Origin of the sequence: Streptomyces poonensis (assembly GCF_014650915.1) — a bacterium.
GTDB lineage: Bacteria > Actinomycetota > Actinomycetes > Streptomycetales > Streptomycetaceae > Streptomyces > Streptomyces poonensis.
Genome location: NZ_BMVW01000014.1, coordinates 26,126 through 83,796, shown reverse-complemented (window position 1 = coordinate 83,796; position 57,671 = coordinate 26,126). Strand labels below are relative to the sequence as shown.

The window sequence follows — 57,671 nt, the reverse complement described above, 5'->3', positions numbered from 1 at the left end:
TGAGCGCGGAGTCGAGGCGGGCGCGGACCGGAGCGGGGAAGGCAGCGGCGTCACGGGCGATGAGCGCCGCGTCGGTGGCCTCGGAGGCGACGATGGTCTGGGTGTCGTCCATCTGCGTCCAGAGCGTGACGATGACGAAGGCGAGGATGATTCCGTAGATCGCGCCGAACATGCCCAGCGTCACGCCGACCATGTCGTTGTGCTCGCCCTCGACGACCGCCGGATATCTGCGCCGTACCAGCACGCTGCCGGCGACCGCCAGCAGGGCGGTCACGCCGACGGTGACCATGGCAAGGGCGGAGGTGCTGAAATGGTTGAGCAGCCACAATGACATGAGCGCGCAGTCTAGGCACGCCGCACGCGCCGACAGCGCCCCTCATCGACGGACCAGCACGTAAGCGCGCCGACAGTTCACACCGACGAGTGAGAGACCGGCCGGCTTCGTCACCTGACTGCCACGGTCCGCGGAGACCCGGGCGGGAGCTCGCGGAGCTGCTGCCGTCGTAGGTGGCGGCACTGCGGGTGCCGCCCGCGCCACCGTGGGAAGCGAGCTCCTACGCGGGCTCAGTACGGCTGTCGTTCACCGTGCCCGGGTGTCGGCACTCTGCGGAGACGCTCCGGGGAGTTCCGCCCGCCCGGCCTCGGCGCGCAGCTTGTCCGCCCGCTCGGTCGGGTCGTAGTCCGGTCCGACGCCCTCGATCAGCAGCACATCGCCGTCGATGTGATCCGTACGCAGCCGCAGGATGTCCTGGTATTGGGGTGAGTGATACCAGGCGCGGGCCTCGGCCAGGCCGGGGAACTCGATCAGCACCATGCTGCCGGGCCAGGTTCCCTCCAACACCTCGGCCGGCGGGCCGTGGACACGGAATCGGCCGGCAAAGGGGGCGAGGGTGGCTTGGATGCGCTCCAGATACTCGATGATGTCGGCATGACGGCGGCGGCTGCGGAGATGGGCGAAGCCATAAGCGGGCAACGGTCGGGCTCCTTCGTTCCGTTCGTACCAAGGGGGCGACGGCCGGAACGTAGCCGGAATCGGCAGAGGGGCGCGATTACCCCGTCAGTAATCGCGACCGCCGGCCTTGGTCGTCGCGCCGGGGCCTGCCGCCCGAACCGGGCAGCCGGCGGATCGCCGGTCCCAGCGGGCAGTGTCCTCGGCGCCGGGTGTATGCCACCGGTCCTGGTGTCGTTCTTCGATCGCCGCACTGTGCTCGGCCGACGGCGTGCCCCGGTGGGAATCGACGGATCGACGGATCGACGGATCGGATCAGTTGATCGCATTTTTCGGTCTTCGGACGGAGATCCGATGGCGAAGCGGGACACTCCCGGCCGGGACAGAGCCTGATTTCGGCCCCACAATATCGATTTCCGGACGGAACGAGATTCCACTCTTACAGATTGGCGTGTACACCGACCAACCTGGTGTGAAACGTGGGGCGCGATTCATCGCGTGGTACGACTGAGCACACCGCTCACGTTCAGGACTTCGTGGCAGTTCTGCGCCCGACGGCCGGTGGCCGGTGTTCCCGGCTTCTCACAGGTCACTTCGACGGTCACGGTGTCGTTCTCAGGGATCTCTATGGGGGTCACCCAGTGATAGTCCTGGTTGCGGAAGGTCTCCAGCGCGATCGTGGTGATCTTGCGTTCGCCGAAGGAGATCGTCAGCACCCCCTCGTCCCCTTGGAAGTTCGCGACGACGATGTCCGTGACTCCGAAGACGCTGTTCTCGGGGACCTGGTAGGTACCGGTTCCGCTCTCCCCGTCGGACGTCTCCAGATCGATGGTCGCCGAACTCTGCCGGCCGGCGCCGGCCGCCGTACCGCCGCCCGTCCCGGCGTCACCACCGGCCGAGGTACCGTCACCGGCCGAACCGGGCGGTGCATCCGTGCCCTGCCCACCGGGCCGGGTGTCCGAGCCGTCGCCGGAACCGGTGTCCGTACCCTGCCCGCCGTCCTCCCCGGGGGGCGTGGGACGCGGCTGGACCGCCTCGGTGGCCGCCTCCTCGGCGGCGCTGCGCACCGCCGGACGGACCAGGGCGAACCAGGCGAGCAGCAGCGCGAGCAGCGCCGCGAGCACCGCGAGCAGCCACTTGGGGAAGATCGGTATCTGGACGAACTCCGCGTCCAGCGGCGTGCGGACGGCGGTCATGTCCTGCCGTGCCGCCTCCTGCCGTCCTTCCGCCTCCTCGTCGCCGGTCTCGGCGGTGTCCACGGTGAACGGCCACACCACAGGGGCGCCGAACCACACCGGCCTGCCCGTACGGACCCGCAGCCCGGCCTCCGCCGACTCGCCCGGCTCCAGCGCCGACTGCGCCGGGTTGAAGGCGAACGCCAGCTCCTCCCCCGCCTGGCCGGGGGTGAAGCCCACCCGTACCGGGCAGTTGCCCTGGTTGCGCACCGCCAGCCGGTAGCGGCCGCGCAGCCAGCCGCGCCGACGACGCGGAACCAGCTCGGTGTGCAGCTCCCGGAACTCCTCGACGCGCACGGTGGTCTCGAGGACCCGTACCGACTCGGGGTGCTCGGTCGGCAGGACCCGCACACCGAGGGGTACCTCACCGGCCCGGACCTCCGGAGAGCGCGGCGGTTCGAGGAGGATCGTCACCGTCTCCGAGGTGCCGGGATAGAGGGAGACCCGCGGGGGCTGTGCGGTGGCCCAGGGGGCGCAGTCCCCGACGATCTCCAGGCTGTACGCCTCGACGATGTCGCTGTCGTTACGGACTGTCACACTGGTCGTGGCGGTACCGCCCGGCGCCACCGTCACCGCCGGGATGTCGAGACCGGGCGCACCGGCACCGGAAGAGGCTGCAGAAGGCGTCACATCACGACGGTAAGACCGTGCCCGGGAGCTCAACGAGGAGCGCGAGGGCAACACACGGGCAGTCGTAGTGCCCGGTAAGCAATGACCGAACTCCCTTGTGATGGCGCGTCACCACGGCACTCCGGCACCTTGTGTGCGCCGCATCGGCGCGGTCAGGCCGTCTCCGCGTCACCTCACGGACCTACAAGACAGGTAGCCCCCCATGTCCCCAGAGAGACGCAGTCCGGCCGTGTCCGCCGGCACGTCACGTACGCCCGCACCGACCAGGTCCACGTCCCGCACCTCGGCGCCCGATCGCCCCGGCCGGGTGACCGTGGCCGTCTACGCCGCCGATCCGATCCTGCGCGTCGGCGTCGTGCAGCAATTACGCCCGCGCCCCGAGGTCGACCTGTTCGACGACGCCGACGCGGGGCGGGCCCAGGCGTCACTGGTGGTCGTGGACAGTGTCGACGACGACGTGGTCGCCCTGCTGCACCGGCTGCGGCACAACTCCGCCACCCGTACGGGCCTCGTGGTCGGCACCCTCGGCTCCGGCACGCTGCAACGCGTCATCGAGTGCGGTGTGTCCGCGGTGCTGCGGCGTGCCGAGGCCGACCAGGACCGGCTCCTCCACCTGGTCCTGGCGATGGCCAACGGCGAGGGTGTGCTGCCCGGCGATCTGCTCGGCAAGCTGCTCACGCACATGGGCGGCCTCCAGCGTTCGCCGCTCGCCTCGCGGGAGATGTCCCTGTCCACGCTGACCACGCGGGAGGCGGACATGCTGCGCCTGGTGTCGGAGGGCCTGGACACCGCGGAGATCGCCCGCAAGACCTCGTACTCCGAACGCACCGTGAAGAACGTGCTGCACGAGATCACCACGCGGCTGCAGTTACGCAACCGGGCCCACGCGGTCGGCTACGCCCTGCGCAACGGGCTGATCTGACGGGGACTTCGGTGACCCCGGGGACTTCACGGAGAAGTGACGGGGATCTGACGGCGGGCCGGGAAACCGGCACTGCCCGAAAGCACATCACACGGTTCCCCCGGGTACGGCCCCGCCGCCCTGCCGCGCCGTGCACGGCCGGTGCAGGGTGGCGGGGCACGTCCGAACGCCGCACCGAAACGCGAGGGGAACTGTGATGGCAACCGCTGGCCCCGGCGGGCGACACCGCCCGGGCAGGTTCGGCACGTCGTTGCTGCTGCTGGTTCCGCTGCTCGGGGTGACGGCCGCCTCCGGGCAGAGCGACGACGCGTCGGGGCCGCGGGTGGCCGACGCCGCGGACACCCGGGTGACGTACGCCGGTACCCGGCACCGCAGTCTCGGGCAGGTCGCCGCCGACAAACCCAAGGCCAGCCCACCGCTGTTCGACGAGGGCCCGGCCCACTACGACGTCCAGCCGTCCGCCCTCGGCGACACGCTGGTCTTCGCCAGCCGCCGTGACGAGCGGGACCCGCAGGTCTACCTGCGGTCCGCCGACGGTTCGGTACTCCGTCTCACCACAGGCATGGACGTGGCGCACCCCCGGCTGACGCCGGACGGCGACGCCGTGGTGTTCGACTCGGCCGGACCCGGTGGCCCGGGCGGGCGGGAACAGCGCGACCTGTGGTCGATCCGTACCGACGGCGACGACTTGACCCAGCTCACCGACACGGCCTCGGACGAGGAGTGGCCGACGGTCTCCCCGGACGGGGAGCGCCTGGCGTACTCCAGCGACAGCGACCCGTCGGTCGGACAGCAGGTCTACGTACGGCCCCTGGACGGCGGCGCCGCCTCCCGGATCACCGACCCCGCGAACGGCGCGGCCACCGAACCGGTGTGGAACCCGGTCGACGACGCGGAGCACCAGGACCGGATCGCGTACACCGCCACCGCCGAGGGGGGCGAGCCCCGGCTGCGGATGACGGACGGTGACACCGACGGACCGTGGCTCGGGGGCTCGTACGCGCAGTGGCATGCCCGCGGGGCGGCGTGGATGCCCGACGGGGACAGGTTGCTGTTCCTGAGTCCTGAGGTCACCTGTACCTGCCCGAGCAACTGGGACCATGTGTACAGGGCGGAGCAGCACCGGAACAGCGATCCCGAGGTGGTGCTCGACGAGAACAGGGAGGTCCTCTCGCCCACCTGGCTCGGTTCGGCCGACGGCGGCCGGCCGGTGGTGGAGCGTGTCACGGCGCAGAAACCGAACGAGGTGACCCTCCAGGACGTCCGGTCGGACGGGGCCGACCCCCGTGACCTGGGGCTGCGGCCGCTCCTCAGGGAGGACCCGAAGGCCGACACCAGCACCGATCCCACCGAGGATCCGCTGTTCCGGCCGACCTCCGCCGAGTTCGACCCCTGGACCGAGCGGCAGAACTACACCCCCGACGGCCGCCGGATCGTGTTCACCCGCTTCGAGGACGACGACGAGGGCCGCCGCGTCCAGCGGATCTACATGGTCGACGCCGATGGCTCGAACGAGGAACTCCTGCCGCTCAAGGGACGAGACCCGGCGGACTGGGACACCGACCCGACGTTCTCCCCGGACGGCAGGCGCCTCGCCTTCACCCGGATCTCACCGGGCGGTGTCGGCGACGCCGCGCGAGAGAGCCGTATCCTCGTCGCGGACGTGGCCACCGGGGAGATCACGGGCGAGGTCGTGCCACCGGAGGTGGAGCTCCAAGGGCAGGACGCCCAGCCCACCTGGTCCTCCGACGGCACCACCCTGGCCTTCACCCGCAACCACGCGGCCTCCGGGAGCGGCGGCAACAAGCACGTCTGGACGGTGCTCGTCGACGACCTCGACCAGCAGGACGACCTCGACCAGCAGCAGGACCTGAGCGCCACGGTCTGCCCGCCCGGCTGCCAAGTCGTCGACGACAGCCCGGCGTTCTCCCCGGACGGGCTGAGCATCGCCTTCAACCGCGGCGGCCGGGCCGACGCACGCAACGGCATCCTCCTGGCCTCCCTGTCGGACAACAGCTGCCAGGTACTGCTGCCGACCACCGCCCGCGGCCGCCCCGACGCCTGCCGGCAGGAGCTGCCGGACACCTCGGCGACCGGCCCGTACCAGCCGCGCGACGCCGCCTGGACGGCCGACGGCACCGGCCTGGTGTTCAGCTCCCGGGCCGGCCTCCCCATCAACGCCCCCGAGAAACTGAACCACTTGGACATCGCGTCCGGCGACCTGACCCCGCTCACCACCGGTCTCCCGGGCCGGCAGAAGGAGCCCGGCGTCCAGCAGTCCGTGGACCTCGCGGTCCGGGCGCCCGGCACCGCCCCGGAGGTCACCGTCGGCGACTCCGCCACGATCCGCGTCGACGTCGTCAACAACGGTCCCGCCGCCTCCCCCGGCACCCGGCTGACCGTCGCTCCGCCGCCCGGCGTGCAGATCACCGGGATGACCTGGCCCAAGGACACCTGCGACGCCGCCTCCCTCCAGTGCGACGTCGGCGTGGTGGAGCCCGGCACCACCGTCCCGGTGGACGTGACCCTCACCGGAGTCACCCCCGGTGACGCGCCGGTCGGCTGGTCGGTCGCCGGCACCGTCCTGGACCCGCAGCCCAGCGACAACTCCGGCCGCACCGTGGTACCGGTGCGCGAGGCCCCGCCGCCCTCGCCCTCGCCCACCCCCACGCCGACCACCGGGCCGCCGACGACTCCGCCACCGACATCAAGACCGCCCACGACCCCGGCGCCGCCCACCTCCGCACCGCCCACGACGCCCCGGCCGCCCGCCGTGCCCCCGGAGCCGGAGGAACCCGCGGCCGGACCCGGAGTGCGCGTCACGGCCCAGCCGAACCCCGGCTACGTCGGCGGGCGCGTCGTGGTGACGTACACCGTGCGCAACGGCCGCAACGCGCTGGCCACCGGGCTGCGGCTGCGTATCGGCCTGCCCGCGGGCGTCCCGGACAACGGACCGCCGCCGGGCTGCGACGCCTCCTGGGTGTGCGCGCTGCCGGACCTGGAGCCCGGCGAGAGGACCGTGGTCCGGGTCGTCCTCAGCCCCGACAAGGCACTGACCGGCAACGCCACTGGCAACCTCACCACCACCGGCACGGACGCCGACCGGAGCGACAACACCGCCCGGGAGCGGCTGCGCATCCTCCAGCCGCGTATCGAAGCGGTTCCCGACATCGGCAAGCCCGGCTTCGTCACCTCCGTGCGCGGCAAGGACTTCCCGCCGGGAGTGCCGGTGCGGTTCACCTGGAAGCCGGGGATCACCGCGGCGGCGGCACCGACCGTTCCGCAGCCGGACGGCACGTTCATCGGCCAGTTGCTCATCCTCGCCAAGGACCAGACCGGGCCGCGCGTCATCACCGCCCGGGGTTCCTGGTTCTCGCCGGTGACCACCGACTTCCTGGTGGTCACCGGCAGCGTGCAGCCGCCCGACGAGGTGACCCGCCGATGATCCACGAGGTCGACGAGGGGTTGCGCCGTCTGCTCGGCGAGTCCGGCCTGGAGGCGTCGGGCGTCGAGGTGGTCCTCGACGCCCCCACCCGGGACTGGGCGGCGCGCCGCACCGGCCCCACGGTCTGCGCCTTCCTGTACGACATCCGCGAGGACGCCGCCCGGCGCGGCAGCGGTGGCGGCGAGGTGTACGACGCGGACGGGCACGTGGTGGCGCGGCGCGTCCCGCCCCGCTGGTTCGAGCTGACGTACCTGGTCACGGCGTGGGCGAGCCGCCCGCAGGACGAGCACCGGCTGCTGTCGCAGGTACTGGCCACGCTGATGGCCACCGAGGTGCTGCCCGAGCGGCTGCTCACGGGCACGCTCGCCGAACTCGGCCTGACCGTGGGCCTGGAGACCGCCGGGGCCGCGGCCGACGCGCCGTCCGCCGCCGATGTGTGGTCGGCGCTCGGCGGTGAGCTGAAGGCGTCGCTCGGGGTACGGGTGCGCGCGCCCCTCGCCGGGGTGAGCCGGGCCGCCGCGCCGCCGGTGACGGAGGGGCTCGTGGTGCGCTCCGCCGTCCGGCGTGAGGACGGTGAGGCGGTGGCGGGGCGTCGGCTGCGCTACGCGGAGACAGGGGATCCCGGTCCTGAGGGGTTCGCCGGTCCGCGTGAGCGGCCGTCCGCCCCCGCACGACGCCGCCGCCGGGGTGATCGCCAGCCGTGACTCACCCTGTCGAGACCGCCGTGGCCGACGGCGTCCCCGCCCGCCCCGGCACCGAAGCCGTCCCCGCCGACGTGGACCACCTGTGGACGCGGCTCCGTCTGGTCGAGGAGCGCGTACGGCACGCGGTGGCGGTCCGCCGCGCCGCCGATCCCGACCCCGACGACCCGTACCGGGGCCAGTACCTCACACCCGAGGCGGCGGCCCGCATCCTGGACGAGCCGGGCGGCCTCGACGTACCCGCCCACGAACCCTGGCGGCCACCGGCCGGTTCCGTCCTCGGCGGCCTCGCCGTCCGGTTCGGCCTGTCCTCGCTGGACCTGGACCTGCTCCTGATCGCGGTGGCGCCCGACCTGGACGCGCGGTTCGAACGGCTCTACGGCTACCTCAACGACGACCTGACGCGCCGTCGGCCCACGGTCGGGCTCGCCCTGGAGCTGTGCGGGCTCGCCGGGGCGTCCTCCGCCCGCTTCCGGCTCGCCCCGGGAGCGCCGCTGGTCGCGGGCGGTCTGGTGGAGGTCACCGAGCCGGAACGGCCGCCGCTGTCCCGGGTCCTGGTGGTCCCCGACCGGGTCACCGCGCACCTCCTGGGCGACGTACGGCCCGACGTCCGGCTCGCCGGGGTGCTCGACGAGGCCCGGGAGGACCCGACCGCCGACGCGGCGGAGGTCCACCGGGCGGCGGCCGCGGCGGGGACCGGCGCCGGTCTCGTCCTCCTGCGCAGCCGGGGCGGCGACGCCGAGGGGCTGGCCCCGGCCGCCCTGCGCGCGGCCGGGCTGCGCCCGCTCGTGCTGGACGCGGCGGCGCTCGCCCGGCGCTCCGGGGACGTACCCGAGCTCGCCCGGGTCGCCGCCCTGGAGGCCCGCCTGACGGGTGCCGGGGTCGTGCTCGGCCCGCTGGAGGCGCTGCCCGAGGAGCCCGGCGAACGGGCCCGTACGCTGCGGGCGTTGTGTGCGGCGCTGCGAGGACTCCCCCTGTTGACGTACGGCGCGGTCGGCTGGGACCCGGCGTGGGCGGCCGACACCCCCGTCGTCCTGACCGTGCCGCCGCCGTCTCCCGAGCGGCAGGCGGCACGCTGGCGGTACGCCCTCGGCCGGGCGGCCGCCGGTGACGGCGGCGTGTCCGGTGACGACCTCCTGACCGGTGACGACGTCGTGACCGGCGCCAGCGTCGTGACCGGCGACGCGGAGGCGCTCGCCCGGGCGGTCGCCGCGCACCGCCTGGACTCCGGCCAGCTGCGCCGGGCCGCCGACGTGGCGACGCGCACGGCGGCCCTCGAGGGCCGCCCGGTCGGCGCCGAGGACCTGCGCACCGCCGTACGCGCGCAGAACGGCGCGGGGCTGGACCGGCTGGCCCGCCGGGTGGAGCCGGACGTCGGCTGGGACGACCTGGTGCTCCCGCCGGCCACCCACCGGCGGCTGCGCGAACTCGCCCTGCGCGCCCGTCACCGCGAGCAGGTGCTCGGGCAGTGGGGGATGCGGCCCGGCGGCGGTCGCGGGCGCGGCGTGATCGCCCTGTTCGCGGGCGAGTCGGGCACCGGCAAGACCATGTCCGCCGAGGTCGTCGCGGCGGACCTGGGCATGGACCTGTATGTGGTGGACCTGTCCACGGTCGTCGACAAGTACGTCGGCGAGACCGAGAAGAACCTGGAGCGCATCTTCACCGAGGCGTCGGCGGTCAACGCGGTGCTGCTCTTCGACGAGGCCGACGCGATCTTCGGCAAGCGCTCGGAGGTGAAGGACGCGCACGACCGGCACGCCAACATCGAGTCGGCGTACCTGCTGCAGCGCATGGAGTCGTTCGACGGCATCGCGGTGCTGACGACCAATCTCCGCGCCAACCTGGACGAGGCGTTCACGCGCCGCCTGGACGTGGTGGCGGACTTCCCGGTGCCCGACGCCGACCAGCGGCTGGCCCTGTGGGAGCGGTGCCTGGGGGACCGTCTGCCCCGCGCCGGCGACCTGGACCTCGCCTTCTGTGCGGACCGCTTCGAACTGGCCGGGGGCTCGATCCGGGCCTGCGCGGTGACCGCGGCCTACCTCGCGGCGGAGTCCGGGCAGCCGCTCACGATGCGGCAGACGGTGGCCGCGATCGCCCAGGAGTACCGCAAGCTCGGGCGGCTGGTCCTGGAGAGCGAGTTCGGGCCGTATCTGGCGGAGGCCACCGGCGCCTGAGGCCGGCGGCGCCCTGTCAGGACTCCCTCCCAGGACTCCCTGTCAGGGCTCCCTGTCAGGGCTTGACCCGCATCACGGCCTTGCTGAGGTCCACGCTGTTGGGCAGCATCGCCTGCGGACGCAGGAGGTCCTTGAGGAGGAAGTTCATCAGTTCCGTACCGGACATGTTCTTCAGCCGGTCCGCCAGCGCGGGGTTGACCTCCTCCAGCCGCATGATCTCCAGCACCGCGCGGTCCACCAGGCCGGGAACGATGTCCCTGCCCCTCAGCGTGTTGGAGCGGAGCCGCTCCTTGTACTCCTTCTTCCGGGCGCCGGAGCCGTAGGTCATCGTGCTGTGCTCGTCCGCCGCGGCCTGGGTCTTGGCGTAGAGGATCTGGCTTCCCCGCTGCTCGTCCGGCTCCTGCTTGGACAGCTCCAGGATCTTCTCGAGGTCCACGTCCGCTTTGCCGGCTCCGAGGTCGAAGTTCCGCACGGGCAGGGAGAACTCGGCGGGCATCTTCTCCCTGCGGGTGGGCAGCTGGCTCCTGGTTGCCGCGGGGTCGGTGGGCTTGGCGTGGATCGTCGGGTACTCCCGCTGGGCGAAGTCGCTGAGCATGAGCCAGCCCTGGGACTCCAGGGGCGAGTCCGCGAGCGGGATCTCGAAACGGACCTTCCCGAACCGGGTGTCGCGGAACTCGCTGCCCGGCGCCTCCAGGAAGAAGAAGACGAAGCCCTCGTTCGCGAGGACGTGTCTGTCGTAGCCCTCGGAGTTGTTGGGCGCGTCGGGGTCCGCCTTCAGCAGTTCCGTCTTCGACTTGATCTGGTTCGCCCGGCTCAGCTGTCGCGCCCGCTCCTCGTCCTTGGTGTAGTGACACAGCACGCTCTGCCGCAGCGCGGCGGCCAGCGTCCGCTCGACGTCGCTCACCCAGTCCTGGCGTCCGCGGGTCCTGATGTCGTTGGCCATACCGGCCCGGTTCATCTCGGAGAGCTCGCGGAAATAGCTCGGCCCGCTCATGGCGAAGGCCACAGCGCTGTCGGCCCAGGTCTCCTCGTTCCAGAGCAGGCCGCCCGCGGTCATCGCCTCGAAGGGGGCGCGGGCTTCCGCGGGGAAGTCGCTGTCCCGGCCGATCTGTTCGGTCACCAGGTCGTTCTCGGCCTTGAGCGCCGAGCGGGCCGCGGTCAGGAACTCCCTGGCGGGCCTGGTCTCCCGCTCGGGCTTCCCTTCGAGGTTCTCCTCGGCGTTGCTGACCGCCAGCAGCAGTTCGAGCAGCTGCTGCAGACAGTGCATGGGCTCACGCTTGGGATCTCCGTCGTACCGCTCGATGCCCCGGCGGATCGCCGTCAGTTCGGGGGACTCCTGCGCGGGCGCGCGTCCCCAGGCCTTGAGGAAGGACGGCAGGGAGCCGCTGCCGGACCCCGCGGCCGGCAGCTTGCCCGAGAGCGCCTCGTGGCCCTTGCGCTGGATCACCGCCGACCGAGAGGACGCCGCCCCGGTGGACGCCGTCCCGGCGAGCGCCGTCCCTGCGGACGCCGCCGTGTCCGCCTCGGCCCGTTGCACGGGCGCGGGGCCCGCCATGATCCGGTGCGCGTTCGCCTCCGCCTCCCGTTCGAACCGGTCCGAAGGGTCGGACACACGCAGGCCGTTCCCGTGGTCCGTGCCCGCCACCGGCCCCTGCCGCTGCTGGACGACGTGGGTGAGTTCATGCGCGAGAGTGTGCTTGTCGCCGCCGCCGTCGCCGAGGACGACATGGCTGCCCGAGGTGTAGGCGCGCGCGCCGATGGCACGGGCCGAGCGGGCCGCCACGGCGCCGGTGTGCAGCCGTACGCCGGAGAAGTCGGTGCCGAACCGGGACTCCATCTCCGTGCGCAGCGGCCCGGCGAGCGGTCTGCCGGCCGAGCGCAGGACGTCGTGCACTTCGGTGCCGGGCTGTTCCGGGGCGTCCGTGGTACGTGCACGGCGGGCGATCATGCCGGTCACCGCGGCGTTGCCCGCGTCGCCCTGGGCGGCCCGGAGCGCGGCGGCCGTGAGCGGGGGCGGTACGGCGGCGCCGTTCCCGGAGGTCTCCCGCCGGGCGGTGGCCTGGCCGTGCGCCGGCTGTCGGTCCTCGGTCCGGCCGGTGCGCGGCTTGGAAGTCTGCACCCGCTGCCTCCTCGTCGGCGCCCGTGCTGCGGCTCTCCACTTCACCGCGGGGGCGAACGGGGCGTCCAGGTCCGGACGGGCAGCACGAGGGCAAGGATGAGCGACGTCCGGACGGTCAGCGTGGGGCGTCCGTAGAGGCAGATGTGTTGCCCCCGGGCAGGTCCGCGGGTCCCTGCCGCCGCGCCGGTCCGGTCCGCAGACTCGGCCTGGACACAGGTGACCGCAAGGACGTTAAGGAGCGAGCATGCCGACGTACCTCACCCCGGGCGTGTACGTGGAGGAGGTGCAGTCCGGTGCCCGGCCGATCGAAGGGGTCGGCACGGCCGTCGCCGCGTTCGTCGGCTTCGCGGAGCAGGGCCCGTTCCACGCCCCGACGCTGGTCACCAGCTGGGACCAGTACACCCAGGTGTTCGGCGGCTTCACCGAGGGCACCTATCTCGCCCACGCGGTCTACGGGTACTTCTCCAACGGCGGCGGCGCCGCGTACGTGGTGCGCATCGGCGGAGCGGCCGAGACCGGCGCCCCGTCGGCGAACGGTGCCCAGCGGGGCCGGGAGGACAAGGCCGTGCGGCCGGTGGAGCTCGGCGGCTTCCTGATCGCGGCCAGGCCGGGCGTGACCGGGGTGTCGGTGGAGGTCGCCGACGTCGACGGCGAGAACCCGCCGGAGGACCGCTTCAGGATCCTGGTCCGCCAGGGCGACCAGGTCGCGGAGACGTACGACGCCTCCACCCGCAAGAACGTCAAGGGGTACTGGGTCACCCAGGCCCGCGCCTCCCGGCTGATCGAGGTCACCGAGCAGCGCGGCGCGTCCCAGACCAGGCCCGCCGCCCAGACCCTCGCGATCCCCGACGCCGCCGGCGCCCCCGCCTCCAGCGGCTCCGGCGAGCCGGCCCGCATCGACCCCGCCGAGTACGTCGGCGACGCGGCGGCCCGCACCGGGTTCGGCGGCCTGGAGACCATCGACGAGATCACCATGGTCGCGGTGCCCGACCTGATGGGCGCCTACCAGCGCGGCGACATCGACGCCGAGGGCGTGCGCACCGTGCAGCTCGCCGTCATCTCGCACTGCGAGCAGATGGGCGACCGCGTCGCCGTCCTCGACGCCCCGCCCGGACTCAACGCCCAGCAGGTGCGCACCTGGCGCAACGACGAGGCGGGCTACGACTCCCGGTACGCCACCCTCTACTACCCGTGGGTGCGGGTCTTCGACCCGGCCCTCGGACGCAACACCACCGTCCCGCCGAGCGGTCACGTCGCCGGTGTGTGGGCGCGCAGCGACGCCGAGCGCGGTGTGCACAAGGCGCCCGCCAACGAGGTGATCCGCGGCGCGGTCGACCTGGAGCTCCGCCTCAGCAAGGGCGAACAGGACCTGCTCAACCCGATCGGCGTGAACTGCATCCGGGCCTTCCCCGGCCGCGGCATCCGGATCTGGGGCGCCCGCACCCTCTCCTCCGACCCGGCCTGGCGCTACCTGAACGTGCGCCGCCTGTTCAACTACCTGGAGGAGTCCATCCTCCTGGGCACCCAGTGGGTCGTGTTCGAGCCCAACGACGACCGGCTGTGGTCCAGCATCCGCCGCAACGTCACCGCGTTCCTCACCGAGGAATGGCGCCGGGGCGCACTGTTCGGCCGTACCGCCGACGAGGCGTTCTATGTGAAGTGCGACCGCGACAACAACCCGCAGGAGTCCATCGACCAGGGCCGGGTCGTCTGCGAGATCGGCGTCTCGCCGGTCAAGCCCGCCGAGTTCGTGGTCTTCCGGCTGGCCCAGTTCTCCGACACCACCAGCCTCATCGACGAGTGACCCGCGGGTCTGCAAGGAAAGGTTGACAGACAGTCATGGCAACGGGCGATGCGCTTTCCACCCACGTCTTCGGCGTGCAGCTCGGCGGATACCTGGTGGAGTCGATCCAGGAGATCAGCGGGTTCACCGTCGAGGAGGATGTCGTCGAGGTCAAGCAGGTCACCGCGGAGGGCAAGCAGATCATCCGCAAGCAGCCGGGTGCCCGGCAGGCCGGCGAGATCACGATCACCCGAGGGCTCGACCAGAGCAGCGAGTTCACCAACTGGATCAAGGAGACCCTCAACAACGGCGCCGTCAACACCGCGCGGCAGAACCTCACCATCGAGATCAAGGACACCGAGGGCAACACGGTCCGCCGCATCCAGCTGATGCAGGGCTGGGCCTCCAAGTGGGAGGGCCCGTCCCTGAAGGCGGGCGAGTCGTCCCCGGCCACCGAGTCGGTCACGATCACGTTCGAGGAGATCGTCGTCGAATGAGGCGCCGTACGGTGACGGCGGGCAACCTGGAGGATCTCCTCCAGGTGACGGCGCCCGCCCAGGCGCCGGAGCAGGCGGCGGCCCCCACTCCGGCCGCCGCCCCGCCACGCCCTGAGGACAGCAGCGGGCTGCGCACCGAGTTCGAGTTCGAGCTGCCGCGCGGGTACGTCGACGAGGCGGGCACGGTGCACCGCCACGGCGCGATGCGGCTGGCCACGGCCCGGGACGAGCTGCGGCCCCAGATCGACCTGCGCGTCAAGGAGAACCCGGCGTACCTGAGCGTGGTGCTGCTGAGCCAGGTGATCACCCGGATCGGCTCGATCACCGATGTGCACGCCGGCGTCGTGGAACGGATGTACGCCACCGACGTCGCCTTCCTCCAGGACTTCTACCGCCGCGTCAACAGCGAGGGCCACACCCGCGCGGCGGTGACCTGCCCGCACTGCGAGGGCGGCTTCGAGGTCGACCTCTCGGGTGGGCGCCTGGGGGAATCGTGACGTACGCGCTTCCCCGGCTCCGGGAGGAGATCGCGTACATCGCCTATCACTTCCACTGGCCACGTGAGGAGATCCTCGACCTCACCCACGGCGAACGGCAGCAGTGGGTGGCCGAGATCGCCCGCATCAACACCCGCATGAACGAAGGCGGTTGATCACATGGCATGGCGGGACTGGCTGCGCCGCCGGGCCGCCGGAGCGGACACCGCGGGCCGTGCGCGGCACGGGGTTCGCTCCGGCGCCGGTGCAGGCGGACCGTCCAGCGCCGGTCCGTCCAGCGCCGGTCCGTCCAGCGACGGCCCGGACGGACCGGAGCGGAGCGCGCCCGGCGTCCCGGGTTCCTCCGTGCCTGGCGGCTGGGACGGCGGCTGGCGCAGCACCACGGCGCCGGACCTCACCGTCTCCCGCGCCCCGCTCGGCGTCAGCGACGGCCTCGCCTTCCGTGCGGGCCTGACCGCCTGGCAGAACCCGTCGTTCGGTACCGGCCTCGGCCACGCCGTACTGCCCACGGCGCCGGCCGGCCTGGTGCGCGGCGTCACACGTCCGGCCGCCGCCCCGCAGCCCGCCCTTCGCACCGGCGGGGGTCCGTTGCTGCTCCGGGCGGTGCGCCCACAGGGGGCGGACGGCTTGGAACAGGGCCGTGCACCGGATGCCGGGGGTGCGGGCGCCGGGACGGCGGGCACCGGGATTCCGGACGGCGCGACTTCGGGCAGTGCGGCTCGGACACCGTCCGCCGCGCGGGGATCGCAGGGCGCGCGTCGGGCGCGTCCGGGTGCGCAGTCGTCCGGCCCGGTGCTGTCCGGGTCGGGCGCGTCCGGCACGGCTTCGGCCCCGTCCGGCACGGCTTCGGCCGGTACGGCTGCGTCCGGCTCGGAGTTCCCCGCCGTACGGCCTTCCCGTAGCGGCGCCGGAGCGGCGGAGGCGGGCGCCGGGCGGGCACTCGTCGAGGGGCGTCACGGCGACAGCGGCACCGCGGGGACGGACGGTCCGGGGAATGCCCCACGGACCCGCGGCCTCACGTCCGCGGGTTCTCCCACTGTGCTTCCCCTGTCGGCCCCGCCCGTCCGACGAGCCGTGCAGCAGGGCCCCGGCCCGGTCGTGACTTCCGGAGACACCGGCGTCCGGTCGGCCGTTCCTGAGATCCCTCTGGTACGACGTGTGGCGGTGGTCCCGGGCGCGGTCGCCGGCGGAGCCGTGGCACGGTCCGCTCCGGGCAGGCCCACCGTACGGGCACGGTCCGACTCGCCCGCGGCGGAGTCCGGGCGCGCATCGCGGTCACCGGCCGGTTCCGGGAGGCGTACGCCGTCCGGCCCGGCCGTCCAACGCGCCGCGAGGGGAACGGCCGAGCCACGGTCCCCCCAGGAAGGCGGACAGCCGCAGGAGCCCCGTCCTTCCGGCACCGATGTGGACGTGTCCCACCCGGCCGTCCGGCTTCACCCGGTGGGGCCGCGCCTGACCGTCGCCCGGCGCCCGGCCGGACCCGTGCGCCGTGTGCTCTCGGTGCGGCCCGCCGCCGCCCCGCAGTCCGGCGACGGCACCGCCCCTGACGTTCCCGTCCCTTCGTCCACCTCGCCGGCACCCGCCGGGACGACGGCGGACGCCATCGCTCCTGTGCAGCGCGCCGCCACACCGCCCGCGAGCAGGAGCCGCGCACCCCTAGGCGCCCCGCTGAGCGAACTGCCGTCCACGGCTCAGCCGTTGCCGGGCGAGACCGCTCCGCACCCCGCGCCCGGCATCGGATCCGCGTCCGGTCCGACGCTGCCCGTCGTCCAGCGTCACGCCGAAGGAACGATCAGCACGCCGGACCCGTACGACGGCAGTCGCAAGGCACCGGCTCCCGGCGGCGCGAAGGACACGGCCCACGGCACCGCCGCACCGATCGACGACCCGCACAGGCCTTTCGGCCCCGGCCCCGGCCGCCGCGGGGCACGTGCGCGCGGCGGCCTGGGCGCCCCGCTGTCCGCGCTGCCGCCGAGCGCCGGCCTGCCCGATTCCGCCGCGTCCGGCGGACGCGCCTCCCGTACGGCGTCCAGCAGCGCGGATGTCCAGCGCGCCCCGGCGCCGCCGCTCACCGCGCACGGCCACACGACACCTGACGGGACCGCACCGCGCACACCGGGAGAGCGCGGGGCGGACGCGCCACTGCTGGGAACGGCCGACGTGCAGCGCCGTCTCGCGGACCGGTCGTCGCCCGGAGGCACCCGGGAGCCCGGCCCCGTCCGCCACGGGGACGGAACCGCCACGCCGCTGGTGACCCCGCCCTCGGCCGCGGCACCCCACCACCCGGCGGGCGAGGTTTCCGCCGGCACGGCGTCCGGCGGGTCCGGTTCCGGCGAACAACGGGCCCACGGCCCCACCAGTCCCACAGGTTCCACGAATCTCACTGATCCCATCGATCCCACTGGTCCCATCGCCCGAACCCCGGTCGTGGTCGCGCGGACCGTGGCCGAAGGCACCCGAGGCGCCAGCCGCTCCGGCCCTTCCCGCCTGCGTTCCTTCGCCGCGCCCCGCTCCGGAGCACCCTCGACCCCGGTGGCGCCTCACGTCCTTCCTCTGCTCGCCGCACGCCCGCTCTCCCTGAACACCCGGGCCCCGGAGGGGGTGGACCCACCTGCCGCCTCGCGTTCGGCTGACCGTCGCCCCGTGGTGGCGGCGCGCTGGCCCGGCACACCGGACGTACCGACCGCCCCGATCACCTTGCGGAGCGGTTCCGCGCCGTCCGAGGTCTCTCCGGCGAGGCCACGGGTGCAGCGGGCCGCGACCGCGCAGCGCGGGCCGTCGGCAGGTTCGGGCACGGGCACGGGCATACGGAAAGCCGACTCCCCCGGCTCCCCCAGCCCCGCCGACTCCCCCAGCTCCCCCGACTCGCGGGACCTTCCCGGCTCCGGCCGACGGGTCCCCGTCGTCCGGCCCGCGCCGCCCCGACGGGAGACACCCGGAGCAGCAGCCGTGGCGCCCCGGTCACTCCCGACGACCGCCCTCCACCCATCGACGGCCACAGCACCTGCACCTGCACCTGCACAAACGCCCCACCCGGGTGCCACCGTCCCCGTGGTCCAGCGGAGAGCCGCCGCACCGGCCTCCCCGGTCTCCGGCTCGGCGGCAGACGGCAGAACCGGCCGGGCGGTGCCCCCGGTGCAGCGTGACATCGGCGGCACCGGCGGCACTGGCGGTGCGGCCCTGCCCACGGGCGTACCGGCCAAGGCGGTACCGGCGCGCGGCCGGTCGCGGCCGGCCTCCGCGTCGTCCGCCTCCGGCAGGGACGCGGCCCGGCACGCCGCCACACCGGCACCGCAGGATCCCGGCCTCGACCTGGACGACCTGGCGCGCCGTCTGATCGACCCGGTGGCCCGGCTGCTCCGCACCGAGCTGCGGCGCGGCCGGGAACGCGTGGGCCGCCCCCACGACGGACGCCGCTGAGGGCACGAAGCGGACAAGGGCACGAGGGCACGGAACGGATGACGGACGAATGACGGACAACATCTTCGCGACGAGCGTGTTCTTCCGGCTCGCGATCGGCGGCAACGACCTGGGCGCCTTCCACACCTGCTCGGGCATGGGCGCCGAGGTCGAGATGGAGACGTACGCCGAGGGCGGCAACAACGGGTTCACGTGGAACCTGCCCGGGCGTGTGACCTGGTCGAACATCACGCTCACCCGGCCGGTCACCGCCGACACGGCGAAGATCGCCCGCTGGCTCGACGAGACGCTGAAGCGGGTGGAGCCCAAGGACGGCGAGATCGTGGCACTGAAACCGGACCTGACCCGGATCATCAGCTGGCAGGTGTTCGGGATCGTCCCGGTGCGCTGGCAGGGGCCGTCCTTCGACCCCGCCAGTTCCGAGGCCGCGGTGGAGACGCTGGAGATCGCCCACGAAGGACTTCGGCCTTCGTGACTCCCACTGGCTTTCTCTGACTTCCTCTGACTCCCTCATGAACCGCCGCCGCCCGCCCGTCCCCGCTCCCGCTCCCGTACGAGCCCAGGAAAGGAAGACCCCGCATGTCCCCAGCGGTCCGCTCCAGCCGGGCCAGGGCCCAGCTGACCCTGAAGGAGCCCCCCGCTTCGGTCGGTGCGAAGCCCGGCGGGACGATCGCGCGGCTGAACCTCCAGTTCAACCCCTCCACCCTGGAGCTGCGCAAGACGACCGAGTGGCGTCGCTCCCCCTCCCGGATGGCGGGGCAGTCGGCACTGCCCGAGTTCGTCGGCAGCGGCCCGCGCACGCTGAGCCTCGAGGTGTTCCTGGACGCCACCGCCACCCACGACAACTCCGTGGAGCAGGCGGTGGAGAAGCTGATGAAGGCGTGCGTGCCGACCCCGGCCAGCCTGGGCCGCAAGAAGCCGGCCAGCCCGTGGGTGCGGTTCGAGTGGGGCACCGCGCGGACGACGGCGTTCGACGGGGTGCTGTCGAGTCTGTCGGTCACGTACACGCTGTTCGACGTGGACGGCAAGCCGCTGCGGGCGACCTGCGCGCTGTCGATCGAGGAGGCGAGCGTCGACCCGCCGGGCCAGAACCCGACGTCCGGCGCGCGCGACGCCCGCAGTACGCACACCGTGGTGGCGGGCGACAGCCTCGCCCTGCTGGCCTGGCGGGAGTACGGGGACCCGACGGCCTGGCGGGTCATCGCGGAGGCGAACGGAATCGACGATCCGATGGCGCTCGTGCCCGGCACCGAACTGGTGGTGCCGGGGCTGCGGGACGCGGGAGGCGAGGAGGAGCGGTGAGCACATCCGAGGCGGCACGGGGCGGCCGGTCGTTCGCGGCGGACCCCGTCGTGGAGGCGCCCGCCGAGCTCCCGCCGGTCTGGGCCGCCCAGCTGGTGAGCTGCGTGGTGGACGAGAACGTGGGGCTGCCCGACGCGGCGGTGCTCACCTTCCGCGACCCCGACCACGAGTTCCTGAAGGCGACCGGCGTCACCATCGGCACCCCGCTGCGGGTGTCGGTGGTGACCGTGAAGGGGCAGGCCCGCGAGAGGTTGTTCGACGGCGAGGTGACGGCCCTGGAGGTGGACCGCGACAGCACGGGTTCGTTCACCGTGGTGCGCGCCTACTCCAAGGCGCACCGTCTCCAGCGGGGCCGCAAGGTGGTGGCGTACCGGAACATGACGGCGGCGGCCATCGTCCGCAAGGTGGCGGCCGGTGCCGGGCTGGCCTGCGGCACCGTACAGGCCGCGCCGGTCACCTACCGGCAGCTCTCCCAGGCCAACGTGTCCGACTGGGACTTCCTGCAGTACCTGGCCGCCGAGAGCGGCGCGCAGGTGCGTGTCGACGACAAGGGGCTGCTCCAGTTCACCCGGCCGCAGAAGGCGTCGGGCGCGCCCGCGCCGTCGACGTCGGCCACCCGGAACCCGATGGTGCTGGAGTACGGGCGGAACCTGCTGGCGCTGCGGGCGGCGCTGTCGGCCGCGGACGGCGCGTCCCAGGTGGAGGTGCGCGGCTGGGACGTCACCACGAAGCGGCCGCTGGTGGCCCGGCAGCCGTCGGTGAACAGTGACACGGCGGTGCCGGGCCTGAGTCCGGCGCTCGCCGCCCGGTTCGGCGCGTCGTCGAAGCTGACCGTCACCGACACCCCGTACCGCACCCAGGCCGAGACGACCGCGGTCGCCGGTGCGACGGCCGCCCAGGTCGGTGCGGGTTTCGCCGATCTGGAGGCGGTGGCCGAGGGAAACCCCCTGCTCCGGGCGGGCAAACCCGTGGCGCTCGGCAACGTCGGGCAGGCGTTCTCGGGCAAGTACACGGCGACGGCGGTGCAGCACGTCCTCGAGCCGCACCGCGGGTACCGGACGACGGTGTGGGTGAGCGCCAGCCCGGACCGCTCCCTGACCGGCCTGGTGACCGGCGCCAACGCACCGAGCCGTGGCCCGCGCATGCCGGGTCTGGCGATCGGCGTCGTGACGGACGTACGCGAGCCGGGCGGCGCAGAGCGCGGCGCGGTGCGCCTGAAGTTCCCCTGGCTGGACGACACCTACACCACGGACTGGGTGCGCACCGTGCAGTGGGGCGGCAAGGGCGGCGGGGGTGTGGTGAGTCCGGAGGTCAACGACGAGGTGCTGGTCGGGTTCGAACAGGGCCTGCTGGACAGCCCGTACGTCATCGGCGGGCTCTACAACGGCGTGGACGGGCCGTCGCCGCACGACGTCCCGCTGATCGACGGCACCAGCGGAAAGGTGAACCGCCGCTCGGTGGTGTCGCGTTCGGGGCACCGGGTGGAGCTGCTGGACGCCGCGGCCCCCGGCCCCTCCGGACTGCGGCTGCTGACCGGGGACGAGCGCCTCGAAGTACGCCTGGACGACCGGCGGGACCGGATCGAGCTGACGGTGTACGCCGGGCGGGGCCGCCCCCTCACCTCCGTCCTGCTCGACAAGGACGGCATCACGCTGGACGCGAGGCAGGGCGGCGTGACCGTGCGGGGCCGTCAGGTGGACATCGACGCCACGGACTCGGTGACGGTCGGCGGCCGCTCGGTGAGCGTCAACGGCAAGTCGGACGTCACCGTCGACGGCGGTCTGCTGGGCGTCCTCAAGGCCAGGCTCATCCGGATCAACTGAGGCCCGTACGACCACCCTTGTCCACCGCTCGCCCACCTGCTCACCTCCCGACCGTCCCACCGGCTCACCTCCCGACCGCCCGACGATCTCCCGCTAGGAGCACCGCATGCCAGCCGCAGCCCGTACCGGCGACCCCACGAACCACGGCGGTGTCATCGCCACTCCGCCGCCCGGCGCCGCCCAGGCGGTGGCACGCGTGCTGATCGGCGGCCGCCCCGCCGCCGTCGTGGGCAGCCTGCACACCTGCCCCATGCCACCGCACGCGGTCATGGGGCCGGCCAACGTGGTCCTGCCCGACCCGGCCGCGGCCGTCAGGGGCACGGTCCTCATCGGCGGGCTGCCCGCCGCGAAGGCCCGGGACAAGACCGCGTGCGGCGCGATGATCGTGACCGGCGCCCCCAACGTCCTGATCGGGGGCGTGTGATGAGCGAGCGGTTCATCGGCCGCGGCTGGGCGTTCCCGCTGCGGGTCGGGCCGACCGGCGGGATCGGCCTGGTCGACCGGGAGCGGGAGATCGAGGAGGCGATCCGGCTGGTGCTCGGCACCGCGCCCGGCGAACGCCCCATGCGCCCCGAGTTCGGCTGCGGCATCCACGAGTACGTCTTCGCCCCCGGTGACGGTGCCACCGCCGGTGCCGTCGCGCAGCAGGTGCGTGAGGCCCTCGAACGGTGGGAGCCGCGGATCGCGGTGGACGACGTGGTGGTCGCCTTCGACACCGTCGACGCCGGCACCCTCTACATCGACGTGCACTACACGGTGCGTTCCACCAACGACCGGCGCAACCTGGTCTTCCCCTTCTACACGATCCCCTCCGAGGAGGGGGCCGAGGGAAGGGACGCCGGCTGATGGTCCTGCCCTCCCCCAATCTGGACGACCGGCGGTTCCAGCAGCTCGTCGACGAGGCGAAGCGGTACGTGCAGCAGCGCGCCCCGGAGTGGACCGACCACAACGTGTCCGACCCGGGCGTCACCCTGATCGAGACGTTCGCCTACCTCGTGGACCAGTTGCTGTACCGGCTGAACCGGGTGCCGGACAAGAACTACACCGCTTTCCTCGACCTGCTGGGCATCCGCCTGTTCCCGCCGACGGCGGCGGTGGCCGAGGTCGACTTCTGGCTGTCGGCGCCGCAGCCCGACACGGTGGCGCTGCCCGCGGGCACCGAGGTGACCACCGCGCGCGGCGAGACCGACGAGGCCGTGGTGTTCACGACCACGGACGAACTGCGCATCGTGCCCAGCGAGTTGACGCGTCTGGTGACCGCTCCGCGCACCGGCGACCAGACCGACCGGACCGGGGCGCTCTCCGAGGGCCGCGACATCCCGTGCTTCCAGGCGGCGCCGGAACCGGGCGACGCGCTGCTGTTCGGGCTGCCGGCGGCGGTGCCGCGCTGCATCGTCGCCGTACGCCTGGACAGCCGGGTGGAGGGCGTCGGGGTGGACCCGCGTCAGCCCCCGCTCGCGTGGGAGGCGTGGGACGGCGGCGGCTGGCAGCGTTGCGAGACCGGCACGGACACCACCGGCGGGCTGAACCGGCCCGGCGAGGTCATCGTGCACGTACCGGCCGGGCACACGGCGTCGGTGATCGGCGGGACGCGGGCCGGCTGGCTGCGCTGCCGCGTCACCGAGGCGGAGCCGGGCCAGCCGTTCTACTCGGAGTCCCCGACGGTACGCGAGGCGGCGGTGTTCACCGTGGGCGGCACCATGTCCGTGGAGCACGCCGAGACCGTGACCGACGTGCCGCTCGGCACCTCGGAGGGGGTCGCGGGGCAGACGTTCCGGCTCGCCCGCCCGCCGGTCCTCCTCGACGCCGAACCCCCCGTGGTGGAGGTGTCCTCGGCCGAGGGCTGGCAGCGCTGGGAGCTGGTGGAGCACTTCGGCCGCTCCGGGCCCGCCGACCGGCACGTCCGCGTCGACGCCACCACCGGCGAGTTCACCTTCCCCCCGGCGCTGCGCGAACCGGACGGCACGCTGCGGCCGTGCGGAGCGGTGCCGCCCAAGGGCGCCCAGGTGCGGGTGGCCCGCTACCGCACCGGCGGCGGCACCGCGGGCAACGTCGCCCGCGGCGCGATCTCCGTGCTGCGCAGCTCCGTCCCGTACGTGGCGCGGGTCGTCAACCGGGAGGCGGCGCGCGGCGGCGTCGCCGGTGAGAGCCTCGCCAACGCCAAGCTGCGGGCACCGGACGCGCTGCGGATGCAGGAGCGCGCGGTGACCGCCGAGGACTACGAGATCATCAGCCGCCAGGCGGCGCCCTCGGTGCGCCGGGTCCGCTGTCTGCCCGCCGGCGACGGCGCGGGCGCGGTACGGGTCCTGGTGGTGCCGGACGCGGTCACCGACGAGGACGGCCGGCTCCGCTTCGAGCAGCTGATCCCCTCCGAGCAGGTGCTCCGGGCGATCACCGCGAGCCTCGACGAACGGCGTCTGATCGGCACCCGTCTGGTCGTGGAGCCGCCGGTCTACCAGGGCGTCACCGTGGTGGCCCGGCTCGCGGCCGCGCCCGGCGACACCGACCGGGTGCGCGACGCGGCGCTCGACGCGCTGTTCGGGTACCTCGACCCGCTGCGGGGCGGTCCCGAGGGCACCGGGTGGCCGTTCGGGCGGCCGGTGCAGTACGGGGAGGTTTTCGGCGTACTGCAACGCGCCACCGGCAACGCGCTGGTGGAGGACGTCCGGCTGTTCCCTGCCGACCCGGTCACCGGGCGGCGCGGCGCGCCCGCCGACCGCGTCGACGTGACCGCGGGCGCGCTGGTCTTCTCCCACCAGCACCAGGTGGTCGTCACGGCCGTCGAGCCGGAGGGGGCACGGGGATGAGCCGCGCCGCCGTGCCCGGCCTGCCGAGCCGGTACCCGATCGGCGGGCAGCTGCCCGCCCTGTACGCCGACGACGACTTCGCGCAGCGCTTCACCGCCGGACTCGACACCGTCCTCGCGCCGGTCTTCACGACCCTCGACAACCTGTCCGCCTACCTGGACCCCCGGGTGGCTCCGACCGACTTCCTGGCCTGGCTGGCGTCCTGGGTGGGCGCCGCCGACGACCCGCAGTGGCCCGTGGAACAGCGCCGCGAGGCCGTCGTCCGCGCGGTGGAGCTGCACCGGTGGCGCGGCACCAGGCGCGGACTGGTGGAGGCGCTGCGGCTCGCGCTCGGCGTGCACGCCGAGGTGACCGGGGACGGCGGCGCGACGTGGTCGAGCACCGCCGGTGCCGCCCTCCCGCCGGAGCCTTCCTCCGATCCGCTGGTCCGGGTGTGGCCGGACCACGGGGACAACGAGGTGGACGCCGACCGCGTCCGCGAGATCGTCCGGGTCATGTGCCCGGTGCACACCGTCTGCCGGGTGGAGGTCCTGCCCGGCCCGCCCACCGACGAAGGGAGGTGACGTCATGCGCGCGTGTCCCGCGTGCGGGGCGTCCAACAGCCCGGACGACGACTTCTGCGGCAACTGCGGCGCGTACCTGGGCTGGTCGGACACCGCACCGACGACGAGCACGCGCTCGGCGCCCCCGGTCCCGCCGGACCGCACCCCGGCGCCCGCGCCTTCCCCGGAGGACGAGCCCGCGCCCGCCGAGCCTGCCCGTACTTCGCCGCTGCGCACCCGGCTGACGGGCCGTCACCGGGGCGCGGCGCGGGCAGTGAGCGCTCCTCCGGCCGCGGAATCGCCCCCCGGCGACCACATGGGTCCCGGCGACGATCCCGACCGGAAGAAGACAGCGAACCCTCCACCCCGGACCGGCCCGGACGACGCCCGCACCAGCCCGGACGTTGGCCGGACCGGCCCGGACGATGCCCCCACCAAGTCGACCGCTTCTGCGCACGGCTCGCCCGTCAGCGCCGGGGAACCCCCCTTCGCCGACCGGACTCCCCCCGCCACGGCACCGGCGCCGTCCGTATCCGGACCCACCGCATCCGAATGCACAGCGTCCGGACCCACCGCATCGGAAACGGGCGCACGGCCTCCGCAAGCTCCGCCGACGCCATCGCCCTCACCCACTCCACCCTCGCCCCCGCCCTCGCCCACTTCACCCGCTCCAACCCTTCGTAGCGTGCCGGACCCTCGGCCCCCGGCCGCCCCCACCCCCGAGACATCGGCACCGGACCCCGTACTGCCCGTACGCCCGGCGAAGCCGGTGGCCCCGCGCCCCGTCGTACGCCCCGTGGCGGTGCCGGACGAGATGACGGGGACGCCGTGCCCCGCCTGCGGCACGCCCAACCCGCCGGACCGCAGGTTCTGCCGGCGCTGCGCGACCCCGCTGAATTCGGCCGCGAAGCCCGCTCCGCTGCCGTGGTGGCGGACCGTGTGGCCGTTCCGCCGCCGGGTGCGGTCGAGCTCCGGCCGGGCGGTACGGCTCCTGGTGATCCTGGCCGTGGTGGTTGCTCTGTGCGCGGCCGGTCTCCTGCTCCTGCCCGCCGGACGCGCCCTGTTCGAGGACACCAGGGACAAGCTGAGCAAGCCCAGACCCGTGACCCCGGTGGACGTCGGGGCGAGCGCCGAGGTCCCCCGGCACCCGGCGACGAACACCACGGACGGGCTGAACAACCGCTACTGGGGCGCGCCCGCGCCGGGCGCCTCGGTGACCTACACCTTCCGCAAGCCGTTCCGGCTGGTCGACCTGATCATCACCAACGGCGCGTCCGCGTCCCCGGAGGACTACGCCCGCCAGGCACGCGCGCTCCAGATGGACCTGGAGGTGACGGCGCAGGACGGCACCAAGCACCACAAGGAGCTCACCCTCAGCGACAAACCGGGCCCGCAGACGATCCCCACCGGAATAAGCGACGTGAAGACGGTGCGCCTGGTGCTGCGCTCGGCCGTCGACCTGACCGGGGGCCGTCACCTGGCCCTGGCCGAGGTGGAGTTCTTCCAGCGGGGCTGACCGGAGCGAGCACCACGCCGACGGCGCGGCCCGGGCGGCGACGCCCGGCGTCCCTGCGCGGCTCAGTGCACCTCTGGAACCTCTGGAGCTCGTGAAGTGAACGGGTACACAGCCGTACACGCCCGTACGCCCGTCCCCGCGCCGCGCGGTGCGGACAGGGGGACGGGCGTACGGTCGCGGGGCGTTGCGGGGCTCAGCTCGCCCGGAGGAACGGGTAGTCGGTGTACCCCTCGGCCCCCGGCGCGTAGAACAGCCCGGGTCGCGGCTCGTTCTCCGGGTGCTCGCCCTGCCAGCGCTCGACGAGGTCGGGGTTGGCGATGACCGCGCGGCCCACGGCCACGGCGTCGGCGTGCGCGGCCTCGATCAGCTCCACCGCCTCCTCACGCGTGGTCGGCGAGGCGAAGCCGCTGTTGGCGATCAGCTTGCCGCCGAAGCGGCGGCGCAGCTCCTGGACCAGTTCGCCGGCCGGCTCCCGGTGCAGGACGGAGAGGTACGCCAGGCCCAGCGGGCGCAGCTGGTCCATCAGGTGGCCGTACGTGGCCAGGACGTCGTCCCGGTCGGTCTCGAGGGCGTCCTGGATGTTGTGCTCCGGGGAGATCCGCAGCCCGACCCGGCCGGCGCCGATGGCCTCGGCCACCGCCGTCACCACCTCGACGACGAAGCGGGCCCGGTTCTCCGGGGAGCCGCCGTATTCGTCGGTACGCCGGTTGGACGCCGGGGAGAGGAACTCGTGCAGCAGGTAGCCGTTGGCGCCGTGGATCTCCACGCCGTCCAGGCCGGCCTCCTCCACCGCCCGGCGGGAGGCGGTGACGAAGTCGTCGAGGGCCGCCCGCGCCTCCTCGACGGTCAGCGCGTGCGGCACCGGGTAGGGCTGCTTGCCCTTCTCCGTGTGCCCCTCGCCGTCGATCGCGATCGCGCTGGGGGCGACGACCCGACGGCCGCCGTTGACGTCGGGGTGGGTGACCCGGCCGCCGTGCATGACCTGCATCACGATGCGGCCTCCGCGGGCGTGCACCGCCTCGGCCACCCGCCGCCAGCCCGCCACCTGCTCGTCGGTGACGATGCCCGGCTGTCCCACGAAGGCCTGCGACTCGTGGTTCGGGTAGGTGCCCTCGGTGATGATCAGTCCGATGCTCGCCCGCTGCCGGTAGTGCTCCACCACCAGGTCCCCGGGAACACCGGAGGAACCGGAGCGCATCCGGGTCAGCGGGGCCATGACGACCCGGTTGGCGAGTTCGACGTCTCCCAGGAAGACGGGCGTGAAAATGTTCATGTGCGGGTGCAACATAATCCGAGAACGCAACATTTCCAGACGGCGCTGACTGCGACGGACGTCACTTTTCGATCATGCTGACCCGCTTCGCACAAGAACAGCGGGCAACGACGGCGACCACGCCGTCCTCACGAAGCGCTGCTCACAGCGGATGGCGAGCAGCTCTCTACTCCGAAGGGTAGATGTCTCCGCTCCGCATGGCGCTTTCCTGTTCGCTACGGGACTGCAACCTGCGGGCCTTCTCCTGCAGACGCTGCCGTTCCGCCGGGTCGCTGGACCGCCCCGCGGCATCCGCCAGTTCCCGGGCTTTCTCGCGCATGTGCTGGAGCCGTTCGCGTGTTTCGTCACTGCCCATGATCGATCCTCGCATAAAGGGAGAAACTGCACAGACAAGCACATCAGATGCGGTGGTTTTCAGCACGTCGACGTGCCGTCTCCCACAGGGAGAGAGCCCGAAGGCACCCGGCCGTCCCACGGGGTGACCGCCGGCCGCGCTTGACCTTGACACAGTGACAAGGTCTTCACTGGAGCCAAGGAGGCGGTGCCGGTGACCATGTCGCAAGAGGACTCGAGCACGATGAGGGCTCTCCAGGTACTGGAGAACAGCAGCTCGTCGGTACGACTGCAGGCAGCATTGGCTGTCGGCACGGACCCGGACCCGCGGTACATCGACAAGCTCGTCGAACGATGCGCGGTCGAGCCCGAGTTCTACGTGCGCGAAATGCTCACGTGGGCACTCACCCGCCACCCGTCGGCGATGACGGTCCCGAAGCTCATCGATGCGCTCCGCTCGGAGCGCGCCCAGGCGCGCAGCCAGGCGCTGCACACACTGTCCAAGATCGGGAGTCGGCGAGCATGGCCCGCGATCACACGGGCGCTCCTGACCGACACCGACGACGAGGTGGCGCGGAGCGCTTGGCGGGCAGCGGTCGTACTCGTACCGGAAGGCGAGGAACGGGAACTGGCCGGAGTGCTGGCGACACAGCTCGGGCGCGGCGAGCGTGAGACGCAGTTGAGCCTGAGCCGGGCGCTGATCGCGCTCGGTGAGGTGATCATGCCGACCCTGCGCGCCGCGATGACGCTTGCCGACCCTCGCGCGCGTCAGCACGCGATCGCCACGGAACGGCTGTTCCGCGACCCGGATGCCGGATTCGCGTTCGCGGTCGAGGAGGCGAAGCGCATCGTGGCCCTCGGACCGGCCGGCCAGGAGGGGTGACAGGAAGTGCTGATCGGTGAGGTGGCACGGCGGTCCGGGGTCAGCGCCCGCATGCTCAGGCATTACGACTCGCTCGGCCTGGTGCGGCCGACGGGTCGTACCGAGTCCGGCTATCGGGAGTACTCCAGCGAGGACATCCGGCGGATCTTCCATATCGAGAGCCTGCGGTCACTGGGACTGTCGCTGCGCGAGGTCGGGCGCGCGCTGGACGATCCCGGCTTCAAGCCCTCGGAGCTCGTCGACGACCTCATCCGCCAGACGCTGGACCGCATCGCGGGTGAAACGAGACTGCTCACGCGACTCCGTCGGATCGATGCCACGGAACCCGCCGACTGGGGGGACGTTCTCCAGATCGTCGCGCTTCTCCAGGCCCTGGGTGCGGAGAGTGCCGGGAAACGTCAGCGCGCGGCCCTGTCCTCGGTCGCAGAGGTCACGGTGCCGGTGGAAGCCCTGGTCGAGGCAGCCCTGAGCGAGACGGACCCGAACGTCGCCGGAGCCCTTCGATGGGCTCTGGCTCGATCGGCCGATGACGGATCCGGACTCGCACTGCTGGCGGAGGGCCTCGGCTCACCAGTCGCCGAGGTGCGGAAGCGTGCCGTCCGGTCCATCGCCGAGCTGCCGAGCGATGAGGCGACCGCGCTGCTGCGCGATGCCCTCGGGAACTCCGACATCGTCGTCCGCAGGTGTGCGGCTCTGGTGCTCGGGACACGGGGCACAGCCGACGCGGTCCCGACGCTCATCGACATGATCGTCGAGGATGCGAACGACGTCGACGCAGCCGATGCGCTGAGCACGCTGGCGAGTGATCCCGAGCTGGCGGATCAGATCGCCACCAGGCTCGTCGACTGTCTCGCCCACGACACCGTTGGACCGTCCGCGCGTCGACGCCTGACCCAGGCGCTCGCGGATGTCCCGGGGGCCAAGACGTCACGTGCCCTCGCGGATCTGTCACAGGACGAAGACCCTGCCGTTGCGCTCACCGCGACGTACGTCCTCGGACTGCGCACCGCACGATGACGGTTCGAACCGATCGTGACAGTGAGGCTCCCGTCGAAGATCGTAGACTCGTGGCGTGGCATCCATGAGCGCTCTGAGCACCCCGCACCACTGCTTCCTGTGACCGGGAGGTCTGGAGGGCGATGCCGGACGGCGTCGCCCTCCTAGGCGTGCCTGCCGCGTGCATCACGTTCTCTTCGCGCTCCCGCACCCAGGTGACCAGAGGCTGGACCTGTGTGTTCCCGGGTGGCGCCCCTCAATGTGCACGCACAGGCACGGTCCCTTTCCTCCACCGTTGCCAGGAGTGCCTCGTGCCCGTTCTTCGCCCTGCCCTCGCATCGTTCCTCGACCTGCTGCGCTGCCCGACGTGCCGCGCTCACCTCCATCCCCGCGGTGGTGCGCTGCGTTGCCCGGCGGGCCACACCTTCGACGTCGCCCGCCACGGCTACGTCAGCCTCCTGGCGGGCACCCGCGCCACCAGCGGCGATGACGCCGCCATGGCTCGGGCCCGGAGCCGGTTCCTGTCCACCGGAACGTACGGGCCCATCCGCCGGACCGTGGCACGCCTGGCGGCCGACGCCGTGACCGGACAGGGCACGGTCGTGGATGTGGGGTGCGGCACGGGCTACTACCTGGCCGGTGTGCTCGACCGACTGTCCGTCGCCCGTGGGCTGGGTCTGGACACCTCGGTGCGCGCACTGCGCTCGGCGGGCCGGGCCCATGAACGAGCCGCCGCGGCGACCTGGGACGTCTTCCGCCCCTTCCCGCTGGCCGACGGGGTGGCCGACGTGGTGCTTGACGTGTTCGCGCCCCGGAACCCGTCCGAGTTCCATCGGGTGCTGCGCTCATCCGGCCGGCTGATCGTGGTGCGTCCTACGCGGCGGCACCTGGCGGAGCTGCGCGGCCCGCTCCCGGCGATGGTCACGATCGACCCTGCCAAGGAGGAGCGCCTGCACCGGGCGCTGCATCCTTACTTCGACGCCACCGTCACCGAACTGGTCGAGTACGCCGCGCCCCTGGCCCGGCAGGACGTCCTCGACCTGGTGGCAATGACACCGAGCGCACGCCACGTGCCACGTGCGGACCTGGATGACGACGGCCCCCTGCCCGACCAGGTCACCGTCTCCGTCCTGGCCACCTCGTACCGGCCCCGCTGACGCATGAACAGTGGGCGGCACGCCTGCCGCCCTGCCTTCCCCTCGGCACGGGGAAGGCAGGGCGCCCGTGCGTGGATCACAAGGTGCCCGTGAGGCGTCAGGGCCCGTGGCGGATCCTCGCGCGGACGGCGGCGTGCACGCGCACATAACGCCGGGTCCACGACATCACCGCGTGCAGAGAACACCGCGCGGCTGATGAGTGCGGGATTCGCTCAGGTCGATGAATGATTCACTCGGCGCCTCCGTACTCCCTGACGTACAAGCCGCTCACGTCAGGAGGCCTCATGCCCGTCTCGCGCAACACGGCCGGGACCATCTTCATCGTCGGTGCGCTGGGCCTGACCCTCACCGCCCTCGCCTATCCCGCCGTACTCGGCGTGGAGAACACGGCCACCTCGTCGTCCCGCACCGTCGCCAACACCCGCTTCGGGCCGCTGACCGAAGCGGACCGCGACTTCGTGGTCAAGGTGCGCTCGGCCGGGCTGTGGGAGTACCCGCTCGGCGAGATGGCCATGGAGCGCGGCACGACGAAGGAGATGAAGGAGGCCGGCGAACACCTGATCGTCGGGCATGCCGGACTCGACGCGTTGTGCCGCAGAATCGCCCCCGAGCTGAACATCACCCTGCCGAACCAGGCCACTCCGCAGCAGCAGCAGTTCGTGGCGACCGTGGACTCCAAGAGCGGCAGGGAATTCGACTCCACCGCGGTCAACATCATGCGCGTCACCCACGGCCAGATCTTCCCGGCCATCGCCAAGATCCGCGCCAGCACCGAGAACACTCTGGTCCGCCAACTGGCCGACCTGGCCAACGACACCGTCCTGGACCACATCACGGTCCTCGAGAAGACCGGCCTGGTCAACTACGAACAGATCAACTTCCAGCAGACCGCCCCACCCAAGCTGCCCAAGGACCAGCTCACCCCTCCCGCACCCCAGCCGGGCGCCCCGGTCGTCGTCCTCACCCCACGCCCGGACCTGGACGTCAACACCAGCTCACCGACCCCCACTCCCAGCCCCACGGCCGGATAGCCGGCGGGGGGCGGCCACGCGGTGCGGCTCACCGGTGTCATGGCGGGGATCCGCGCCCAGCCCGCCGAGCCGCACTCACCCGCCCACTTCCCCTGGCGCTCCGCAGGCACCGGATCGTCACCCCGCGCCCCGCTCTCCTCGCACCAGTGCAAGGTCGAGCAGTGTGTCGAAGAGACGCGGCCATGGCCGGAGCACAGGATCGGACGAAGGCCGCCCGCGCATCCGGCGGATCCGCAGATGGGCGGCTCAGGGCCGGTCCGACGAGTCGGCCGGGCGGTCCGCCGTGACCAGCCACGACGTGCTACGCAGCCGGACCGTGCCGTCGGCCGTCTCATGGTCGCGCAGGTGGTCCGTCAGGGTGCGGCGGGCACGGGCCCGTGCGGTGGTGTCGGCCTGCGCCATCAGGTGGCGACCGGGTCCCGTGCCCAGCAGGAACTCCGCCGCGTCCTCGGCTCCGCGTCCCCATGTCCCGTACGCCTGCGCCTCGTTGATGGTGATCCCGGTGAATCCGGCTGCGGCGAGGACGTCGCGGATACGGTCCGGCGAGGCCAGGGAGAACATGCCGGGCGACCCCGTCCGCCCGAAGTCGCCGACCGGCAGGAAGTCGCGCAGTGACGCCATCGCCGCCACCCAGTCGTTGAGCACGGCATCGGCCGGGCAGACGAATGCCAGGCGCCCGCCGGGGCGCAGCGCCCGGCCGACGTTGCCGAAGGCCGCGACGGGGTCGGCGAAGAACATCACTCCGTAGCGGCTGATCGCCGCATCGAAAGCGCCCGCCCCGAAGGGGTGCACCTGTGCGTCACCTTGCGCGAAGGATGCGTTGGCGATTCCCTCCCGCTCGGCGCGGGCCCGGGCCGCGGCCAGCATCGGGCCGGACAGGTCGAGGCCCAACGCGTGCCCTCGGGGCGCCCGGAGCGCGGCGAGACGCGTGGTCTGTCCCGAGCCGCACCCGAGGTCGAGGGTCCGGTGGTCCCCGGTGATTCCGGCGGCGTCCAGGAGCGGCTCGTTGAAGCCTTCGTTCACGGCGTTCCAGCGGTCCTGGGTGCGGGCCCAGTGGGATCCTTCGGAGCCGTTCCATGCCTGTGCCTGCTCGGTGTTGACGATGTCCGGCACGGGTTCCTCCTGTGGTGGACGACGGAGAATGGGCGTCTGCCCAAACAGTATGGGCGCGTGCCCAAACTGACAAGACCCGTTACTATCCAGCGGGTTGCGCCCCTTTGCGGGCGGCGGAGACGGAACGGAAGAGGGGCCCATGTCACCGCGCGGAGTGGCGACGCCGGACGTACGCGAGCGGCTGTTCGCGGCCGCCGAGCGCGTCGTGGAGAGGGACGGGCCCGGCGCGCTCACCAGCCGGGCCGTGACGACCGAGGCGGGCTGCGCCAAGGGACTGCTGCATGCGCACTTCTCGGGGTTCGACGAGTTCGTGGCCGAACTCTGTCTCGACCGGTTCGCGCGGACGGCGGCGAAGGCGGAGGCACTGTCGGGGCTCGTGGGGCAGGGCACCGTGGCACGGAACCTGGAGACCGTCGCCCTCGCGCTGTTCGACTCCGGCGGTCCCGCCGTCTCGGGCCTGGCCATGACCCGCCCCGCCGCCACGCTGCGTATCCGTGAGGCCCTGGAAGGCGGGGCGCCCGGTTTCGCCGCGATCCAGGAGGCCATCACCGGCTATCTGGAGGCCGAGCGGAGGCTCGGCCGGGTGGCGGAGACCGTCGACCCGCACACCGTGGCCCTCGCCGTCGTCGGCACCGCCCATCACCTCCTGATGACCGGCTGGCCGGGCACACCCGACCCACGGCCCTCCATGACGCGCCTGGTGGCCGCGCTGGTAGGCGGATAGCCGCCGCTTCCGGGACCGGGCGCGCACAGCGCGGCACGCGACGGCCCCACCGCGCCTCGCTTCACCACAAATGAGACATAGGGGGCTAGGGTGCTGTTCGCTGCGCATCCGTAGGAAGGCGGTAGGGCCGCCCGGCCTGAGCAATATGGATCTTGCGTTCCTTCAGCCCTCACCCGACCAGCCCTCACCCGCCCAGTCCCCACCCGACCAGTCCCCACCCGACCAGTCCCCACCCGACCAGCTCTCGCACGACGGCGAAGCGCCTGTCGTGTCCGTGCGCGCGGACACCATGCGTTCGGCGCACGGCGCCGAGAGGCGGACCGGGCTGCGCCGACGAGCAGCGCGCCGGTCCTGGAGCCGCGGCGTGGCCGCGTGACCATCGGCCTCGCTGTCCGGTACGGGACGGACGCACCGGGTGCATCGGGGGCGGAGCGGCAGCCGTCTCCCGTCCGCGGCCCGGGCCGTACCCCTTCGGGGTGCCGACAGGTCCGGGACCGTGAAGGGACCTGCGAGCGTCTGCGGGGAGACGGTCCATGAGCCCGGCGGACACGGAGGGCGGGCGTCCCGCGTCGGCGGGGGCGGCGAAGCTGGCACTTCCCACCCTGGTCGCCATGGTGGTCGGCTCCATGGTCGGGGCCGGCGTGTTCTCCCTGCCCGGGCGGTTCTCCCAGGAGACAGGGGTCGCCGGTGCGCTCATCGCGTGGGTGATCGCCGGGGCCGGGATGCTCATGCTCGCCCTGGTCTTCCAGTACCTCGCGGTGCGCCGGCCGGACCTCGACGCCGGTGTCTACGCCTACGCCAAGGCGGGATTCGGCGAGTATCTCGGCTTCTTCTCGGCGTTCGGGTACTGGGCCAGCGCCTGCGTCGGCAACGTCACCTACTGGGTTCTGATCATGTCCACGATCGGAGCAGTGGTGCCCGCCCTCGGTGAGGGGGACACCGTCCTCGCGGTGGTGCTGTCCTCCCTGGGACTGTGGGGGTTCTTCTTCCTGGTGCGCCGGGGAGTGAAGGAAGCCACCGCCATCAACCGCATCGTGACCGTAGCCAAGATCATTCCGATCGTGGTCTTCGTCGTCCTGGCGCTGTTCTGCCTCGACACGGACGTCTTCGCCGACAACTTCCGCGGCGCCGACCACACCGGGTCGCTCTTCGACCAGGTGCGCGGCACCATGCTCGCCACCGTCTTCGTCTTCCTCGGCATCGAGGGCGCGAGCGTCTACTCCCGTCACGCCCGGCGGCGCGAGGACGTCGGCCGAGCCACACTGCTGGGGTTCCTCAGTGTCTTCGCGGTCTTCGCCTCGGTCACCATCGTCTCCTTCGGCATCCTGCCCGCACAGGAGACGGCCGGCCTGCGCCAGCCGTCCATGGCCGGCGTGCTGGAGGCGGCGGTCGGCACGTGGGGCGCGGTCTTCGTCAGCGCCGGGCTGATCGTCTCCGTACTGGGCGCGTATCTGGCGTGGACGCTGATGGCCGCCGAAGTGCTGTTCGTGGCGGCCCATGACGACGACATGCCCCGCTTCCTGCGCCGCGTGACCCCGGCCGACGCCCCGGTGGCCGCGTTGCTGCTGACCACACTCCTGTCACAGGTCGTGCTGATCGTCACGCTGGCGTCCGACGACGCCTTCGACTTCGCGCTCAACCTCACCAGCGCCCTGTCGCTCATCCCCTACCTACTGGCCACGGCCTTCGCGGTACGCGTCACCTGGCGGCCGGGCACGGAACCGGTGGCCGGGCGTGGCCGTGCCCTGCCCGTGGCGCTCCTGGCGACCGTGTACACCGCCTTCCTCGTCTACGCGGCCGGGCTGAAGTACCTGCTGGTGTCCTTCATCGTCTACGCGCCCGCGACGATCCTGTTCGTGATGACCCGCCGCGAGCAGCACCGGCGGGTGTTCTCACCCGCCGAATCCGTCGTCTTTCTTCTCTCCGTGGCCGGAGCGGTGGCGGGCGTCCTCGCGCTGACGCTCGGCTGGATCGATCTGTGACCGTGAGCGTCCCCGCCCACGACGGCACTCGGGATTTCGGGAAAGGACCGCATGAGTACCCAGGCCCCGGCCACGCCCGTGCACGGTGTCCACTCCGAGGTCGGCAGGCTGCGCAAGGTGCTGGTCTGCGCGCCCGGTCTGGCGCACGACAGACTGACCCCCTCCAACGCCGCCGACCTCCTCTTCGACGACGTGATGTGGGTGGAGAGCGCCCAGCGCCACCACGCCGACTTCGTCCAGCAGCTGCGCGACCGCGGTGTGGAGGTCGTGGAGCTGCACGATCTGCTCGCCGAGACGATGGCGATCCCCGAGGCCCGGTGCTGGCTGCTGGAGCGGAAGATCGTCACCAACCGGGTGGGCATCGGGCTGGTCGACGACACCCGCGCCTACCTCGGCGGGCTGCCGCCGCGCCGGCTGGCCGAGTACCTGATCGGCGGTCTGGCCACCACGGACCTCCCCGACGACTTCCGCTCCGGCTACCTGGCCCTGGCCCGGGAGTCGGCCGGCGCGCGCGAGTACCTGATGCCGCCGCTGCCCAACACCCTGTACACCCGCGACACGACCTGCTGGCTGTACGGCGGGCTCACCCTCAACCCGCTGTACTGGCCGGCCCGCCACGACGAGACCCTGCTGATGAAGGCGGTCTACACCTTCCACCCGGACTACCGCGGCTCCACCGTGTGGTGGGGCGACCCGGAGGAGAACTGGGGCCAGGCGACCATCGAGGGCGGCGACGTCATGCCCGTCGGACGGAACACCGTGCTGATCGGGATGAGCGAGCGCACCTCCCGGCAGGCCGTCACCCAGGTCGCCACCGCGCTCTTCCGGCAGCAGGCCGCCGAACACGTCATCGTCGCCGCCATGCCCAAGCTGCGGGCCGCCATGCACCTGGACACCGTGTTCACCTTCGCCGACCGCGACCTCGTCACCGTCTACCCGCGCATCGTGGAGGCGATCCACACCTTCTCCCTCCACCCGACCGACAAGAAGTACGGCCTCGACGTCGTCGACCACGGCACCCGCCCCCTGACCGATGTGATCGCCCGAGCCCTGGGCCTGGAGGCCCTGCGTGTCGTGGAGACCGGCGGTGACGAGTACGCCTCCGAACGCCAGCAATGGGACAGCGGCAACAACGCCGTCGCCGTCGAACCCGGCGTCGTCTTCACCTACGACCGCAACACCCACACCAACGCCCTGCTGCGCCAGGCCGGCGTCGAGGTGATCCCCATCGTCGGCGCCGAACTCGGGCGCGGCCGCGGCGGCGGACACTGCATGACCTGCCCGCTGGCACGCGATCCGATCGACCACTGATCCGGGCCACCGGACGGAACGCCGCCGGGCGCCTCGTCCGCGTGCGGTGCGGCACCGCGTGACGTCGTCATCGGGGCGCTGACGTCCTGCGCGTGCCCGCAGGTGCCCGGCCGCCGTGCTCGTTCACCTCGGTGCCCGGCCGCCGTGCTCGTTCATCTTCCCGAAGGGGACGTGCACGCTGGGAGTGCTGCGGGAGGTGCCGGTCAGGTGACCGACCTGGTCGTCGAAGAAGATGTGCGGCTTGAGAACTCCCATGATCGTGCTCTTGTCTATGCCGCCGAGGAAGAAGGCGTCGTTGACGGTCACGCCCCAGCCCTTCAGGCTGCGCACGGCCCGTTCGTGGGCCGGGGCGCTGCGGGCGGTGACGAGGGAGACGTGGACGCGGATCCTGTAGTCCGGGTCCTTGGCCCGTTGTTCCTCCTCGCGCCGCTGGAGCCGGTTGACGCCGGCGAGGAAGTCCCGCAGGGGGCCCGGGTCGTGCGGGGTGGCGGCGTTCCTTGTCTCGTGCGAGCGGAACCCTTCGATGCCGTCGGCCTGGAAGACCTGTTCCGAGGCGTCGTCGGCGAGGACGCCGTCGAAGTCGAAGGCGATCCGCAGGTCCCGGTCCTCGGTGTCGTCGGCCGCGGTGGGGCCGACGACACGGCCGGCGGGCAGGCCGAGCGCGACGGCCTCACGGACGTCGGTCTCGTTGGCGGACAGGAACAGGGACATGTTCAGAGCCGGCATGAAGTGGTAGGGCGAGCGTCCCTGCATGAAGACGGCCCGGGTGATCGGCAAGCCGTAGGACTGGATGGACCGCATGACCCGCAGCCCGGTGTCGGGATCGTTGCGGGACAGGACGATGACCTCCACCAGCGGATCGTCGGGTGAGCTCAGATCGTTCAGGGACAGCAGTCTGCGGATGAAGGGGAAGGCGACGCCTCTGCCCAGTGTGTCGTCCAGGTGCTCTTCCTGATAGGCGCGGTAGGGCTCCTCCCCCTGCTCCCGGAAGACGGCGTCCGCCTCCGTCAGGTCGAACAGCGCGCTGGAGGCGATCCCGATGACCAGGCGGCCGGCAAGCTCGTAGGGGGGCACGACTGACTCCTGCATCGATGCGAACGCGTGCCTCCATCATGGCATCGCGGTCCGGCGGGCCCCGCCGTGGCCGCCCGGCCTGCCCCTTGCCCCCTCCCCGCTCGCCGGCGCGGCCCGGTGTCCCCCTTCCGTCCGCCGCCTCAGCTCCTCAGATCCGCGCCGGTCGCGGCCGCGACGACACGGTCCCGCTCGGGACGTATGAACAGTCCGTCGGACGTCCACCTGTCCGCGAGGGTGCGCACCGCCCGTACGAACCGGGCGGACGTCGTGAAGGGCGCCTGCTGCCAGAGGACGTCGAGGAAGGTGAGGCCGTCGGCACGGGCGCGGTTGGGGACGCCCGAGTCGGCGGCGCCGAAGGCGACGACGGGTTCCGAGCGCCGGAAGTAGGCGTGGTACGGGCTGTCGTCGCCGGTGTGGAACGGTGCCAGGTCGAGGCCGTTCGTGGTGAAGTGCATCGGCCGGCCCGCGGGTTTGATCGCATCGGCCAGGTCGCCGCGGAGGGTGAGGTCGCGGTAGAGGGAGAGGGTGCGGAACTCCTGCTCCGGGGTGCGGGCGACCAGCAGGACGGGCCCGTAGAACACCGACTGGACCGTCGGGTCGTCCAGGGCCCGTTCGACGCGCAGGCGGTACGGCATAAAGATGCGGACCCGGTCGCCGCGCCGCCACCGCCGGCTCACCGTGAGGTGGCTTCCGGGTTCGGCGGCGCCCCGGTGCCGGACGCCGTTGACCGTGACGGTGAAGCCCGCGGTGGCCCAGGACGGCACCCGCAGCCGCAGGTCGAGCCGGCCGGCGGCCTCGTGGAACGTCAGGGTGCGGACACCCTCGGCCGGGTAGTCGCCGGTCTGCTCGACGACGAGACCGCGCTCGGGCCAGCGCAGCGTCGAGGCGAGGTACAGGTTGACGTACAGGGCGTCGCCGTCGGCGGAGCGGAAGTAGACCGAGTCCTGGTACTTGGTGTGGTTCTCCATGCCGGTACCGCCGCAGCAGGTGCCGGTGTTGCCGTAGCCTCGCCGTACTCCCGGTCCCATCCCGACGAAGTAGGTGACCTCCGGGCTCGTCGTGCTCGGGGTGTCCCGGCGGGAGGCGAGGATGTGGTTGGTCAGGCCCCGCTCGTAGTAGTCCATGTACGCGGCGTCGGGCTCGTGGAAGAACAGCTGCCGGGACAGCTTGAGCATGTTGTACGTCGCGCATGTCTCGGCGTTCTTGTCGTCCAGGGTGGCCGCGACGGCGCCCCGGGCCCGGAACATCTCGCCCTGGCCGGTGCCGCCCAGGCTGTAGGTGCGCGGGCCCACGACCATGCCCCAGAAGTTGCGGGCCGCGGTGGCGTACTCCTCACCTCCCGTGTGGTCGAACAGCCGCAGATAGCCGGTGAACTGCGGGATGTGCTGGTTGGCGTGTCTGCCGTCCAGGACGTCGCGGTCCGCGGCGCAGGCGTCCAGCAGCGCGGTGTTGTCGAAGCAGCGGGCGGCGGCGAGGTGCTCGGCCTTCCCGGTGCGGGCGTACAGGTCCGCCATCACCTCGTTCATCCCGCCGTACTCCCCCGCGATGTAGATCGACCACATCCGCTCCAGCTGCTCCGCGGGGAGGTGACCGAGCCGGCTGTGCACCCAGTCGCCCATGCCGGTGACGATGGTGAGGGCCTGGTCGTCGCCGGTGAGTTCGTACGCGTCGAGCAGGCCGCGCATGATCTTGTGGCAGGTGTAGTACGGCGCCCAGATGGTCGGATACGTCGTGTAGCTCTCCAGCTGGATGAACTGCGTCTCGGGGTACGCCGCCAGATAGCCGGGGTGGCTGGGCCGGGGTGACCCGTGCTCCGCGAAGGCCCGTTGGCACTCGCCGAGCGCGTCGACCAGGTAGTCGAGCCTGGCCTTTGAGTTCCGGCTCCCGGGTGTCGGCGTACGCCTGGGCGAGGAGGGTGAGGAAGTGGCCGCCGTAGTGCCCGCGCAGGTTGCCGTCGAAGGTCTCCCAGCCGCCGGGTGGCTGGGCGCCCCGGGTGTCCAGGCCGGCGTTGGCCCGGAAGACGGCCAGGATGCGGTCGGCGGGGTAGGACCTGGCGTAGTCGAGCATCAGGTCGCGCTTGTCGCGGAACACGCCGTCGCCGAGGGTCACGCGGTGCAGCGGGAAGGGGCGTACCGCCCAGGATGCCGGGGTGGGTGCCGCGCCCGCCCCGCCGTCGGCGGCCGCCGCGGACAGGACCGGGGCGGCGTGCGCCGGCGGGGCCGCGTGGGCGAGCGGTACGGCGGCCGCGGTACCGGCGGCCAGTCTCAGCAGACCGCGGCGGCTCGGGGAAGGGGACATGCTCGTACTCCGATCGTCGGTCGTCCTCGGCGGGCAGTGACGAAGAACGGCGGGCCTCTCAGCCGGGCGCGGTCACGGTGACGGTGGCCGTGGCCCGGTGGGTGGTGCCCGCCACCGTTCCCGTGACCTGGAAGGTCCCCGGCCCGGCGTACCGGTCCGGGTCCACCGGGTCCCAGGTCACGGTGGTACGGCTGTCCTTCGAGCCGTCGTTGTGGGTGGCGGTGACGGTCGCCGGGAGGGCGGGCGGGGTACCGGCGCGGGTGGTGAGGTGCTCCTCCGCGATGCCGGTGATCTGCACCGCGTTCGTGTGCCGCACCCATACGGTCGCGGTGACGGGGTGCGTGGTGCGGTCGGCGAGACCGGTGACCGTCACCCTGGTGCCGCCCTCGGCGACCTGTTCCTCGGTGACGGCGGGCCAGGCCACGGGGGAACGGGTCGTGGAGCCGTCGGCGTGGACCAGGGTCACCTCGGAGGGGAGTTCGGGGATCTCTCCGCGGAGGGTGGGGACGTGCACCTCGCGCACCGACTCCGGCGCCTCGGCGTACACCTTCCACTCCTGCACGCCGAGCGCCAGGCCGGGGTGTCCGGTCAGCCTGGCCCGCAGGGCCGTCGTGGTGACGGAGGCGAACGTGGTCCGGTTGTAGCGGTCCTCGGCGGTGCCGTAGCCGTCGGGGGAGGGCACTTCGCGCCAGGTGCCGTCGTCACCGTCCCGGTACTCGATGACCCAGGACTCCGGGACTCCGACGCCGTCGGCCGCGCCCGGCTGCGCGTCGCGGAAGAAGTACATGTCGGAGCCGTTCACCCGGACCGGGGAGTCCCAGGTGTACTGCACCCACTGCGTGCCCTTCTGCGGCCAGCTCCCCCAGCGCGGGGTGTCGGAGGACGAGGCGGGTTCACGGCCGTCGTTGAGCGCGGTCACCGATTCCCAGCCGGAGGTGTAGGACGCCGTGGGGGTCGCGGAGGGTGCCAGGTTCAGCTGTCCGTCGGAGCGGCTCCCGGCCTCGACCACGACCTTCTTCGCCGACCGCAGTGTGCCGTCGGTGGCGGTGAGTTCGAGGGTGTAGGTGCCGGGCTCGGTGAAGCGGGCGACGGTGGTGGAGGCGTTCGGGTCGGCGAAGAGGACGGTGCCGCCCTCGGGGCCGTCGGCCGCCCGCCAGGAGGAGTCGAGTCTCCCCTCCGGCAGCCCGTCGTCCTCGACGACTCCCGTCAGTCTGGCCTCGCCGGGCCGGTTGTACGTGGTGTCCCGCCACGCCTCGACGTAGGGCGCCTGGTTCCGGGCCGCCGGGGGCCGCGCCCCGGTCCCGTACGCCTGGATCTCCTTCAGGCCGGTGGTGTGGCCGTCGCGGTGCCGCAGCAGCACCCGCAGCCGCTCCGTCGTCACCTGCTCGAAGCGCACCTGGTTGAGGTTGGCCCGCGGATGGGCCGGTGACTTGGCGGGGCGGGCGACGTCCTGCCACCGCCCGTCGCGGTCCTGGTACCGCACGGTGTAGAGGGCCGGCTCGGCGTATCCGCCCGTCTTCTTGTCCGCGGCGAAGTACAGCCTGACGTCGTCGACCCGCTGCCGCCGGCCGAAGTCGATCTCGTACCAGTCCTCGGCGTTCCCCGAGCCCCGGGCGCCCCAGTGGGGCTCGTTGACGGTGAAGCCGTCGACCGCGCCGGCGGCGGCGTGCCCCTCAGCCTCGTGGGAGGCGCGGACCGTGACCGCGGCCCCGGCGGCGAAATTCACCGCGTCCTTCGCGGGGCCCGCCAGGTCCCGGCCCGCCTTGGCGAACACGTCGGTGACGCGGTCCCGCGGGCCGTACTCGACGTCCAGCGGCGCCGGCACCGAGGCCCGTACGCCCGTGGTGCGCGCCGTGGCGTCCCCGCCGTCGGGGAAGGTCACCTCGCGGGTGGCGGGGTCGTAGACGAGGTGGGTGAGGGAGTCGGCGGTGAAGGCCCGTCTCCCGTCGAGGTAGACGGAGTAGCCCTCGGGGACCTGCCGGCCGTACGGCCGCTCCCCGTCGCCCGGTTCGTCCCACAGCACGGCCACGTCGGTGCCGCGGTAGTTGATGTCGGTGACGGCGAAGTGCGGCCAGTCGACGTCGACGGGCCACAGCTCGATCTTCCGGTCGGTGCGCGGCCGGAAGCCCGCCGCGTCCTCGATGACGGTCCAGTTGGTGGTGCCGAGCATGGTGTGGTGGATCCAGGACCGGTAGCCGATGTCCTGCGGCGCGGCGGAGCCGTCGGCCCAGAACTCGTTCTGGTCGGGCCACCTGTTGTCGCCGTCGACGTAGTGGGCCCAGGCGTTCCAGGACAGCAGCTTCTTGTAGTGACTGCTGTCGATGTACTCGCTCGGGTAGTTCCGCAGCACCGAGGAGAGGAAGCGGAAGGTGACGGTGGAGTTGATGACGGAGAAGTTGTTGCTCCCCGGGTGCCCCTGCTCCGCCGCCTCGGCCTTGTCCGCCTGGTTGGCGGTGAAGAACGGAAAGACGGGGTACTGCCCGGCGTCCGCCCACAGCCGCAGCGCCTCCAGGTACTGCGGGTCCTCGTCCGGGGTGGGCATCAGGCCCACGCTGTACGGGTAGTAGTTGTTGATCTCCTTCCACGGTACGAGCTCGTCGGTGGCCACGTGCCGGTGCTTGAGCAGCTTGTCCTCGGGGTCCCAGAGGTGTTCCAGGACGGCTCCCCGCACCCGGTCGGCGACGGCCCGCATGTCGTCCGCCCTGCCCCGCTCACCGAGCAGGTCGTACGCGCTCGCCGCGGCCCGCGCGTTGCTGTGCACGTACGCCGATTCGGTGCGGTCGAGGTGGCCGGGCCGCCAGTGGAAGGACACCGCGTCGGCGTCGTTGCCCGTCATGGCGCCCCAGTCGTACTCGATCAGGCCGTTGCCGTCATGGTCGTAGTGCTCCAGCTGGCCGCGCACGTCCTGCTCGGCGTACCGCGCGAGGTTGCGCACGACGCCCTCCGGGCCGCCGTGCACCTGGTAGGAGCGCCAGGCCGCCTCGGAGAGGTACTGGGTGTGACTGTTCGACCAGTTCTCCGGGTCGCCGGGATTGTCGGTGTACTTGCTGTTCTTCGACACCTCGCCGGCCGACACCCAGGAGCCGTACGAGTAGCTCGGATCGCGCAGGTACTTGAGGTCGTCGACGAACATGCCGGTGGTCAGCACGATGGCGTTGTTGTAGCCGAGCACGCCCTCCATGGCGGTGGGGAACTGGTAGTCGCTGCCCGGGATGTCGGCGTCGAGGAAGTTGTAGCGCAGCAGCCACCAGCGGTAGTACAGCGTCTTCTCGATGTTGTCGTCGGGGAGGTCGATGTAGGGCAGGTTCTCGGCCCACCAGCGGTTGTAGGTCTGCACGTGGGTGCGGAAGGCCGCGGCGGGCGTGGCGGCGCGCAGGGTGTCGTACTCCGGGCGTGACCGGGTGATCTCCCCGGTGGTGAAGCCGAGCTGGACCTTGGTGGTGACGGTACGGCCCGCGGGCAGGGCGAGCGAGCGGGTCAGGGCAGCTTCGCCGCCGGGTGCGGGTGTCATGCCGTCGCCGCTGAACCGGGGCCGGACGGTGGTGAGGTTGTTCCTGGCCGGCACCACGCCCGTCAGTTCCCCGTCCTCGGCGGTCGTGGCGTACGGGGACGTGGCGCGCAGGGTCACCTCCTGGCGTGCGGACCCGGTGTTGGTCAGGGACAGGTTCGTCACCGCGACGTTGGCGTCGGTGATGAACTTGGTCTGCGTCACCTCGAGCCCCGTCGCCTCGTGGGTGAACTCGCTGCGCCAGTAGCTGGGGGTCTGCGTCCTGACGGCGGTGTTCTCCCGCAGGGTGACGTCCTCTCCGTTCACGGACAGGGTGACGGTGTAGGCGGAGCGGTCGTCGATGCTCTCCCAGTACGCGACCTTGCCGCCGAAGCCGAGCCGGTCGGGCCGGTGTTCCTTCATGAAGACGGCCCGTCCCCGGGTGAACAGCCAGTCACCGGCGGGGTCCGCGCCCTTGCGGGCCAGCAGGCGGTCCATCCAGAAGTCGGTGCCGTCCCCGGACTTCCGGTCGGCGTCGTACTGGGCGCGCATCGTGCGGTGGGTGGTGAACCCGGCCGGCAGTTCCGGCACGGGGTCGGCGCTCCCGGAGTAGACCGGGTATCCGATGGCCGAGTTGTCCGCGGCGGCCGGGGTGGTGGCGGTGAGCGGGGCCAGCAGCCCCACGGCCAGGGCTCCGGCCAGAAGGGCGCGGTGGCGGCTGCGTCTTCGCGGTGCGTGCACGGTTACCTCCCGTTGTCCGTGGTCCGTGGTTTCGGTGCCGATGTCGGCGCAGGTGTCGGTGTCGTGGTCGGTGTCGTGGTCGGCAGCCACACGCGCATGGTCGAAGGCCCGCGGTTCGCCCAGGAGTGGTAGGGCACCAGGACGATGCCCGCGGGTTCGGCGGACCGTGCGGCCGGGAGGCCGCCGAGCGGCCGGTACGGCCAGGGTGCGGCGCGTACTCCGTCGGGGGCCGTGAGCTCACCGGGGACGACGACGGTGCCGCCGTCCCCGTGCGGCCCGTCCTCCGGCTCCGCCGAGGTGTCGACCCGTATCGCCTCCACGTCGCGGCCGGCCGGCAGGTCCACGGACTCGGCGCAGTACACGAGCGGCCCGCGCTGGACGGCCACCGTGCCGCGGACCGCGTCGACGCGGGGATCGGCGGTGATCCAGCGGGGCGTCATGGGCAGGTCGAGCCGTACCTCGTCACCGGGCCGGAAGACCCGGGTGACCCGGGCGGTGCCCGGAGGGACGGCACGGCGTGTGCCGTCCGGGCCGGTCAGCCATGCGGTGGCGCCGTCCGTCCACGCGGGGACGCGCAGCGACAGCGTCCACGGCCGGTCCGGGGACCGGCCGATCCGTACGGTCACGTTCCCGCCGGACGGATAGCCGGTACGCACCCGCAGCGCGACCCGGTGGCCGCCGGCGAGGAAGGTGGTGATCTCCGCGTCGGCGTACTGGTGCAGCTGCACGCCCCGGTCGTCCTTCGTCGCCAGGTACGCGGGCAGCTGGGCCAGGGTCCTGGCCACGTTGGTCGGGCAGCAGGACACCGCGAACCACGGCGCCCGCGAGCCTGAGTCGGCGCGGGGACTGACGGTGTCGCCGGAGGGCGGGCCGCCCCGGTGGCGCCGGTGCAGGGTGTTGGCGTAGAAGAAGGACCGGCCGTCGTCGGCCGGGGAGGTCGCGACCACGTTGAGCAGGGTCCGCTCGGCCAGGTCGGCGTAGCGGGGCTCTCCGGTGGCGAGCAGCAGCCGCCAGCTGAGCATCACGGAGGCGACCCCGGCGCAGGTCTCGGAGTAGGCGCGGTCCGGAGGGAGCACGAAATCGTCGCCGAAGGACTCGTCCCGGTGGTGCGAGCCCATGCCACCGGTCAGATGGGTGCGCCGGGCGACCGTGGCCTCCCACTGGCGTTCGACCGCGGCGAGCAGGGCGTCGTCGCCGGTCTCCACGGCCACGTCGACGGCGCCGGCCGCGAGGTAGAGCGCGCGGACGGCATGGCCACGCAGCACCGTGGCCTGTCGTACGGGCAGGTCGTCCTGGTAGTAGGCGCGGCCGAACTCCGGGTCGGCCAGGGTGCCGCGGCCCCGGCGGTCGACGAAGAGCGCGGCCTGGTCGAGGTAGCGCTGCTCCCCCGTCAGCCTGGCCAGTTCCACCAGGGCCGGCTCGATCTCCGGGTGCCCGCAGACCCGCTCGATGCCGCCCCGGCCGAACGTGGCGCAGACGTGGTCGGCAGCTCGCCGGGCGGTCTTCACCAGCTCGTCCTCGCCCCGGGCCCGGGCCTGCGCGACGCCCGCCTGGATGAGGTGCCCATGACAGTACAGTTCGTGGCCCCATTCGAGATCGCTGTAACGGGGCTGCTGCCCGGGGCCGCCGAACGCGGTGTTCAGATAGCCGTCGGGGTGCTGGGCGGAGACCACAGCCTCAATGAGCTCGGTGACGTCCACGCCGGGCGTGCCGCCGGGGTCGCCGCCGGGTTCACCGGCGGCCTGCCAGGCCACGGCTTCGAGCAGCTTGTAGATCTCGGAGTCGGCGAACTCGCGCCCCCGGCGGTCGCGGTGGCTCCGGCCCTCGGCCGCGGCCCGGAAGTTCCCGGTCCAGCCCACGCGCTCCATCCAGTCGTGGCAGTGGGCGAGGGTGGCGGTGGCGTTGACGTGCCGGCGCCGGGCCCAGAAACCCCCGGTGATCCTGACCTCGTCCAGACCGAGCGGCCGCAGCCGGCCCGAGCCGGGCGCGACGGGCGTGATGGGAGTGAGAGGAGTGCTGGGCGTGATAGGCGTGATAGGCGTAATCGGACCCTTGGAGGCCCGTCCGTTGTCCCGTGTCACCGATTCATGCCTCCGGTCGGTCTCTTCCGTGGTCGTCGGTGTGTCCATGGCAGCCATCAGCCCTTCAGCGCGCCGGACATGAAGCCCCGTACGTAGTGCCGTTGCAGCAGCAGGAAGAGCAGGAGGCAGGGCACCGCGAGGACGACCACGCCCGCCTCGGTGGCCCCGTAGTCGACGGCGCCCATGCTCTGCTGCCGCAGGTTCGCCACGGCCAGGGGCAGCGGTGCGCGCTCGCTGTCCGAGATGAGGATCAGCGGGGCGATGAAGTCGTTCCACGCCGCGAGGAAGGCGAACAGCCCCACGGTGATCAGTCCCGGCCGCACCGCGGGCAGCAGGACGCGGCGCAGCGCGCCCGCCGTGCCGCAGCCGTCGACGAGCGCGGACTCCTCCAGGGCGCGCGGCACCGCCTCGAAGGAGATCCGCATCATGAAGGTGGCGAACGGCAGCTGGAACAGGGCCAGGACCAGACTCAGCCCGATCAGCGAGTTCTGCAGGTGGAGTCTGCCGAGCAGCACGTAGAGCGGGATGAGGAGCGTGGCGTACGGCACCATGAGGACGGCCAGCGTCACCAGGAACAGCAGGTTCTTGCCGGGGAACTCGAAGCGGGCGAAGGCGTAGCCGCCCAGCAGTGACACGCCGAGGGTCAGGGCGACGGTCAGTACCGAGACGACGGTGCTGTTGAGGAGGTACCGCCACAGACCGGCGTCGTGGGCGAGCAGCGTCCGGTAGTTGCCGAGGCCGTATCCGGACTCCTGCGCGGTGCCGGGCTGCGGGGCGAGGGACGCCCAGGCGTTCCACAGCAGGGGGAAGAGGAAGATGACGGCCAGTCCTCCGGCGACGACGTAGTAGGGCGTCCGGCCGAGCGTGCGGCTGAGCACCGTGGTGTCCTCCCTCGTCAGGCGTCTTGTTCAGGCAGGTGTCATGACTCGTCGGCGCGGCGCAGGCCGCGGAACTGGAGGGCGTTGAGCACGAGCAGCGCGGCCAGCACGATGACCGAGAGGGCGGCCGCGGTGCCGAGGTTCATCCGCTGGAACGCCTCGCGGTAGATCAGCTGGACGAGGGTGACGGTGCTGTTGTCGGGTCCTCCCTTGGTGAGGACGAAGAACTGGTCGAACGCGAGCAGTGATCCGGTCACGCACAGCAGCAGGCACAGGGCCAGGGACGGCCGCAGCAGCGGCAGCGTGATGGAGCGGAAGATCTGGCCCCGGCCGGCGCCGTCCATGCGCGCCGCCTCGTACACCTCGTGCGGGATGCGCTGCAGGCCCACGAGGAGGATCAGCATGTAGAACCCGGCGAACTTCCACACGACGAGGAACACCGTCGACAGCAGGGCCGAGGTCGGTGTAGCGAGGAAGGACACCGGCCCGTCGGCGAGACCCAGTCGCTCCGGCAGAGGGCTGAGCGGGCCGGTGGTGGGGCTGTACAGGCCCCAGAACAGCAGCGAGGCGGAGGCCAGTCCCAGGGCGCCGGGGAGGAAGTACACCGTGCGGAAGAATCCGGCACCGGGACGGGACTCCTGGACCAGCAGGGCGAGGAGCAGTGCCAGTCCGAGGAGTACGACGGTGGCGATGACCGTGTAGAGGAGGGTGAAGCGGACGGCGGGCCAGAACAGGGTGCCGTCGGTGACGCGGGTGTAGTTGTCGGGCGCGTTGACGCCCCGGTCGCCCGCGAGCAGCGGCCAGTCACTGAGTGACATCTGCCCGACGAGCAGCAGCGGGAGCAGGAAGAACACCGTGACGAACACGGCCGTCGGGGCCGCGTAGGCCAGTCCCTTGACCTTGCGGGACAGCCGCCGGCGGGACGCGGACGCCCAGGACGGGCGGCGGCGCCGGTGCTGCGGCCGGGCGCGGGGTCCGGCCGTCACCGGGCCGGCTGTCTGCATCTGCATGGGTCTCCTTGCCCGTACGGCGCCGTCGGCGGCGTGGGAGGGGTGGGAGGGCGGTCGCCTGGGCGGACCGGGAACCGGGCGTCTTTGGACCGCTCAGTCGGCCAGCGAGGCGGTGACCGCGGCGTTGTCCTTCTCGAGGGACGATCCGTCGCCGAAGACGGCGTTGCGCATCAGGGTCAGCCAGGGCCCGTTGGGGTCGTTGAAGGTCTGGCCGAACATCGGCGCGTACGGGGTGCGGCCCTTCGCCACGAGCTCGTTGACGGTGACGAGCCTCGGGTCGGCCTCGGAGTGCTTGTTGGACGCGAGATCGGTGCGGGCCACCACGTCCTTGTGCGCGGCGACCACGTCGACCTGCGCCTCGTCCCCCAGTGACCAGGCGAGGAAGTTCCAGGCCTGGTCGGCGGAGTCGCTCGTGGCGGAGATGCCGACGGCGTCACCGCCGACGAAGGTGGAGGCACCGCCGTCGGGCCCGGGGATGGGCGCGACGCCGACGTCGAGGTCCTTCGGCATGAGCCCCAGCGTGGTGGAGGGCATCGGCATGACGCCGACCTTCCCCTTCGGGAAGACCCCGGTCCAGGTCGTGCCCGTCTCGTCACGCGCGCCGGGGGCCGCGATGCCGTCCTCGGCCCAGCCGCGGTAGGTGTCGTAGACGGTCCTCGCCGTGGCGGAGTCGAGATGCGCCTCGGTCCCCTCCTCGTTCAGCACCTCCTCGCCCGCGGCCCAGATCGACGGCCACCAGGTGAAGACCCCGCAGCCGCCGCAGTTGCCGCCGAAGAAGGTGCCGTTCACGTCGCCGCCCAGCGCGTCGACGGCCCGTGCGTGCCGGTCCCATGCGCGCAGGGTGGTGGGCGGCTTCTCGGGGTCGAGTCCCGCCCGCCGGTACAGGTCCTTGTTGTAGAACAGCACGGACAGGTCGAGGGTGTGCGGCACGACGTGCTTTCTGCCCTCGTACGTGCCGGCGTCGATGTGCGACCGTGCCAGGTGCTCGGCGAAGGGCAGGGCGTCGATGCTCTCCGTGAGGTCGGCGAAGAGTCCGCTGGACGTGTAGTTCGGTACGAAGACCACGTCGGCGGCGAAGAGATCGGGCAGGTCCCGGGAGCCGGCGGCGGCGCCGACCTTGGCCTGGTAGTCGTCGGTGGGGACGACGGTCAGCTCGATCTTGTTCCGGTGGCTCGCGTTGTACGCCTCGACCAGGGCCTCGCTCTGCGGCCGGGTGGCCGCGCGCGTCCACATCGTCAGCGTCGTGCCGTCGTCCACCCCCTCCGGGCCGGCCGCCACGCCTCCGCCGCCCGACGGTCCTTCGTCGCCGGAGCCGCACGCCGTCAGCAGACCTGCGGCGGCGAACAGTGCGACGGCGCCGGTGACGAGGCGGCGCAGCGGTCGGCGTGGTCCGGTCGTGCTCCCCATGGTCGATCTCCCTCAGGTGGCGGCGGGCCCGGTACGGGCCGGCCGGTCGATCGGGACGATGAGCGCGGTGGCACTGAGCTTCGCGACAGGAAAAAACCGGGACTCGACTGGTGGCAGGACAACTGGGTCTGAAAGCTGACCGAAAAGGTTTTCTGTGACGTTAGAGCCCGGGCCGAAAGCCCGTCAATCCCCGTGCATCAAGCGCCGGCCAGCCCGTAGTGGGCTCGTCGGTGAGATCGTAAGCGCCGTTGTCCATGACATCCCGCGGTGATCGTCGCCGACCGAAAGCCACGAAAGCCCCTGCGGAAAAGGGTTCGCGTAAGGTCTGACGCGCGGCGTGCCACCTCGGACCGGCACCGACACCGGCACCTCTGCACCGGCACGCGAGACGGGGACAGGAGAACACCCATGGCACAGGCCCACGGCCCCTCCCGGTCGGCCCCGGCCACGCTCAGCGACGTGGCCCGGCTGGCAGGCGTGTCGATCGCCACGGCGTCCAAGGCGCTCAACGGCCGCGACCAAGTGCGCGCGGAGACCCGACAGCGGGTGATCGAGGCGGCCGCGCGGCTGTCGTTCCGACCCAACCAGGTGGCCCGCGGCCTGCTGGCCGGGCGCACCGGCACGGTCGGCCTGCTCACCAGCGACCTGGAGGGCCGGTTCAGCATCCCGATCCTCATGGGCGCCGAGGACGCCTTCGGCGCCGGTGAGGTGGCCGTGTTCCTGTGCGATGCCCGCGGTGACACGATCCGCGAGCAGCACCATGTACGGGCCCTCCTCGGACGCCGTGTCGACGGCCTGATCGTGGTGGGCAGCCGGACCGACCCGCGCCGCTCCCTCGGGCGCGAGCTGCCCGTTCCCGTCGTCTACGCGTACGCCCCGTCGGAGGACCCGGAGGATCTGTCCATCGTCCCCGACAACGTGGGCGCCGGCCGGATGGCCGTCGACCACCTGCTCGCCTGCGGCCGTACCCGGATCGCGCACATCACCGGTGACCCGGGGTACGCCGCGGCACGCGACCGGGCGGAGGGAGCCCGGGCCGCGCTCGCCGACGCCGGCCTGTCCCTGGCCGGTGAACCCCGATTCGGTGCCTGGTCGGAGGGCTGGGGGCGAGCGGCCACCGCCCTGCTGCTCGACCGTCATCCGGACGTCGACGCCGTCCTGTGCGGCAGCGACCAGATCGCCCGCGGCGCCCTGGACGTCCTCCGCGAGCGCGGCCACCGGGTCCCGGAGGACGTGGCGGTCATGGGCTTCGACAACTGGCAGGTCCTGACCTCCGCCTGCCGGCCGCCGCTGACCAGCGTCGACATGAACCTCGAGGAGGTCGGACGCGCGGCGGCGCGCGCGCTGTTCACCGCGATCGCCGGGGACCACGGCCGGGGCGTCGAGACCCTGCCCTGCCGGGTGGTGGTCAGGGGCTCCACGGCGCCGCTGTCCTGAGCTCCGGCGCCGCGCGCGTCGCCGCGGCCCGGCACGTAGCCGTCCGCTCTCCGCGCCCCGCCCTGCCCTGCCCCTGACGTGGAGCGTTCACTCCCATCCATTGCAACGAACACACACCAGGGTTGTTGCATTAGCGATAAGTCATTGCAACGATTATTCAGCTTTGAGCTGCGCTTATTGCAACCCCAAGCAATAAATCGATTGCCAGATCCCTGAACGCAACGTAGCGTTTCTTCAACAGGAAACAAAGGGTCGAAGCTCCGCAGATCGAGGTGCACGAGTCGCGGAGCGGGCGAGCGAAGGGGTCGGATCATGGAGACAGCGCAGAGCCCGCAGCAGGCGACACCCGGCGCCTTGACCGCCTTCGCCCGCTTCGTGCTCTGCGGCGGCGGAGTGGGGCTCGCCTCCAGCTTCGCTGTAGCGGCCCTCGCCTCCCTGATTCCTTGGAGCCTGGCCAACGCCCTGATCACCGCGCTCTCCACGCTCCTCGCCACCGAGTTGCACGCCCGCTTCACCTTCGGCACAGGCGGGCGCGCGACCTGGCACCAGCACGCGCAGTCGGCCGGGTCCGCGGCGGCCGCGTACGCGGCGACCTGCGTGGCGATGCTTGTCCTGCAGCAGCTGGTCGCGGCACCCAGCGCGGTGCTCGAGCAGATCGTCTACCTGTCCGCCTCCGCACTCGCCGGTGTCGCGCGGTTCGCGGTGCTGCGTCTCGTCGTCTTCGCACGGAACCGCTCGCGGGCCGCGGCCACCGTCCGCTCCGCCTCTCCCCTGCACGCCACCGTGGCCCGCGCCGCGGCACCGGCCGACCCGCCGGTGCTCTGCCGCGCCGCCTGACCGTTCCGGGTCCGCCGGCGGTACGGGGCTGATGCGGCGGCGGTCAGCTCCTTCAGGGCACAGGCGGTCGGCCACACGGCGCCGTCGTCGAGCGCGGCCTGGTCACTGGAGCCGAGCGTGGCGTACCTCGTCCTGAACTTCCGCGCGCCCGGGAAACGGCAGACGACCCTTCCAGGTAGGTAGTCGGGCAGGCAGGCGGTGTCGGAAGTCAGGACAGCGTGGTGGCGGGCGACATCGCCTCCCAGGCGAATCCGTCCGGGTCGGTGAAGGAGCCGACGGCGCCGCCGAGGACGATGCGGTGCGATCCGGTCCCGTCGACGGGAACGCCGGCGTCCTTCGCCAGGCCGCGGCGCTTGTACAGCGCCAGCTTGACGGCACTGGCGTCGTCGGCGGCGAATTCGACGTACTTGCCGCCGAAGCTCTTCGCCACGGCGAGGCCCTGGCCGACGTAGAACTGCTTGCTCGCCTTCACGTCCTCGGCTCCCGGCAGGAGCACCATCTCGTCGATCTCCCGGGTGGCCGGACCGGTGTCCTCTTTCGCCGAGGTCGCGACCTTCCAGATTTCTTCAGTCCGGGGCCTGGACGACACCGCCGTAGCCCACAGCGGCTTCGCGGCGGGCTTCAGCCATGACATCCATCGCATCCGTGGAGTGCGTTCAGCACACTGGGCTCCGTACCGGCGGAAGCAGGTGGTGACAGCCGTTCCGTACCCTGGCGGCATGCGTATGCGCCCCACTCTGAGCTGGACTCCCGCCGAGGACCTGCCGCCGGGCACCACCGATCTGGAGCCGGTCGCCGACGCGCTGACCACCGGCGGTGTGCTGGTCCTCAGCGGGGCGGGCATCTCCACGGAGTCGGGCATCCCCGACTACCGGGGTGAGGGCGGGAGCCTGAGCCGGCACACCCCGATGACCTACCAGGACTTCACCGCCGACGCCCAGGCCCGGCGCCGGTACTGGGCGCGCAGCCACCTCGGCTGGCGCACCTTCGGCCGCGCCCGCCCCAACGCCGGGCACCGGGCCGTGGCCGCGTTCGGGCGGCACGGTCTGCTCTCGGGCGTGATCACCCAGAACGTCGACGGTCTGCACCAGGCCGCCGGCAGCGAGGGCGTCGTGGAACTGCATGGAAGCCTGGACCGGGTGGTCTGTCTGTCCTGCGGCTCCTTCAGCCCGCGCCGCGAACTCGCCCGGCGGTTGGAGGAGGCCAATCCCGGGTTCGAGCCGGTGGCCGCCGGGATCAACCCGGACGGTGATGCCGACCTCACCGACGACCAGGTCGGGGACTTCCGCGTGGTGCCCTGCGCGGTCTGCGGCGGCGTCCTCAAACCGGACGTGGTGTTCTTCGGCGAAGCCGTCCCGCCGCGGCGGGTCGAGCACTGCCGCGAGCTGGTCCGTGAGGCGGCCTCGCTGCTGGTCCTGGGATCCTCACTGACAGTGATGTCCGGACTCCGTTTCGTCCGCCAGGCGGCCCAGGCCGGAAAGCCTGTCCTGATCGTCAACCGGGACCCGACCCGAGGCGACCGGCACGCCCTCACCCGGGTCGCGCTCCCCCTGGGAACGGCCCTCACCACCGTCGCCGGCCGGCTGGACATCCCCGTCGACGACTGAGCGGCAGCCTGGGGCAGACCTTGACGGAGGCAGGGGGCCACCGGCATCAAGGTCGCCCCGGCCTGGTGCTCGCCGCGGCGCCCCGCCCATGGCCGGGAACTCTCTGCTGCGGCTGTCCGGGCCGACGCTGCGGGCCCGGATCGACTTTCCGCAGCGGCGTGCGGGCATCGCCGGAGGAGTCGGCCGTCGTGCTGGTGACCGCTCTGGTGGCCGTCACCGGAGCCACCACCAAGACTGCCGCGCTCCGGCTGATCGGAGCCGGGTGAGGGGCGGTTGACCAGGTGCATCCAGACACATCCAGATGCACCGGGCGGGCGCCACTCTCCTCGCCGGGCCGATCGAGCCGACCTGTGGAGACGTCATGACGTCGGAGCAGTAATCGGGTGCGCACTCGGAGGAGGGCAAAGGACTTTGCGGGCAGAGCTCGGCGCCTCCGTGATTCTCGGGTGGATGACACGCCGAGCCGATTCCCGGCTTCCCTTCCCGCGTTGCGTGCCGCGGCACGTGAAGCCGGTTTCACCATGTCCTGCGAGGAGCGCACCGGCAGCTTGCTGACCGTCCTCGCGGCTGCCCTTCCCGGTGGCCGCATCCTGGAGCTCGGCACGGGGGTGGGCGAGGGCACCGCCTGGCTGCTCAGCGGGATGGACGGTGCTTCCCGCCTGGTCACGGTCGAACTCGACGAGGCCCTGCAGAAGGTGGCCCGCGAGCAGCTGGGGTCCGACGCACGGGTGACCTTCGTGGCCGGAGACGGCGGTGCCTGGCTGGAGAACTACGACGGGCAGCCCTTCGACCTGGTGTTCGCGGACACCTGGCCCGGCAAGTTCACGCACCTGGAACGGGCCCTGGACCTCGTGGCCGCTGGCGGGACCTATCTGATCGACGACCTTGCCCCGCAGCCTGGCTGGCCGGAAGACCACCGTTCCTCGGTCGAGCACCTGCTGACCCGCCTGGAAGAACGCGAGGACTTCCGCTCCGTCCGCATGGCCTGGGCGAGCGGGCTCCTCATGGCGGTCCGGTCAGCCCGGCCCTGAGAGCGTCAGCGTCGCGAAGTCACGACGGGTCTGCCGGTACGCCGGGCCGACCCGCGCGGGCGCCGCGCCACATGCGGGGGAAGGCCGGCGACGGCACTCTGATCGGGAGTCGTGCGTCACCGGCCGCCGGGGTTTCGCGCGGCCGGTGACACGTTGAACGGCCCTCGGCGCGTTTCCGTCCCATGCGGCGCATCATGGTGAGCGGGCGACCATTTCGGAGGCCGGAATGGTCAAGCGTGTTGTCCGGGTGCGGCGCGTCTACGAGCCGCCCCGGCCCGACGACGGCTTCCGCGTCCTGGTGGACCGCATCTGGCCGCGCGGGCTGGCCAAGGACGCCGCCGCCCTGGACGACTGGGCCAAGGACGCCGCCCCCTCCACCGAGCTGCGCCGCTGGTACGGACACGTCCCGGAGCGCTTCGAGGAGTTCGCCCGCCGGTACCGGGCGGAGCTCGAGGCGCCCGGACCGCAGGTGGCCCTCGCCCGGCTCCGTGCACTCGCGGAGGCCGACCGGCTGACGCTGCTGACCGCGACGAAGGATCTGGACCATGCCCATACCCGGGTGCTGGCCCGGGTCGTGGACGGCAGCCGGTCCGGCGGAGCGGCCGGGACCGGTCCGGGCTCAGGCTGACACCACCAGGCCTGGCACAGGCACAGACACAGACACAGACACCCGCGGTAACGCAGCCACCCGTTCCCGGAACGCATCACACCTGTGGCATGCCCGGCGCGCCCCGAGCCACTGTGCGCGCCCCGGCGACGGGTACCGCGACCTACCGTCCTGGCAGCGGCGATCCCCGCCGGTGGGCGGTCGAGCGCACGCTCGGCCGGCTGATGTCCACCGCCGCCCGGCCCGCGGTCGCGAGCCCCGCCCACCGCTCCGCAGCCACGTGCCACCCACCTCGCCATGACCGGCCCTCCGGCCCGCCGCCTCACCGGGGGAAGTGACCCTCTCCTGGCGCGACTTGAGAGAACGGCCTTTCAGAGACGATGTGCTCTCCCCGTTGCATTGAGGAAATCGCAGTGGTGAAGGGCGCATGTACCGGCGTGTGCGCATTCGGAGTCGCAGCCAGGCTTCCCGCATTCGGTGCCCTTGCCACCCGCCCACGCGGAATGCGCACGCCACCAGGCGCTTCTGCCCCGCGATCGGCAGCCGGGAACGGCCCTCACAGCCACCGTTCCCCATAGTTCGCGCAGCAGGATGCGTCTCGGAATTCCCTCGAGGTTTTCACACGTACCGATGCGCGCACCTCAAGTTCACCCGCACAGGTGATGTGCCCGCAGCGCCTCCGCCGCCCGCGCGGATAGCGTGCATCCGCAACTCCGGTGAAGGGGAAGAAATTGGGGTGGACACGCGGTCGCGGCGCGGCACGGGAGAACTCGGCCGAGGACGCTGACGAGCGGCGCCGGCTGTCCACCCTCGACCTCGTGGGTTTGGCAGCCGGCGGAGTCATGGGATCCGGATGGCTGTCGACCGCCGGTTCTGCCTACGCCGATGTCGGCAGTCGGGCCATATGGGCGTGGGTGATCGGCGGGGCGCTGATGCTGCTGATCGCCGTCGTGATGGTCGAACTGGGCATCGCCCTCCCCAAGACGGGCGGGCTGATCTTCCTCCCTCTGCAGGCCGCCGGGCCGCTCGTGGCCACTGTTGTGGCCGCCGGGCTGTGGATCGTGTACGCGGCGAACCCGGCGAGCGAGGCGGTGGCCATGGTCCGTGGGCTGGCACACTGGCTCCCCCAGCTGCTGCCCGGAGCGGAGAGTCGCTCCGGCCTCTCCACTACGGGCTGGCTGTGCGCCGTCGTGTTCCTGGCACTGATCGTGGGCCTCAATATGCTGCCGCCCCGTCGGCTGATCAGGCTGAATTTCTTCGTCACCGTGGTGAAGGTCGTCATTCCCGTACTGGCTGTCATCTGCCTGGGGTTCGCCGCTGCCGACGGCTGTACGCAGGCCTCCGTCCAGTTCCTCAGCGAACGGCCGGGGACCCCCAAGGGTGACGAGGTCGGGAAGCTGGAAACCCTGTCCGTGGTGCTGGGCGGCGGAGTCATCTACGCGTACATCGGTTTCCAGGCTCCGCTGGACTTCGCCGGCAACGTCAAACGGCGCGGCATGGGAGAGGCCGCGCGCCTGCGATGGGCGGTGTACGGCACTCTTGTCGGCGCATTCCTGGTGTATACGGCGTTGCAGTGTGTGTTCATCAGACACTGTGGGAGGCAGCTCGGCGAGGGAATGATCGAATCGCCGTATTCCCGGTTCGCCTATGTTCTGCACATGACCGGGCTGGCCTGGCTGCTCCGCCTGAACGCCATCCTGTCTCCGATGGGCTCCGGCATCGTCTTCGCGCACGCACTGACCCGTGAGGTCGCCGCCCTCAGCCGCGCCCATCTCACCCACCGGGGACTGCAGACGGCGCGCCGGGCCTCGTTCCGGTTCCGGGGCGGCGAGATCGACGCGTACTGGCTGATCCTGCTGGTCAACTTCGCCATCGGCCTGGCGATGCTCGCCCTGGCCCGCGGTCATTGGGGGGAGCTGGTCGCCCTCAACAGCGTTCCCTCGCTGGTGGTGTACGCCATGCCGGGCGTCGTCCTGGTCGCGCTGAAACTACCGGCGTTCCGGGGCACGCG

Annotated in this window: 44 protein-coding genes and 3 pseudogenes (1 of these 47 cut by a window edge); 32 read left to right on the top strand and 15 right to left on the bottom strand. The window is 72.2% G+C overall.

Going from position 1 to position 57,671, the window contains the following annotated elements:
• From IE242_RS27825 to IE242_RS27815, 3 genes are all read right to left on the bottom strand, one after another.
• Positions 1 to 334, bottom strand: the start of a protein-coding gene (locus IE242_RS27825) for a bestrophin-like domain (protein ID WP_189864011.1). The gene continues 458 nt to the left of window position 1, outside the view; 334 of the gene's 792 nt are visible here — the first part of the coding sequence; its start codon is at positions 332 to 334; the stop codon falls past the left edge of the window.
• A gap of 246 nt (positions 335 to 580) precedes the next feature.
• On the bottom strand, positions 581 to 973 hold the full coding sequence (locus IE242_RS27820; RefSeq protein WP_189864009.1) for a DUF1330 domain-containing protein: 393 nt from the start codon (positions 971 to 973) through the stop codon (positions 581 to 583).
• 467 nt (positions 974 to 1,440) lie between these two features.
• On the bottom strand, positions 1,441 to 2,814 hold the full coding sequence (locus IE242_RS27815; RefSeq protein WP_229859527.1) for a COG1470 family protein: 1,374 nt from the start codon (positions 2,812 to 2,814) through the stop codon (positions 1,441 to 1,443).
• Between the two features lie 202 nt (positions 2,815 to 3,016).
• Here IE242_RS27815 and IE242_RS27810 point away from each other — a divergent pair, with 202 nt between their 5' ends.
• The 4 genes from IE242_RS27810 to IE242_RS27795 all read left to right on the top strand — a co-directional run bounded on the left by IE242_RS27810 (position 3,017) and on the right by IE242_RS27795 (position 10,056).
• Positions 3,017 to 3,736, top strand: coding sequence for a helix-turn-helix transcriptional regulator (locus IE242_RS27810; protein ID WP_189864007.1), 720 nt, complete (start codon positions 3,017 to 3,019; stop codon positions 3,734 to 3,736).
• A 196-nt stretch (positions 3,737 to 3,932) separates the two neighbouring features.
• A complete protein-coding gene (locus IE242_RS27805; protein WP_189864005.1) occupies positions 3,933 to 7,181 on the top strand; it encodes a DUF11 domain-containing protein in 3,249 nt (1,082 codons plus the stop codon).
• Positions 7,178 to 7,885, top strand: coding sequence for a Pvc16 family protein (locus IE242_RS27800; RefSeq protein ID WP_189864003.1), 708 nt, complete (start codon positions 7,178 to 7,180; stop codon positions 7,883 to 7,885). Before IE242_RS27805 ends, IE242_RS27800 begins: the two co-directional genes overlap by 4 nt.
• A 20-nt stretch (positions 7,886 to 7,905) precedes the next feature.
• Positions 7,906 to 10,056 carry an AAA family ATPase gene (locus IE242_RS27795; protein ID WP_189864277.1) on the top strand — a complete coding sequence of 717 codons (2,151 nt, stop codon included), beginning with the start codon at positions 7,906 to 7,908 and terminating at the stop codon, positions 10,054 to 10,056.
• A gap of 55 nt (positions 10,057 to 10,111) precedes the next feature.
• Here the strand turns inward: IE242_RS27795 and IE242_RS27790 are convergent, their stop codons facing one another.
• Entirely contained in the window at positions 10,112 to 12,175 is a 2,064-nt protein-coding gene (locus IE242_RS27790) for an eCIS core domain-containing protein (protein WP_229859525.1), read from the bottom strand.
• Between the two features lie 244 nt (positions 12,176 to 12,419).
• Between IE242_RS27790 and IE242_RS27785 the strand changes: the two genes are divergently transcribed.
• The 15 genes and pseudogenes from IE242_RS27785 (at position 12,420) to IE242_RS27725 (ending at position 26,362) form a co-directional block, all read left to right on the top strand.
• Positions 12,420 to 13,979 carry a phage tail sheath family protein gene (locus IE242_RS27785; protein ID WP_189864001.1) on the top strand — a complete coding sequence of 520 codons (1,560 nt, stop codon included), beginning with the start codon at positions 12,420 to 12,422 and terminating at the stop codon, positions 13,977 to 13,979.
• A gap of 35 nt (positions 13,980 to 14,014) precedes the next feature.
• Positions 14,015 to 14,455, top strand: a complete 441-nt coding sequence (locus tag IE242_RS27780) for a phage tail protein (protein WP_189863999.1) — start codon at positions 14,015 to 14,017, stop codon at positions 14,453 to 14,455.
• Positions 14,452 to 14,952, top strand: coding sequence for a zinc-ribbon domain-containing protein (locus tag IE242_RS27775; RefSeq protein WP_189863997.1), 501 nt, complete (start codon positions 14,452 to 14,454; stop codon positions 14,950 to 14,952). The genes IE242_RS27780 and IE242_RS27775 overlap by 4 nt, the downstream gene beginning before the upstream one ends.
• Positions 14,949 to 15,107 (top strand): DUF6760 family protein, encoded by a 159-nt coding sequence (locus IE242_RS27770; RefSeq protein WP_189863995.1) that lies wholly within the window; start codon positions 14,949 to 14,951, stop codon positions 15,105 to 15,107. The genes IE242_RS27775 and IE242_RS27770 overlap by 4 nt, the downstream gene beginning before the upstream one ends.
• Before the next feature lie 2,896 nt (positions 15,108 to 18,003).
• Entirely contained in the window at positions 18,004 to 18,372 is a 369-nt protein-coding gene (locus IE242_RS27765) for a hypothetical protein (protein ID WP_189863993.1), read from the top strand.
• A gap of 49 nt (positions 18,373 to 18,421) precedes the next feature.
• Positions 18,422 to 18,847, top strand: a complete 426-nt coding sequence (locus IE242_RS27760; RefSeq protein ID WP_189863991.1) for a phage tail protein — start codon at positions 18,422 to 18,424, stop codon at positions 18,845 to 18,847.
• Positions 18,848 to 18,951: 104 nt separating this feature from the next.
• Complete coding sequence (locus IE242_RS27755; protein ID WP_189863989.1) at positions 18,952 to 19,674, top strand: CIS tube protein; 723 nt, start codon at positions 18,952 to 18,954, stop codon at positions 19,672 to 19,674.
• Positions 19,671 to 21,497 carry a VgrG-related protein gene (locus IE242_RS27750; RefSeq protein ID WP_189863987.1) on the top strand — a complete coding sequence of 609 codons (1,827 nt, stop codon included), beginning with the start codon at positions 19,671 to 19,673 and terminating at the stop codon, positions 21,495 to 21,497. Before IE242_RS27755 ends, IE242_RS27750 begins: the two co-directional genes overlap by 4 nt.
• A gap of 106 nt (positions 21,498 to 21,603) precedes the next feature.
• Positions 21,604 to 21,921, top strand: a complete 318-nt coding sequence (locus IE242_RS27745; protein WP_189863984.1) for a PAAR domain-containing protein — start codon at positions 21,604 to 21,606, stop codon at positions 21,919 to 21,921.
• Positions 21,921 to 22,343, top strand: coding sequence for a GPW/gp25 family protein (locus IE242_RS27740; RefSeq protein ID WP_189863982.1), 423 nt, complete (start codon positions 21,921 to 21,923; stop codon positions 22,341 to 22,343). Before IE242_RS27745 ends, IE242_RS27740 begins: the two co-directional genes overlap by 1 nt.
• A complete protein-coding gene (locus IE242_RS27735) occupies positions 22,343 to 24,304 on the top strand; it encodes a putative baseplate assembly protein (protein ID WP_189863980.1) in 1,962 nt (653 codons plus the stop codon). The genes IE242_RS27740 and IE242_RS27735 overlap by 1 nt, the downstream gene beginning before the upstream one ends.
• The gene (locus IE242_RS27730; RefSeq protein ID WP_189863978.1) at positions 24,301 to 24,867 is read left to right on the top strand and encodes a phage tail protein; all 567 of its coding nucleotides are present in this window, start codon (positions 24,301 to 24,303) and stop codon (positions 24,865 to 24,867) included. The genes IE242_RS27735 and IE242_RS27730 overlap by 4 nt, the downstream gene beginning before the upstream one ends.
• 4 nt (positions 24,868 to 24,871) lie before the next feature.
• A pseudogene (locus tag IE242_RS38670) lies at positions 24,872 to 24,934 on the top strand (zinc ribbon domain-containing protein); the annotation flags it as partial.
• Positions 24,935 to 25,398: 464 nt separating this feature from the next.
• The gene (locus IE242_RS38665) at positions 25,399 to 25,530 is read left to right on the top strand and encodes a hypothetical protein (protein ID WP_268249506.1); all 132 of its coding nucleotides are present in this window, start codon (positions 25,399 to 25,401) and stop codon (positions 25,528 to 25,530) included.
• A gap of 1 nt (position 25,531) precedes the next feature.
• Positions 25,532 to 26,362: a zinc ribbon domain-containing protein gene (locus IE242_RS27725; RefSeq protein WP_229859574.1), complete on the top strand. Its 831-nt coding sequence runs from the start codon at positions 25,532 to 25,534 to the stop codon at positions 26,360 to 26,362.
• 193 nt (positions 26,363 to 26,555) lie between these two features.
• Here the strand turns inward: IE242_RS27725 and IE242_RS27720 are convergent, their stop codons facing one another.
• A complete protein-coding gene (locus IE242_RS27720) occupies positions 26,556 to 27,635 on the bottom strand; it encodes an alkene reductase (protein WP_189863976.1) in 1,080 nt (359 codons plus the stop codon).
• A 166-nt stretch (positions 27,636 to 27,801) separates the two neighbouring features.
• A complete protein-coding gene (locus IE242_RS27715) occupies positions 27,802 to 27,990 on the bottom strand; it encodes a DUF6381 family protein (protein ID WP_189863974.1) in 189 nt (62 codons plus the stop codon).
• A 198-nt stretch (positions 27,991 to 28,188) separates the two neighbouring features.
• Between IE242_RS27715 and IE242_RS27710 the strand changes: the two genes are divergently transcribed.
• The 4 genes from IE242_RS27710 to IE242_RS27695 all read left to right on the top strand — a co-directional run bounded on the left by IE242_RS27710 (position 28,189) and on the right by IE242_RS27695 (position 32,035).
• The gene (locus IE242_RS27710; protein ID WP_373299602.1) at positions 28,189 to 28,851 is read left to right on the top strand and encodes a HEAT repeat domain-containing protein; all 663 of its coding nucleotides are present in this window, start codon (positions 28,189 to 28,191) and stop codon (positions 28,849 to 28,851) included.
• Positions 28,852 to 28,857: 6 nt separating this feature from the next.
• Complete coding sequence (locus IE242_RS27705; protein ID WP_189863970.1) at positions 28,858 to 29,868, top strand: HEAT repeat domain-containing protein; 1,011 nt, start codon at positions 28,858 to 28,860, stop codon at positions 29,866 to 29,868.
• A gap of 290 nt (positions 29,869 to 30,158) precedes the next feature.
• Positions 30,159 to 31,004 (top strand): putative RNA methyltransferase, encoded by an 846-nt coding sequence (locus tag IE242_RS27700; RefSeq protein ID WP_189863968.1) that lies wholly within the window; start codon positions 30,159 to 30,161, stop codon positions 31,002 to 31,004.
• Between the two features lie 284 nt (positions 31,005 to 31,288).
• Complete coding sequence (locus IE242_RS27695; RefSeq protein ID WP_189863966.1) at positions 31,289 to 32,035, top strand: DUF4142 domain-containing protein; 747 nt, start codon at positions 31,289 to 31,291, stop codon at positions 32,033 to 32,035.
• 246 nt (positions 32,036 to 32,281) lie between these two features.
• Here IE242_RS27695 and IE242_RS27690 read toward each other — a convergent pair whose 3' ends face one another.
• The gene (locus IE242_RS27690) at positions 32,282 to 33,148 is read right to left on the bottom strand and encodes a class I SAM-dependent methyltransferase (RefSeq protein WP_189863964.1); all 867 of its coding nucleotides are present in this window, start codon (positions 33,146 to 33,148) and stop codon (positions 32,282 to 32,284) included.
• 139 nt (positions 33,149 to 33,287) lie between these two features.
• On the opposite strand from IE242_RS27690, the gene IE242_RS27685 reads away from it, so the two are divergent.
• The 3 genes from IE242_RS27685 (at position 33,288) to IE242_RS27675 (ending at position 37,165) form a co-directional block, all read left to right on the top strand.
• Entirely contained in the window at positions 33,288 to 33,872 is a 585-nt protein-coding gene (locus IE242_RS27685) for a TetR/AcrR family transcriptional regulator (RefSeq protein ID WP_189863962.1), read from the top strand.
• A gap of 533 nt (positions 33,873 to 34,405) precedes the next feature.
• Positions 34,406 to 35,854 carry a basic amino acid/polyamine antiporter gene (locus IE242_RS27680; RefSeq protein WP_189863960.1) on the top strand — a complete coding sequence of 483 codons (1,449 nt, stop codon included), beginning with the start codon at positions 34,406 to 34,408 and terminating at the stop codon, positions 35,852 to 35,854.
• A gap of 51 nt (positions 35,855 to 35,905) precedes the next feature.
• Positions 35,906 to 37,165, top strand: a complete 1,260-nt coding sequence (locus IE242_RS27675) for an arginine deiminase (protein WP_189863958.1) — start codon at positions 35,906 to 35,908, stop codon at positions 37,163 to 37,165.
• Between the two features lie 123 nt (positions 37,166 to 37,288).
• Here the strand turns inward: IE242_RS27675 and IE242_RS27670 are convergent, their stop codons facing one another.
• The 7 genes and pseudogenes from IE242_RS27670 to IE242_RS27640 form a co-directional block, all read right to left on the bottom strand.
• The gene (locus IE242_RS27670) at positions 37,289 to 38,239 is read right to left on the bottom strand and encodes a 5'-nucleotidase (RefSeq protein WP_189863956.1); all 951 of its coding nucleotides are present in this window, start codon (positions 38,237 to 38,239) and stop codon (positions 37,289 to 37,291) included.
• A gap of 140 nt (positions 38,240 to 38,379) precedes the next feature.
• Positions 38,380 to 40,537 (bottom strand): annotated as a pseudogene (locus tag IE242_RS27665) (glycoside hydrolase family 127 protein).
• A gap of 58 nt (positions 40,538 to 40,595) precedes the next feature.
• A complete protein-coding gene (locus IE242_RS27660; RefSeq protein WP_189863955.1) occupies positions 40,596 to 44,855 on the bottom strand; it encodes an Ig-like domain-containing protein in 4,260 nt (1,419 codons plus the stop codon).
• Positions 44,768 to 46,894, bottom strand: a complete 2,127-nt coding sequence (locus IE242_RS27655) for a glycoside hydrolase family 127 protein (RefSeq protein WP_189863953.1) — start codon at positions 46,892 to 46,894, stop codon at positions 44,768 to 44,770. Before IE242_RS27655 ends, IE242_RS27660 begins: the two co-directional genes overlap by 88 nt.
• 8 nt (positions 46,895 to 46,902) lie before the next feature.
• Entirely contained in the window at positions 46,903 to 47,724 is an 822-nt protein-coding gene (locus tag IE242_RS27650; protein ID WP_189863951.1) for a carbohydrate ABC transporter permease, read from the bottom strand.
• A gap of 41 nt (positions 47,725 to 47,765) precedes the next feature.
• The gene (locus IE242_RS27645) at positions 47,766 to 48,728 is read right to left on the bottom strand and encodes a carbohydrate ABC transporter permease (protein WP_373299601.1); all 963 of its coding nucleotides are present in this window, start codon (positions 48,726 to 48,728) and stop codon (positions 47,766 to 47,768) included.
• 99 nt (positions 48,729 to 48,827) lie between these two features.
• Positions 48,828 to 50,141: an ABC transporter substrate-binding protein gene (locus IE242_RS27640; protein WP_189863947.1), complete on the bottom strand. Its 1,314-nt coding sequence runs from the start codon at positions 50,139 to 50,141 to the stop codon at positions 48,828 to 48,830.
• 408 nt (positions 50,142 to 50,549) lie between these two features.
• Between IE242_RS27640 and IE242_RS27635 the strand changes: the two genes are divergently transcribed.
• On the top strand, positions 50,550 to 51,578 hold the full coding sequence (locus IE242_RS27635) for a LacI family DNA-binding transcriptional regulator (RefSeq protein ID WP_189863945.1): 1,029 nt from the start codon (positions 50,550 to 50,552) through the stop codon (positions 51,576 to 51,578).
• Positions 51,579 to 51,890: 312 nt separating this feature from the next.
• Positions 51,891 to 52,415 (top strand): hypothetical protein, encoded by a 525-nt coding sequence (locus IE242_RS27630; protein ID WP_189863943.1) that lies wholly within the window; start codon positions 51,891 to 51,893, stop codon positions 52,413 to 52,415.
• A 208-nt stretch (positions 52,416 to 52,623) separates the two neighbouring features.
• Here the strand turns inward: IE242_RS27630 and IE242_RS27625 are convergent.
• A pseudogene (locus IE242_RS27625) lies at positions 52,624 to 53,040 on the bottom strand (VOC family protein); the annotation flags it as partial.
• A gap of 94 nt (positions 53,041 to 53,134) precedes the next feature.
• Here IE242_RS27625 and IE242_RS27620 point away from each other — a divergent pair.
• From IE242_RS27620 to IE242_RS27605, 4 genes are all read left to right on the top strand, one after another.
• On the top strand, positions 53,135 to 54,022 hold the full coding sequence (locus tag IE242_RS27620; RefSeq protein ID WP_189863941.1) for an NAD-dependent protein deacetylase: 888 nt from the start codon (positions 53,135 to 53,137) through the stop codon (positions 54,020 to 54,022).
• A gap of 446 nt (positions 54,023 to 54,468) precedes the next feature.
• The gene (locus tag IE242_RS27615) at positions 54,469 to 55,053 is read left to right on the top strand and encodes an O-methyltransferase (protein WP_189863939.1); all 585 of its coding nucleotides are present in this window, start codon (positions 54,469 to 54,471) and stop codon (positions 55,051 to 55,053) included.
• A gap of 226 nt (positions 55,054 to 55,279) precedes the next feature.
• A complete protein-coding gene (locus IE242_RS27610) occupies positions 55,280 to 55,681 on the top strand; it encodes a DUF488 domain-containing protein (RefSeq protein WP_189863937.1) in 402 nt (133 codons plus the stop codon).
• 797 nt (positions 55,682 to 56,478) lie between these two features.
• Positions 56,479 to 57,671, top strand: a 1,193-nt coding sequence (locus IE242_RS27605; RefSeq protein ID WP_189863935.1) for an APC family permease, incomplete at its 3' end; no start/stop codon positions are given.

Coding starts and splice junctions, on each gene's coding strand:
- IE242_RS27810 (WP_189864007.1), top strand. CDS start 3,017: ATGTCCCCAGAGAGACGCAGTCCGGCCGTGTCCGCCGGCACGTCACGT.
- IE242_RS27805 (WP_189864005.1), top strand. CDS start 3,933: ATGGCAACCGCTGGCCCCGGCGGGCGACACCGCCCGGGCAGGTTCGGC.
- IE242_RS27800 (WP_189864003.1), top strand. CDS start 7,178: ATGATCCACGAGGTCGACGAGGGGTTGCGCCGTCTGCTCGGCGAGTCC.
- IE242_RS27785 (WP_189864001.1), top strand. CDS start 12,420: ATGCCGACGTACCTCACCCCGGGCGTGTACGTGGAGGAGGTGCAGTCC.
- IE242_RS27780 (WP_189863999.1), top strand. CDS start 14,015: ATGGCAACGGGCGATGCGCTTTCCACCCACGTCTTCGGCGTGCAGCTC.
- IE242_RS27775 (WP_189863997.1), top strand. CDS start 14,452: ATGAGGCGCCGTACGGTGACGGCGGGCAACCTGGAGGATCTCCTCCAG.
- IE242_RS27760 (WP_189863991.1), top strand. CDS start 18,422: ATGACGGACAACATCTTCGCGACGAGCGTGTTCTTCCGGCTCGCGATC.
- IE242_RS27755 (WP_189863989.1), top strand. CDS start 18,952: ATGTCCCCAGCGGTCCGCTCCAGCCGGGCCAGGGCCCAGCTGACCCTG.
- IE242_RS27745 (WP_189863984.1), top strand. CDS start 21,604: ATGCCAGCCGCAGCCCGTACCGGCGACCCCACGAACCACGGCGGTGTC.
- IE242_RS27740 (WP_189863982.1), top strand. CDS start 21,921: ATGAGCGAGCGGTTCATCGGCCGCGGCTGGGCGTTCCCGCTGCGGGTC.
- IE242_RS27735 (WP_189863980.1), top strand. CDS start 22,343: ATGGTCCTGCCCTCCCCCAATCTGGACGACCGGCGGTTCCAGCAGCTC.
- IE242_RS27730 (WP_189863978.1), top strand. CDS start 24,301: ATGAGCCGCGCCGCCGTGCCCGGCCTGCCGAGCCGGTACCCGATCGGC.
- IE242_RS38665 (WP_268249506.1), top strand. CDS start 25,399: ATGCACAGCGTCCGGACCCACCGCATCGGAAACGGGCGCACGGCCTCC.
- IE242_RS27720 (WP_189863976.1), bottom strand. CDS start 27,635: ATGAACATTTTCACGCCCGTCTTCCTGGGAGACGTCGAACTCGCCAAC.
- IE242_RS27715 (WP_189863974.1), bottom strand. CDS start 27,990: ATGGGCAGTGACGAAACACGCGAACGGCTCCAGCACATGCGCGAGAAA.
- IE242_RS27710 (WP_373299602.1), top strand. CDS start 28,189: ATGTCGCAAGAGGACTCGAGCACGATGAGGGCTCTCCAGGTACTGGAG.
- IE242_RS27695 (WP_189863966.1), top strand. CDS start 31,289: ATGCCCGTCTCGCGCAACACGGCCGGGACCATCTTCATCGTCGGTGCG.
- IE242_RS27685 (WP_189863962.1), top strand. CDS start 33,288: ATGTCACCGCGCGGAGTGGCGACGCCGGACGTACGCGAGCGGCTGTTC.
- IE242_RS27680 (WP_189863960.1), top strand. CDS start 34,406: ATGAGCCCGGCGGACACGGAGGGCGGGCGTCCCGCGTCGGCGGGGGCG.
- IE242_RS27675 (WP_189863958.1), top strand. CDS start 35,906: ATGAGTACCCAGGCCCCGGCCACGCCCGTGCACGGTGTCCACTCCGAG.
- IE242_RS27655 (WP_189863953.1), bottom strand. CDS start 46,894: ATGGACACACCGACGACCACGGAAGAGACCGACCGGAGGCATGAATCG.
- IE242_RS27645 (WP_373299601.1), bottom strand. CDS start 48,728: ATGCAGACAGCCGGCCCGGTGACGGCCGGACCCCGCGCCCGGCCGCAG.
- IE242_RS27640 (WP_189863947.1), bottom strand. CDS start 50,141: ATGGGGAGCACGACCGGACCACGCCGACCGCTGCGCCGCCTCGTCACC.
- IE242_RS27635 (WP_189863945.1), top strand. CDS start 50,550: ATGGCACAGGCCCACGGCCCCTCCCGGTCGGCCCCGGCCACGCTCAGC.
- IE242_RS27630 (WP_189863943.1), top strand. CDS start 51,891: ATGGAGACAGCGCAGAGCCCGCAGCAGGCGACACCCGGCGCCTTGACC.
- IE242_RS27620 (WP_189863941.1), top strand. CDS start 53,135: ATGCGTATGCGCCCCACTCTGAGCTGGACTCCCGCCGAGGACCTGCCG.
- IE242_RS27610 (WP_189863937.1), top strand. CDS start 55,280: ATGGTCAAGCGTGTTGTCCGGGTGCGGCGCGTCTACGAGCCGCCCCGG.